Below are 57,671 nucleotides of genomic sequence, written 5' to 3' on the forward strand. Positions count from 1 at the left end.
AAGGGAAGATAGATACTATCAGCAGCAGCCCGGTGAACATCGTCTCTAAAGTGGAAGGCGGACAGGATAGCACCACGGTTTGGTGGTCACTAGAGGTTGGTGGCAAGAACCTGAACCAGGGAGACACCCCTAAGGAATGGGAACGCACCGCCGGCTTACTGCAGCAATTTGCCCGCAACCTTTACCTGGAGGATGTTCAGTCAGAGGTGGACTACGCAGAGGATGTAGTGGTTTACTCTAAAGCAGAAGCAGAGCGGATGGCCCGATCGGCGAGTAAAATCCAGGCTAAAATAGACAAAAAACAAGAGGAGAAGCGCACCATGGAAGCGGCCCTGGCTTCTAAAACGAAGGAATTGGAGCGTTTAAACCAAGATATGCAGGAAAACCTGAATCGGCAGGAAATTGCTTTGGCGGCCAAAGAGCGGGAACTGGATGAGATGAACAAGAAGCTGCAGAGATGGCTGATCAGGCAAGAAGTGGCCCAACAGGAAATGGAAATCATGCGCCAGACGGTGGAAGTGGTGAAAGCGAAGATCAGCAGAATGATCTAATCTGAGACCAGGTTTATTAAACAGATCGGCCCTGCGGTAAGTTACCGCAGGGCCGAACTGTTTTAGGGCTATTTTCGCCTAAACAAGGCAAAATCACTAGCACTTGAAAGAGGCAAACAGGTGTCTTTTTCTCTCAACATAGAGTAAAGAGCCTTCTTTGTAATAAGTAAATACAAGTAGTCCTGGAAGATTATCACCTTTATGTCATAGTAGGACTGCTTAAATGAGCTGCGAAAAGCATCAATGGTGTTGTTTCAGAGACTAAAGCATTGACAACTTCTTCACTACCTTTCCGCGTTCTGTTTGTACAATCACCAAGAAGAGCCCGGCGTTTTCTCCAGACAGGTTTATCTCCATCTGCTCAGGTTGTCCTTCTACATGATTCTGGCTGTACAGGAGTTTCCCGGCAATGTCAAACACTTGTACAGCCTGCACACTGAAATCGGCGGTGGTAAAGTCAACAGTGAATTTGCCTGAGCTGGGGTTAGGGTACACTTTGATGGCCTGGTCAGGGGTGAGTTCTTCCACTTTGAAGTCCTGCTCAGCTTTTCCACCCAGGCCTGCAATGGATAACTTGCCTGAAGTAGCTCCCCGCGGTACTTTAACTTTCATGTAGGTAGCTGATGCCTCCAGCACAAGGGCCTTTGCCTCGCCAAAGGTTATCGTGTCCTGTTCTCCCAAAACATTGAAGTGCTCGCCCTTCAACTCCACCACCGTTCCTACACTACCAGCGGCAGGAAGGACTTGAGCAAGCACCGGGGCAGGAATAACCTCAAAGGGTCTGGAAGTTGTGCCGCCTGGATTGGTCACGTGTACGCTGCCCGTTCTGGCTCCGGAAGGTACCCGAACTACCAAACTGGTTTCAGTTGCCTGCAACACCTGCGCTGCTTTGTCCTCAAATAAAACCTGGTTGCGCTGCGCCGATGGGGCAAAGTTTTCTCCCTGCAAGGTAAGATCCCCGCCCACCCGCTGCCTTTCCTTGTCAAAGCCTGATAGCACCGGGGCAAACCAAACTTTGTAGAGGGTGGCACTGGTTACATCTCCGCCTTTGCTTAAGATGGTGAATCTATTAGAGGTGGATCCGGCAGGCACCTTTACCGTGATGGAGTTTTGCCCAAATCGGATGATCTCGCAATTGACCGAACCCAGTTGAACTGCTTCAATCAAATCAGGGCTTAAATAGTCGCCTTGCAGGGTTACTTCTGATCCTATGATCCCTTCTACAGGGGACACGGAGGTAAGGGTAGGCGGCTGAAAGATGGTGAAATCACCAGAGCTATTGGTGGAACCGTCTGGGGTAATTAGTTTCACCTTTCCTGAATAGGCATTAGACGGTACCCGTACCTTCAACTCAGTCGCGGTGGCGCTTTCCACCTGGGTAGCCACTCCGTTGAAGGTAACTTTATTGTCAGTGATAACTTCTGAGAAATCTTTCCCTGAAATGGTGACCACAGTACCGGCACGGCCTGCAGTAGGGGAAAGAGTGGTGATGGTGGGAGAGACCACTACGTCCTCTAAAGAGAGCTGCCTATCTGGGTTCACCACCGGCGGCATGTCATAAATGCGGTTCTGGGTGGTGTTGGTCCGCACGGGCTCGTTGTAGTCGAAGAAAATATCGGCCAGGTTCTCTATGAGGTGTTTCTCCGCCAAACCAGCCTTGGGTTTGACACTGAACTGAATGGCCCCGTTACTACCTGCCTGATTTCTGGCGCTGTCTGGCAGCATGATGTTGTCAAATGTAAAGGTAACCACTGGCCGTTCTTGCCCGCTAATATTTATGCGGTATGGATGCGTCACCGCGCCAACTTTGAAGGTGCTCATGTCCAAATCCGCGGAAAGGGTATCCACCACTACCACACGGTACGCGTAGTCGGTACCCGTGTTCTGGAACCTAACGGTGTAGCGTAGTGGCGTATTCGTAGGGGTGTAGTGCTCAGCCGTAAGCCCAACAGGCACCACCTGTTTGTCATTAGGGTCAAAAGAGTCGATGATAGGCAGACACTCCTCTGTGATTTCCGGCTCAGCGTCATCGGGTGGGAGCGCCATCATAGGCAAGGCAGGGATGCCGTTGTTTCTGGCCCGAATTTCCAGGTTTGCACTGGCTAGCGTTTTGATGGGGTGCCCCTGGGGCTGGTCGGCCTCTACCCGTATTACCCTGCCATCTGTGGGGAAGCGCAGGACCAGGCTGTCACCAGCAGAAAGTTTGTATTTGCTGGAAAGGGAAAGCTCCAAGTCTTGGAAAACCCGGAGAGAGAGGCTGTCTGTCATGTTACCCTGTCCTTGATTCAGAACCACGAATCGGGTTCTGCCTTCTCCCAAGTCACTTCCACTGATGGCAATGTCCGCTTGGCTGTAATTAGCCTCAAAAGTGTAAGAGTTGGAAGGGGTGATCCAGGCTTTGGTACAAACAGTGAGGCCCCGAATAGAAGGATCAGCGCAGGAAACGGAGTCTGTGATGGTGATGGTGCCGCGTTGATTAGGTTGCAGGTCTCCCACCTGGAACACAAGGTTTCCCTCGTCATCCTTGGTATACGGAACGCTGGCGGAAATAAAAGAGACGAACTCCGGTAACTGAACGGTCACTTGGCCATTTGGTGCAGCCGTAAAGCCGGAATTCGAGTAAGAGACTGTAGTAGTGTTGCGGAAGCATCGGCGACGGCGGTCTGAGGAGACACTGACGTTGAGATACGGGTTAAGGGTGACTTTCGCCCCGAAGTTATTACCTGAAGAATAATGGCCGTGTTTTTCAAAATGGATTCCATTCGCCGCCTCTCCTGATACACAGGTGGTGGTTAACATTTTACCGTTCGTGTTTTCGAATTCCGGCTTCACGGTATAAGTGCCCTCCCCAACCAGCAGGCGGTAATTTCCAGACGCATCGGTTACCCCATAGTACGGCCCTGGTTCTGCTTTCACAATGATATCGGCCAGGGCAGATTCATGGGCGTCTACAACACAGTTAAAGTTATTATCTTGGAATATGTTTCCTTCAATCATGTTGTATTCCCGAGCAGAAGTTGCAGCATAGAATGTTACTAAATCATACTGCGGATCTGCCATTGCTAAGAGGCTGCCACTTCTATTCATGGCCACACTAGGGGTGTAAATAGGCAATGCAAAATTTAACTTACCCGTAAGGTCATAATATTTTACAAATGGACCCCTGGTACCTTGGTGGGTGTCACCTAAGGTAGCTACTAAAATATTGCCGAATGCATCTGAAGAGATGCTGGCACGAATCTGATAGTAGTCTGGTTCTTCTATGTCAAAAGAGCCGTATTGTTGGATAATCTTACCAGAAGGAGAAAATTTTTGAATCCGTTTACCGTGTAGATCCAATACAAAAACATTCCCGGCGGCGTCAACAGTAACATCTAATGGCATGTATAATTCTCCTAGACCCTTTCCCTTAGGTCCTATCCTTGCTATGGTCTTCCCCTGAGGATCCAGTTTTAACAAGGAGTGATTATCTCCATTATCATAACTGGTTACATACATATTGCCTTCGTGGTCAACGGCTAAACCTGCTGTAGCATATTTCCTTTGGCTTCCATAATATAGTCCCGGCTTAGGAGCTGTAAACGTTGCTAATTGTTGCCCATTTGAATTAAATTTTTTGATAATTGAGGTTGAGCTTCCATAATATTCTAGAATATAGATAAAGCCCTTGTCATCTATCGTGAAAGTTAGAGGGTTGGTGAGGTAGGCAATGTTAAGCTTGAAGCTTTTATCCTCTTCTCCTTTCAAATTGAATTTAACTAACTGGCCTTTGATATGATCCAGAATAAAGAAATTGCCTGATTTATCAAAGTCTACTTCGTGAGGACGTCGCTCGTTTCCTATCTGTTCAACAACCTTCTGCTCCTGGTCATATTTTAATATATAATCTCCATCTGTCCTGGCCATGGAAACATACATATAGTTCTGATCATCAAAAAGAAGATGATTTCCGCTGCTGGAACTTATTGAAAGTCTTTTCTTGAATGCACCAGTTGGTGAAAAAACATTGATAGGTGATTGATAATTGTAGATGTAAAGGTCACCGTTTTTATCTACATCTATATTTAAAGTATAGGGTTTGTTTAATCCTTTTTCCTTTAGTAAATCCTCGGAAAACTGCTGTATAATTTTTCCTTTCCGATCAAAGTAGGAAATATACGGGGTAGGGTCCCACGTTGACTTTTTAACTTCAGCTAGGTAAATATTATTCTGCCTGTCAAAAGCAAGTTTGGTGTTATTGGAGTCAAAATTTCCGTAAGGGTCTGTTAGAGTAATTGTCTCAATAAGGTTGCCTTCTGAAGTATATACAAATAATTTTCTGGTAGGTACATCAAAAAGGTTGATGTTATTATTATGATCTATATGTATAGACAAGTACTCCCCTAAAGTTATGCCTTCTACCTCAGGAAATACCTTAATAAGTTTTCCATTCTTATCGTGCTTTTCAATGCGCTTCTTCTTTGGGTTAAGAATGTAGATGAACTGTGCCTGATCAACTACCAGATCTAAATACACACCTTCGGTATTGCCGTATGCATATTCATATTCCTTTAAATCTACCCTGAAGTCAAGTAACGTTTTTCCATTCTTCACTTTCACCACCCTAGACATTTCTGTGAGGTACAGATTTCCTTCTTGGTCTATAGCCGAGGTATAGATAGTCATGGCTGGGACACTTCCCACAGTAAACTTTTTCTGATAAGGATTGACTTGGGCAAAGGAAGAAGAAAGGGAGAGGAGGGTAAATAAGCAGAGTAAAAGTATTCTCATGTATTTGGTCGTATCTAATTTGGAATCAATATGTCTTTTTAAAATTTTGAATGTAAATATATAGAAATGCTAAATCTTAATTTATAAATATTTGTTGATCAATCAGCTGAATATTTCCACTTGTTCTATCAAGGATAATGCCTTCTTTTGGCTCTCTATTGCTTGAGGTGTTCATTGCTTTTGTGCGTAGGCTTTCTTGAAAAGTGCCCAACTTAAATCAAAAGGGCAAAGCGACGGGCGCATACTATGACCATTGTATTACCCAATAAACTTGGCCAATTGTAAAAAGGCCATGCTGGCTATCTCTATGTGCCTCAAGTAGAAAGGCACTCTTATCGGGTTTTTTTACCCTCTTTTCTTCAAAACGGGTCATAATCTAATTCCTACTATCTACCTTATCTAGAGGTCAGAGCCTAAAAAAAAAAAGAGTCAAGGATAAAGCCTTGACTCTTTTTGATGTTAAAATAATTTCAATTGGTCTTATAGAAGGTGAATCCGCTTAATCACTTTCCCCTTTGAGGTTTGCACGACCAAAACATAGATACCCGCTGGCGAGGAAGGAAGATTGATCTCTGCTTTGGCCAATTGTCCGCTGGGCAGGGGGGCAGTATAAAGCAACTTGCCGGCTACATCGAAGACCTGCACGGAAAGGACGTCAAAGTCTGCTTTGATGAAATCTACAGTGAACCGGTCTGGCGTGGGATTGGGGTAAACCTGAATGGCTTGGTCTGGGCTCAGCTCCTCTACTTGGAAGTCCGCCTCCGCGGTTCCTCCCGCACCTGCGACGGCAACCTTGCCGGTGACGGCTCCTCTGGGTACCTGCACTTTTAAAAGGGAGGGAGAGGTACTGATGATAAGGGCTTCTACACCGGCAAAATACACAGTGTCCCTTTTGTTCAATGTCATAAAGTCCTGGCCATACAGCTCAACTACTGTTCCCACGCTGGCGGAGGTTGGATTGACCTTGGTGATTACGGGAGCCGGAATGATGTCTATTCTGTGTGTTGCAGTTCCGCCGGGAGTATTGACAGTTACCTGCCCAGAAACGGCACCTATGGGAATACGGACCGTGAGTTGATATTCAGCGGACTGTAGTACCTGCGCAGACTTGTCTCCGAAAAGGACTTTATTGCGTTGCGCCTCTTCGGCAAAGTTCCTTCCGGTAAGCGTAAGGTTGCCGCCAACCCGTTCTCTTGCCTTATCCACCTCTGAGATTACCGGTGGGTACCAAACGTGGTAAGCGGAAGTACTCTGGGTTTGGCCTCCTTTCGATTGTATACTGAACCGCCCCGATACTGCATCGGCAGGCACCAATACTTTAATGGATTTAAGACCGTAGCCAATGATGGAGCAAGGGATGGTACCCAAGAAAACCTTTTCAACCAAATCCTCGGAAAGATGGCTGCCTTCCAGGGTTACCTCGGCCCCAACGCGACCTTCCGCAGGGCTAAACCCGGAGATAACCGGCGGTTGGTACACCTGGAAAGAAGAACTGCTGGTGCTGTACCCATGTTCGGTTTCCACTTTGATAAGCCCGGTGGTAGCACCGTTAGGGACCTTCACCGTAAGGGAGGTGGGCTGGGCAGACACCACTTCGGCTAATTGGTTGTTGAACAGTACTTTGTTGAGATGGGCGCTACCTGAAAACTTTGTACCCGTAATCACCACCTGGGTGCCCTGTTTTCCCCCGGCGGGAGAGAAACTGGCGATAACCGGATGATGCCAAATCTTGAAACTTTCGGTAGTTTCTACTTGCCCGCCCAGCGTTTTAAGCATGATTTTACCAGAATAGACAGTTTCTGGGACTCCTACTTTTAACTGGGTTTCTGTGGCTTCCAGAACCTGCGCTTGTACCCCGTTAATGGTGAGGGTGTCTTGTGAGGCAACGGAAGAGAAGTGCTTCCCGGTAATGGTGATCACTTCGCCGGGAACTGCCTCCATGGGCGTAACCGCCGTGAAAACCGGGGGTTGGAAGATTACATAGTCATTGCTGCTGGTGACTGCCCCGTCGGGGGTAACTACTTTTATTTTGCCTGTAAGGGTGTTGGTTGGTACGACCACTTTTAACCTTGTTTCACTGGCTTCTATCACCTGGGCCTGCACTGCATTAAACAGAACCTGGTTCTTTGACCCGATTAGCCCAAAGTTCTTACCCGTAATGATGACTAGTTGGCCAGCGCGGCTTTGGCTAGGCGTAAAACCTGTGATGGAAGGGGAGGCCACCACGTCATCTGCAGAAAGCTGTTGGTCTGACTTTACAACCTGAGGCAAGTCATGCAGGCGGTTGATGGTGGTATTGGTTCTTACCGGCTCGTTGTAGTCAAAGAAGATATCCGCGAAGTTCTCTATCAGGTGCTTGTCAGGAAGGTTGGCCTTAGGTTTTATGCTGAACTGAATGGAACCGTTACTTTTGGCCTGGTCTACTGAGCTGTCTGGCAGCATGATGTTGTTAAACGTAAACGTAAGCACTGGTCGCTCTTTGCCTGTAACACTAAGTTTATAGGGGTGAGAGACGGTCCCCATCTGCAACGTAGCCAGGTCTACATCTGCTGACAGCGTATCTACTACCACCACTCTATAAGCTACATCCGTACCAGTGTTCTGAAACCGCACCGTGTACCTTAGCGGGGTGTTGAAAGGGGTGTAGTGCTCGGCCGTGAGGCCTACTGGTTCCACTTGCTTATCATTGGGGTCAAAGGAGTCTACAATGGGCAGGCACTGCTCTGTAATCTCCGGCTCAGGATCATCAATGGGAAAGGCCATCATGGGTATGGCGGGAAGCCCATTGTTGCGTTTCTTTATTTCCACGTTTGCACTGGCAGTAGCTTTGATAGGATTCCCTACCGGCTGGTCTGCCTCTACCCGTATGACCCTCCCCGAGGTAGGAAACCGCAAAACCAAACTGTCGCCGGAGGCTAATTTATATCGGCTGTTCAACGATAATTCTGTGTCTTGCAGAACCCGGTAGGAGAGGCTATCGGTCATGTTGCCGCTGCCTTGGTTTTGGATCACGAAACGAACTTGGGTATTCTCCGCAGATGCTCCACTGACCGCTATCTCAGCTTTGTTCCAGGAAGCCGGTTCAGGTTTGGCATTGGCCGGCGTGATCCAAGCCTTGGTACAGACCGTCAAACCACGGATACTTGGATCATCGCAAGAAACCGAATCAATAATGGATATGGTGCCCTGCTGGCCAGGTTTAAGGTCGCCCACCTCAAACACGTAGTTTCCTTTATGGTCCTGATAATGGGGTAAGGAAGCAGAGATGAAAATGACTTCTGGTGGTAATTGTAGCTTTACCTGTGCGTTCTGGGCAGGGGCAAATCCAGAGTTAGAATAGGCAACTGTGGTCACATTCTGAAAGCACCGACGGCGAAGACTTGAGCTTACGTTGACGTTGAGGAAAGGCGTTAGTTTGATATTCAACCCTATATTTGGACCAGCAACTTGGGTAAGAAAACTTTTAACTGGCACTTTGTTTGAAGGAAGACAAGCTAATGTAATGTCTCTTCCTGCTTCCTCACTTGGTAAAATAGGGGTAACTATGTAGGTGCCGGTATCAACGGGAATAGTATAAAGCCCCATTTCATTTGAAATTCCAAAGTAAGGTCCTGGCTCAGCTTTAACCACTATCCCAGAAACTGGAACGTCATTGACATCCGGCAAACAATTGGAGCTGGTTTCTTTAAAGATTTTGCCAGTTATAACTGAAACTTTTTCTGGAGCACCGGAAATATGTTCGTTCACATAAGACAGGTTCAAGACCAAAAGTTTGTTGCTATTTCTGTTAAAGGATAAAAATCCAGATGATCCGTTAATTTGGTTTATTTGGGTTCCGGACGGGTTATAAACACGAATAATATTTCCTACTCCGTTCCAGAGGTAAAGATTTCCTTGGGCATCGGTTTGCATAGATGACGCTTGCGGTTTCCATCCTGCAAACATAAACCCAGCCGGTTTCGGTGTTTGAAAAACGTGTAATAACTCTCCTTTATGGTTGAACTTGGAAATTCTATACCCATCTATATCTAGTACAAACATGTTACCATCTAGGTCCATAGCTAGATTGGTAGGCATATACAGTAAATGGTTGTTGGTGCTAAGCCAAAGCGTGGAAACTACAAACCCCAATTGATTGTATTTTTTTAAAGTCCCTCTATAGCAATCTAAAAGAAAGAAGTTGCCATAGGAATCAATATGGAAGTCCCCCTTTCTATAAGCATCGTAGTTGGCGGGATCAAGTGCTACTTCAACGGCAGTTTTGATGAATTTTCCCTCATTTGAAAACTTCTGAATTCTTGCTAGTCCTGTATTAACAGAATTGATTTCCAAACAGTAGATATTCCCTGCTCTGTCTGATTTTATTGTGACAGGAGTCCACTGAGGACCGCCTTCTCTGCCGGTATAATCAAATTCCTTTACAAAAACGCCAAAGGAATTATATAGCTGAATAGAATAGGTGGGATTTTCTTGTAATAGGAAGTATTGACCTTGGTCATCTTGGGTAATACCTATGTAGCCTGCTTGATTGCCTATTTTCCTCTTGAACTCGCCGTCTTTACCAAAAATTTGTATGTCCCCAGTACCATTCGAACTTCTGTTTGTCACGTAAACCTCTCCATCTTCAGCTACCGTAGTTTCAATAAGTCCATCAGTAAAAATCTTGGTACCATTTACTGATGATGCAAAACTTTTAAGAAACTTACCCGAGGATGAGTATTTATCTATCCTGCCTGGACTGGTATAGAATACATAGATGTTCTCTTCCTGATCTAACCCTAATGAGTTTGATATATGATAAGTTGGAGTGTCTTCAAACTGCAATTGCATGCTATCAATCAACTGCAGGTCTTGAGTTAATTTATACAGCTTGCCGTAAATTCCTAATACATACAGCGTACCACTGGGCGCCGCTTCAATAGCCACGGCTTTCTTGTGGGTTGTATCTCCCGGAAATACAAAACTTTTCAGAAACTCGCCTTTACTGTTTAGCTTTTGAATTCGGTTGTTTTGAGTGTCAGCTACATAAATATTACCCTCTTTGTCCAGGGCTAAGTCATTCGGATTTCTAAAATGCCTAGGTCCACTCCCTTCAGAACCCACCTTCATGACTACTTCACCTGCGGCAGTGACCTTTTGCAAAGAAGAGTGGTACACATCTACTAAATAGAAGTTGCCTTCTTTATCAAGTTCAAATGATTGGAAAGTGCCTGGATCATTGTCTCTTACCAGATTCAATTTTTTAAGGAGATTCCCATTTTGGTCAAAGGTCTTTAGAATGTTATGTTCCAATACCACCATATTTCCCTCCTGATCAAATTCTAATTTGAAAGGAGTAGAAAGCGAGAGTCCAAATGTTCTGGAGAGGTTTAATTCAGGGGTTTGTGCCCGCAATGAGAAATGTAGCAGTAATAAAATAATGCCCAAGAATACCTTAGGTACACCTATTTTCATAAGCAACAGGATTTAGAAAAATATAATATTGGATATATTGGAAATAAAGGTAAACCAAAGAATTTACTTATTCTTTAAAATCAACTCCTAGCGAAGGGATAAGGAGGGATGTGAAATCATAAGTATTTAACAAGAACTTAAGCGCTTTGATGTGGATAGTTGGCAAATATAAAAGTGGTGAAAAGGGTCATCTAATTGGTAAGTTGCTTAAAACTTGGAACCAGGACGGTCCTGTTTACCTAAGCATGAGGTGGACACCGTTTGCAAGCAATAAGGTTGATGTTAAACTGCCTTGGCTTAATAATCTAACTGTTGCGATTTAATAAGGAACAAATAAAATAGAGAGTAAGCCAATGATAACTAACATTCTCATTTCCCTTTTAAGGCAATTTAACCTATCAATTACTTAAAGAGGCATTATAGGTCAGGTAACTTTTTTCTAGCTGAACCTATGAAGCACTATTAGCTATATAAATCTTCTCGAATGCCACTTAAGGCACGTCATGAGTTAAACACATCATCAACTCACCAAAATTTGGCTTAGATGCTTTTTGATTTTTAAGGGCCGATTCCCAAAAAATGCAGGCTTTAACCTACAAGTAAGCCCATGTAGTTCATTGGAATAAGTATTGCTACTGGAAAGCACTCTAACATAACGCTGCCTAATTAAAAAAGTAGTTGTTTTATATAAGATAGTAATACTATTAAATTAAAAAGTATTTATATATTTATGAAAAGTATAGCATTGATTAGCCATGAGCGCCACCATACGAATAGAATTGAATGAGAAACTTTTCCTGCGAGATCCGGAACAGACCGAATTAGGCAGGACCATTGTGAAGGAAAGTATCCGGCTTATTGATGAGCTGGGTTTTGAGCATTTCACCTTCAAAAAGCTGGCGCAGCACATGGCGTCAACTGAGGCCTCGGTGTACCGGTATTTTGAAAACAAGCACAAGCTGTTGCTGTACCTGATTTCCTGGTATTGGAATTGGCTGGATTACCGAATAAGCTACCATACCCACCATGTGGCAAATCCTTCTGAAAAACTGAGGACGTTCATTCGCATCCTAGCCGGAAGCCATGGAAGTGAGCCGCTGGTGGCCAATGTGGATGTGAATGCCCTGGCCCGGATTGTGGTACAGGAAGCTTCTAAGGCTTATCTGACAAAAGAAGTAGACACAGACAACAAAGCCGGACTGTTCAAGGATTACAAAAGCCTATGCCACAAGGTTGCTTTGATCGTGTTGGAGATAAACCCGGCATATCCTTTCCCGCATGCGCTGGTGAGTACGCTGTTTGAAACTGCCCGCAAGCACCTGTTTTTTGCCCAGCACCTGCCCTCCCTGACAGAGGTGAAACTGGAAAGCACCGGCAAAACGAACCTCGCCGATTTCCTGAGCCATCTGGCGTTTAGCTCGCTCTCAAATCCGGTTTCTTCTGCAGATTCAAGCCTTTAATACACATGGCACAACAAGTAACTGGAAAGCCCAGCCCCTTTAAGCGGTTTGTGGAACTTCTGTCTTCTGAACGGAAGGTGATTGGCTACATTTACCTCTACGCTGTTTTTTCAGGCATTGTGAACCTGTCGTTGCCTTTGGGGATTCAGAGCCTCATTGGGTTTGTTTCGGGTGGGCAGTTAGTGACCTCTGTCTCCGTGCTCATTTTCTTTATAGTGGTAGGGGTAGTGGTAGTGGGAGGGTTGCAGGTGATGCAGCTTTCGCTGGTAGAGCACATTCAGCAGCGCATTTTCGCGACCAAGGCTTTTCAGTTTACCACGCACCTTACCAAGATCAAAAGTAACGAGTTGGCGGCCCAGAACCTGCCCGAGTTGATGAACCGGTTCTTTGACGTGGTCTCCCTGCAGAAAGGGTTGGCCAAAATGCTCACCGATTTCTCGGCAGCGGCTATCCAGATCTTGTTCGGCCTCATCTTGCTTTCTTTTTACCATTCCTACTTTATTTTCTTTGGCCTGGTGCTCATTACCCTTTTGGTACTGGTGCTTCGGCTAACCAGCCCCAAAGGCATGCGCACCAGCCTAGAGGAATCTAAATACAAGTACCGGCTGGTGCATTGGCTGGAGGAGATGGCCCGCAACATTATGGTGTTCAAATCGGCCTCACATGAGAAGCTATCGTTGGAAAAAACAGACTACTATACCAGTGGGTACCTGAAAGCTCGCCAGGCGCACTTTAAAGTATTGATTACCCAGTACATTGGATTTGTGGGCTTTAAAACTGTGATCACGGCCGGACTGTTACTCATGGGTAGTTTGCTGCTCGTGAACCAGGAAATTAACCTGGGGCAGTTTGTCGCCTCGGAGATCATCATCATCTTAATTATCAGTGCCGTGGAAAAGCTGCTGGTGAAGCTGGATGTGGTGTATGATGTGTTGACCAGCCTGGAAAAACTGGGTGGCGTCACCGATCTGCCCATGGAAGAGAGCAAAGGATTATCCAGAGAACTTCCGGCTCCACATCAGGGAATCTCTGTTCAGATCAAAGACGTGGCCTTCCGCTATGCCGGGGCAAAGAAATGGGCCTTGCAGGGGGTGAACCTGACGGTAGCGCCCGGAGATAAGATCTGCCTGGCAGGCTCTGAAGAAGCCGGTAGGTCTACCTTGCTCCAGATCCTAGCCGGTATCCACACCGAGTATGAGGGCACGGTGGTATTCAACGGCTTGTCATTGCGCGAGTATGACCCCGAAGTGCTGCACGAGCAAATTGGATTTTACCTTTTGCCCGGCCGCTTGTTTGAAGGTACTATTCTGGAAAACATAACCATGGGGCAGCCTAACGTGAACCTGGACGATGTCCTGTGGGCGCTGCAGACGGTGGAACTCACTGATTATATTCAATCTCAGCCCGAAGGGCTCTATACCCTTATCCATAGCTACTCGCCGGGAGTGCCGGAGGGCATTCTCCAGCGGTTGGCCCTGGCCCGCAGCATTGCCCGCAAACCCAAATTGCTGCTGTTGGATAACTTTCTACCGACGGTAAAAAAGTCGCTTCGGGAGCGCATTGCCCAGCGGCTGGTTACTTCTGAAATATCCTGGACGGTGATCCTCCTCTCCAATGACCCGTCCATTATGCGCCTCTGCCACCGCGTTGCTCTGCTGCAAGGCGGCCGGGTGATGAAAGATTTGGTAAGTGAAAAAGCTACAGTTGAGGAGCTAAACAGCATTGTTTAATGGCAAAGCAGACTTCTAACCATCCCCTCCCGCAATCTTGGGAGCAGTTCAACTCCTTTCAGTTGGTGACCAAACCCCGCCTGGCCAAAGTCATGGCGTACTGGTGCGTGGCTTTGTTTGGCTTGTTGTTTATCGCTTCGCTGTTCCCTTGGACACAAAATATCCGTTCCGCTGGGTCCGTCACCACGCTGCAGCCGCAAGACCGACCCCAGATGGTACACAGCACCATTGCCGGCCGCATAGAGAAATGGCAGGTGCAGGAAGGCCAGAAAGTAAAGAAAGGCGATACTCTCATTGTGCTTTCTGAAGTGAAGGAGAAATACTTTGACCCCCAGTTGCTCAGCCGGATGAAGGAACAACTGCAGGCAAAAGGAGGGAGCTTGTCCGCCACTCAGGCCAAGGCAGATGCCCTTAAGAACCAGATCATCGCCTTGCAGGAAGGCTTGCAGTTCAGCTTACAGAAAGCCCGCAACAAAACTCGCCAAGCTTATCTAAAGGTGCAGAGCGACAGTGCAGACCTGGTAGCCATCATTGCGGAATACGAAGTGACGAAGGCGCAGTACGCCCGGCAGGAAAAATTGTATGAGCAAGGATTGAAATCTTTGACTGAGCTGGAAAGCCGCCGATTGAAGTTCCAGGAAGTGCAGGCCAAGCAGCAGAGCACGCTGAATAAGCTTAACATCAGCCGCAACGAACAGCAAAACGCCCGCATTGAGCTTTCGTCGCTGGAAGCGGAGTACCAAGACAAAATCTCCAAAGCCCGTTCAGACCTGAATGCTACTCTGGCTTATATCAATGATACCAAGGGGGAGATCTCCAAGATGCAGAATGAATACTCCAACACCCAAATTAGAAATTCCTTTTACCAGGTGACCGCACCACAGGACGGGTACGTGGTGAGGGCACTGAAAGCGGGTATTGGTGAAACTATCAAAGAGGGAGAGGCGGTCTGCAGCATCATGCCGGCCAACCCGGAGTTGGCGGTGCAATTGTATGTAGCGCTCATGGATGTGCCGCTGCTGGAGGTGGGGCGCCAGGTGCGCCTGCAGTTTGAAGGATGGCCGGCCTTGGTGTTCTCGGGGTGGCCTAACGTGGGGTTCGGTACGTTTGGCGGAAAAGTGGCCGTGATTGACAACATAGATAGTCAGGGCAAATACCGCATCCTGGTGGTTCCAGATCCAAACAGTGCTCCCTGGCCCGAAGCTATTCGAGTTGGCTCCGGGGCTTATGGTTGGGCCATGCTCAATGATGTACCCATTTATTATGAGTTCTGGCGGCAGTTGAATGCCTTTCCGCCCAACTATGTGGGAACGATGCAAGAAGAGCAGAAAGAAGGTAAGAAAGAAAAGGCAGAGACAGAAGGAGGCGACAAATGAAAGCAAGGCACACTCTCTTCGGGTGGATGGCAAGCGTTTGGCTGTTGCTTACCAGTGGGGCTTCCTTAGCGGGCGACACTACCGCTGTGTTCACCATCCAGGATCTGATGGGACAGATGGTGGTGCACCACCCGGTGGCCCGTCAGGCGCAGCAGCTCTCAGAGCAGGCGCTGCAAGAGATACGCATGGCCCGCGGGGCGTTTGATCCGGTGTTGGCTTCTAAATACTACAACAAAGAACTTGGTGGCAAGAATTACTTCACGCTTTGGGACAATGTGCTGAAGGTGCCGCTCTGGGTAGGCGAACTCAAAGCCGGGTACGAGCGAAACAGTGGGGTAAACGTGAACGGAGAAAACATTACTCCGCCTCAAGGTTTGAACTACGTGGGCATCTCGGTTCCGCTCGGGCAAGGCCTCCTGATAGATGAGCGTCGGGCTACGCTGTTGCAGGCTAAACAGGCGCAGGAACTAGCCGAGGCCGATCGGGTCAAGAACATCAATAAATTGTTGTTTGAGGCAGCCAAGGCTTATTGGGACTGGGCATACGCCTACCAGCGCTGGCAGTTGCTGGCTCAAGGCTACCAATTGGCCCAGGTGCGGCTGCAGGCGGTGAAAGAGCGCGTAAAGCAAGGCGATTTAGCGGCCATCGATTCAGTAGAAGCAAAAATAGAAGTGCAGAACCGATTGGCCTTACTTGGGCAAGCCCGGGTGGAAAGCCAGAATGCGGCCCTCATGGTTACTAATTTTCTATGGGGCGAAAACAACACTCCTCTGGAAATTCCTTCTGGCGTAGTTCCTTCGCTGAAAGGCACCGCTATTGAACCTATTTCTCCCGGCGAGTTAACGGACATGCTGACGAATGCCCAGGAACGCCATCCGGAGGTAACCAAATTACTGGTGAAACTGCGGCAGTTGGAGGTAGAACGGCGTTTCTCTCAGAATAAGTTACTGCCAAAGCTAAATTTGGAGTACAACCTCATAGGGTCGGGAGGAAGCTTAGGCTCCCAATGGCTGGAAGGAAGTTATGCCTCCAACAACTTCAAGCTGGGTGCTAGTTTTAGCGTTCCTATTTTATTGCGCCAGGAGCGCGGAAAGCTACAGGTCACCCGGCTTAAGATCAACGCCGCTCACCTGCAACTGAAGCAAACCTCACGCGAAAACCAGAATCAGGTGCAGGCCGCCTACAATGAACGGCAATTGCTGGAAGAGCAGATTGTATTGCAGGAGCAGATTATTGCCAACAATACCCTCCTGCGCAATGGAGAGCAGCAGCGGTTTGAGAACGGCGAAAGCTCCCTGTTCCTGATCAACACCCGCGAAATGAACCTGCTTACCCAACAGATTAAATTGCTGGAGCTTAAAAGCAAGTACGGCAAAGCCAAATACTACCTGCAATGGGCTGCCGGGAATCTGGCCGATGGCACCTCAGGTACTGCTCCCTTATCTTCACGTCTCTGAGGTTGGAGCATAACTAGAGTTTTATTGAAAAGAATTTAATCGATTTGGAGGTGAAGAGAAGGAGGTTGATACTAAGGCAATGACAAGCAATGTGGCTTGCATCTGCGCACATAGTTTTCTACTTTAAGGTACTGGTTTGTCAATGACTTATTTGCCAAATGAGCATGTTAAAGCTCCTTGAAAGGAATTTTAGATGGTGCTGGGATAGGGGATGTCGCTTTTGTACAAGTCAGTAGATAACAGCACGTGTACTTTTACTTGTCATTTAGATAGAATTGCCGGTAATCCTATGAAAGCAGAACTCTACAAACCAAGCCCCGCCCTAAGCAAGTACATTGACAATTACATGCTGGTGGATATTGACTGGAGGAACACTGAGTCCGTTTCTACCGTGTGGCGGTTGATTCCGTATGGCAAGGTGTCTATGCTGTTTTTATACGGCGAACCCCATGAATACAGCCTGAACGGTTCTGCAGACGCCATGCAGCGCACCCGGCAGGCTTTCCTGGTGGGGCAACTCACACAACCCATCTGGCTGAAGTTCACCGGCCACACCCGCCTGATCAAAATCCAGTTTAAGTCTTCCGGTGCCCAGAAGTTTTTGCCCATCAACATGGAGGAATTCAAGAACGTCCCCAGCTTGGATCTGGAGGCGGTGTGGGGCGGTTCCATCCACTTCTTATTAGAACAGATGGAGGAGGCCAGCTCGGACGCTGAGCGCATCAGCCGGTTGAACAGCTTCCTGGAAAAACGGTTGCTGCCCCAGCAAGACCTGGTGGATTACGTGGACTACACCATCCAGCAGATGAAATTGACCAACGGCAACGTGCCCATCAAAGGACTGGAGCAGAAACTGGGAATCAGCACCCGCCAATTGGAAAGAGTGTTCCGATACAAGATCGGGCTGTCACCCAAGGAAATGGCGAAACTGATTCGGTTGAACAATGCTTTCTCCTGCCTGGAAGCCGAACCCGCTATTTCCATGACTTCCTTGTCTGTGGATGCAGGCTACTATGACCAATCCCATTTCTCCCGCGACTTCAAGAGCATAGCGGGGGTAAGTCCCACCAAGCTGTTAGCCGAAAGCTCCAAAGAACTTTTCGTGACGCACGGGCAGTGCTTTATGAAACAGGTGGGCAGTGAGACCACTGTTTAACTCTGCTTATTCACTTGCAGAATATTCCTTTAGTAACCACAGAGGTGAAAAGGGGTATTCTGTTTTTATTTATAAAGGGGCATTTGTAATTAAGTAGTGATGAGGGGCGGAGGTCGTTTTTGTACAAGTTTAAGGTTGAGCGGTGTCCCATCTTTGTAATGTTAATCATAACCAATAAAGACATGGAAACATTACAAAATTTAAAAGCAGTAACCACCACCCAGGCCTACAGAAGTTACCAAGGCGGATTCTTCAAAGTGCTTCTTTCGCCGGAGCAAACCGGAGAAAGCATGGCCCTGGTAGACATGACTCTGCCCAGAGGTGCTGAACCACCCGTACACGTGCATAGCCGGGAAGACGAAACGTTTTACCTGCTTTCTGGCGAAATGACCTTTAAAATAGGAGACCAAACCATCAAGGCAGTAGCCGGCGATGCTGTCTTCGCCCCACGTCAGATTCCGCATCTGTTCAGCATTGAGTCTGAAAGCGCGCGCTTCCTGTCCTTGATCACGCCGGGACAGTTCCTGAACTACTTTCTGGAATTCAGTTTTCCGGCCGCCGAAGAGTTGACGGTTGTACCGCCGCAAGGGCCGCCACCCGCCGAAGTGATCATGCACATGACCTCGCAGTTGATAGGAAAGTATGGGGTGCTGTTTGTGTAAGCGCACCTTTCTCACCAGAAAATAGAAGTATTCGCATGAAGCAAGCCGTCCTTTTCAAATCCCCTCAGGTAACCGTGCACGAAATTGCTGGGCTGGGGGACGGGACTGCTTCACCGGCAAAGGCAGTACTCACTACTTCCAAGGTGACCATTCCGTTGGATGCCGCTGCTACCGAGGTGCTGGTGGGCTACCTAAAAATCATGAGGTCCTACTACACCGCTGCGCATCGGTCAAAGCACCTATTGAGTAGCCAATTGGACCAAGTTTCTCTCCATCTGGAAACAAGCCTGCAAAACAGAGGAAATAGCCTGGCAGAATACCAGGATGTCACGTACCTCATCCAGCAAATGGGCTGTCTCCATGACTGGGCCACCCTGCCTGCCGAGTACCAGAATGCTTAACCAAGTGCCTCCACAAGGAGAACGTCTTCGGGGGTAATCCCTCTTAACAAAAACTATCCCTTTTGTTACAAACCAGCTGCAACTTCTCCTCAGGAAGTGACCGGCTATTTCTTGCCTGAAAATCTAAAATCAACCCAAAAACAATACATCTATAAACGCCATGAAAAAAGCACTCTTATCCCTCCTTGTATTTTCTTTCGCCTTGAACCTGACCAGCTGCGAAGAAACGGAAGAGATCACCAAAACGGCTTACGCTGTAGAAGAAGAAAATTCTACCGTTAAATGGAAAGGCTACAGCCCCAGCCTGTACCACGACGGCTCCTTTAAGGTGACCAGCCCGGGCGTGGAGGTGGTAGACGGCAAAGTGAAATCCGGTACGTTCACCATTCCTATTGCCTCCATCCAAAACTTTGATTTAGAAGACCACGTGAAGCCCGCCTTGCTGGAGCATCTCAAAAGCCCTGATTTCTTCAACATGGTGCTGCACCCAAATGCTTCCTTTAAGATCACCAATGTTCAATCGTTGGCTTCTTCCAACGGTGGGGGAATAGCAAACGCCAACTATACCGTCACCGGAGATTTTACCCTATTAGGCCAGACACATGCCATTACCTTTCCGGCTAGGATCATGATGGAAGGTAGCAAAATCGAGATGAAAGCAGATTTCCAACTAGACAGAACCAAATGGGGGATGATGTATGCCGCAGACCCTGCACTTGGCGAACATCACATCCTCCCCAAAGTGGATATTTCCTTAGACATCAAAGGGCATAAGCAGTAATTTGAAAGTAAATTCTTCAACCATCTTCCAGTATGAGGGAGGCGTTGAAGAAGTAGTGTCAAATCAGAAGCACATCCAGAAGGAAGCCGCTCTTTATACAAGGAGTGGTTTTCTTCTGGATGTGCTTTTAGGTTTATTTTAGGAAATGCGTTTTAAGGAGTCCGTCTGATTTAAGCAAGGTTTTACCAAAACATCCCCAAACCAGGAGGGCTCTTTTTAACAATATTAATTAATTGTAGATTGCTCATCTGATTTTCCACCCCAATCTAAGAATGAGTAGAAGAAACATGTTCCGCGGGAAAGTAAAGTTTATTGTTGCCTTTTTGTGCCTGTTTCAGGCCGAGGCCTTCAGCCAGGTAAGACTGCCTAAACTGGTAAGCGACGGAATGGTGCTGCAGCGCGATGCCAAAACCAACATCTGGGGCTGGGCCGCGCCCGGCGAAAAAGTGACCGTTACCTTCCGGGGAAAATACTACAAAGCCACCACCAACCCCAGCGGGAAATGGGAAGTAGCCCTATCACCCATGAAGGCGGGTGGTCCTTACACCATGGACATCAAAGGCAGCAACCAGATTACCGTGAAAGACATTTTACTAGGCGATGTGTATTTCTGCTCCGGTCAGTCGAACATGGTACACCAAATGTCGCTGCATAATATCACTTATGCCAACGATATCATAACGGCTAATTACCCCCAAATCCGGCATTTTTGGATTCCCACCATGGCCAATATGGAAGGTCCTGCCCAGGATCTGCCAGCGGCTGCGGCTTGGAAATGGGCGAACCCTCAGGACGTGAATAACTTCTCCGCCGTGGCCTATTTCTTCGCTAGAAAACTGTACGACCGGTACAAAATTCCCATCGGGCTGATCAACGCCAGCGTAGGCGGCACGCCCATTGAAGCCTGGACCAGCGAAGATGGCCTGAAAGAATTCCCGACTGTCCTGTCCACCATAGAGAAAAACAAGGACACTAGCTACGTGAACCCTATTCAGCGCAGGGCGGCCGCCGTGGCAGCAGCTAACCGCCAAAAGCCTGAGCTGGACAAGGGCCTAACGGGAGCAGTGAAATGGTTTGACCCAGCGTATGTGCCCAAAGGGTGGCGCAACATCAACATCCCCGGCTATTGGGAAGACCAGGGTATCAGGGACCTGAACGGAGCCGTGTGGTACCGCCGCGAGATTGAGGTTCCGGCTTCCATGGTGGGCGTACCCGCTAAGGTGTTCCTGGGTCGCATCGTGGACGCTGATTTCCTGTACATTAACGGAAAACAAGTCGGAAACACAGGGTACCAGTATCCGCAGAGAAGGTACAGCGTTCCGGCTGGTACCTTGAAAGCGGGAAAAAACCTCTTTGTGGTACGCGTGCTGAACCAAGGCGGTAAGGGCGGCTTTGTGCCAGATAAACCCTACTACCTGGAGGCCAACGGCCAAACCGTTGACCTGAAAGGCACCTGGCAATACAAAGTGGGCGATGTGTACCGTCCAGCTATTGGTCCAATTGAAGGCGGCATCAGCGCTCCGAACCAACCCACGGCTTTGTACAACGCCATGGTGGCCCCGGCCATTGACTACACGCTTAAAGGTATCTTGTGGTATCAAGGCGAAAGCAATTCCGGTAATCCTACGGAGTACAAAAAGCTGTTACCGGCGTTGATTGCAGACTGGCGCGCCAAGTGGGGACAAGGCAACCTGCCATTTCTATTCGTGCAGCTTCCCAACTTCATGGAGGCAAATTACCTGCCTTCTGAAAGCAACTGGGCCCTTATGCGGGAAGCTGCCCTGCAAACCCTTTCGGTACCTAACACGGCCATGGCCGTTACCATTGAATTAGGCGAGTGGAACGACATCCACCCGGACAACAAGAAAGACGTGGGCGAACGGTTGGCCTTGGCCGCCATGAAGCTGATCTACGGCGATAAAAAGATCGTGTCTTCCGGTCCGCTGTACCAGTCTTCCAAGGTCGAGGGGAATAAGATCTTCCTGAATTTCACCAATGTGGGAAGCGGCTTGATTTCCATTGACGAAGAGGAACTCAGCCAGTTTGCCATTGCCGGAGCCGATAAAAAGTTTATATGGGCCAACGCAAAAATTGAGGGCGACAAAGTGGTGGTGTGGAGCGATGAAGTGCCAGAACCGAAATTCGTTCGCTACGCCTGGGCCGATAACCCCGACAGCGCCAACCTCTATAACAAAGAGAAGTTACCCGCTTCCCCTTTCCGCACCGATAAGTAAGAAGTAGGTCTTGTAGGGGAACATCAGAGTCCCTTCGGTAGACACCGAAGGGCTTTTTTTGTAGATGGGCAATCAGATGCATTTGATTCCTTGTTCACCTGTTACTAGGCAATAGCGCATTTTGTGGTTTCCCTTCAAAAGAGGGGGGTGAACCTGATAGGGGTTTTGCGCTTTTAAGTGGTCATTTGAATGCCCTAGCAAAGACTAGAATCATATACGTGGGGTGTCTAATTCCTTACTTATGGTTCTGAACGGCAGCTTCAAATCAATCTGCCTCATTCAGGCAACCTGTTTTCACAAGCCCGCATCTAAAAAGTGAAAGGCCAGCGACAACCGCTACCGCTTACGAACCTAAACCCCTAACCCCTTTATGCAACCACAGAGATTTACCTCTAACGTTTTGTGGCTTTTTTTTTGCTTTTTAGTTCTAACCATGGGGCTGCACAGCCAGCCTGCGTGGGCGCAAACCGATAGCGTGGATGTATTCCTGAAGAAGATCATGCAGGAGCGCGCTATCCCTGGCATGCAAGTAGCGGTTGTGCGCCATGGTCAGATTATCAAACTGGGGGCTTATGGGGTGGCCAGTCTGGAATATGAAGTGCCGGTGACCAACCAGACGGTTTTTTCGCTTAACTCCATCACCAAATCCTTTACAGGTGTAGCGTTGATGCAACTGGTAGAGAAAGGAAAGCTGGATGTAAATGCACCTATCTCCACGTACTTGCCCGACCTGCCCGAAACCTGGAGGCAACTCACCGTAAAACAACTGGCTTCCCATACCTCGGGCCTGCCCAATGTTATTGACCCTGAAACTGGCGAATGGACTTTCCATAACTTGGATGACGCCGGTTGGGCGAAAACCCTGACCATGCCCCATGAGTTTGCCGCCGGCCAAAAGTTTAGTTACAACCAAACGGGCTACGTGCTGCTGGGGCTCCTCATAAACGAGTTGACTGGTAAACCCTTCTCTGAGTATATAGCAGAGCGTCAATTGAAAGTTGTTGGCATGGGCAAAACCGGCTTCGGAGATTTCAAAGATGTTGTTCCCAATCTGGCTAAACCCTATGCCGTCCGGAACCGGAAGCACCAGAACGTGGCAGAAAGGTTTCCGGTAGGCGGCAGAACCGCCGCCGGCATGTATAGCACCGCCCAAGAGGTAGCCCAATGGACCATCGCTTTGCAAACTGGAAAACTCTTGAAAAACGCCAGCAGTCTTAACACGCTTTGGACTCCGATTTCTTTAAACAACCATAAAATAGGAGGGTTCTCCAAGTTGCTGAATGGGTACGCGTTGGGCTGGCCGGTCATGAGCAGACCCGAGCATCCTGCGGTAGGCGGCATAGGCGGGGGTAGGTCTGCGGTTTTCATTTACCCCAAGGATAGCCTCACCATTGTTGTGCTGACCAACCGCCTTGGGTGCGCGCCTGAGAGTTTTATAGATGAACTGGCCGGTTTCTATGTTCCGGCCATGAAACCCTCTACCGGATTTGGGCTGCCACCGGAGGTGTTGGTGTTGCACAAAGCATTGTACAAAAAAGGCTTTCAACATGCCCAGGAGATTGTGCGGGAATTAAAGCGGAAGGACAAGAACTACCAGGTGTCTGAGGATGATCTAAACGCGTGGGGCTACCTGCTCTGGAAACAGGGTCAACTGCAAAACGCCCTTGCCGTGTTCAAGCTCAACATTGCCCTGTACCCCAACAGCGGCAACACCTATGACAGCTACGCCGAAGCCCTCCTGGAAAGCGGCCAAAAAGACCTAGCCATTCAGAACTACAAGCGTGCCTTGGCTTTAAATCCGAAGAACGTTGGTGCGATGAGACAACTGCAAGTCTTGGAAGGCAAGTAGGATCTTCCTGCGAAACGAACTACCTGTGTTTGAAAGGAGTTTTTTTGTAAGTTGATGGCACCGGTAGCGTAAGCAAAGGTTTTAGATATCGAAGAGAAAACGCATTACTCGTTTACATATAGCAAAGCGGTTTAGGACCTGTTTTTGAAAAACAGGTCCTAAACCGCTTTATCTTTTAATACTACTAGATCCACTCAGTAAATTTTGGAAGGTGTTAAGGGTGGGATAGAGCAAACCAAAACCGTCACTTCTAAGCCAGCTTTCTGAGTTTTCCTGCTGCCCAGAATGGCTTTGGCGGGAGGGGTGACCATCAACTGATGAAGGCCATTGTCCAGCAGTTTTTTGTTTGTGGGCTTTCTGATGTCCAGTTTGCGGCAGGTGAACTTTAGACAAAATTAATTCTGTCTCCCTATGCCTTTTAAAGGTGTTGTGGAAGGAGCTTCTTATTAGCCGAAACTATCGGTCAGAATTGGATTAATGAAATGTAAGGGCTTTCCTATAAGGTGCCTTATTCCTTCTGAAAACCTAATATTAACCTGAATAGGTTTGTAATTGTTAGTATTTAGGGATTTAGTTTTGTATATTCCTTCTACTTGGTCCAAAACTTACATTTCATGAAAACCTTAACCGCTGTCACCGATCCCTGCGGGGTAGGAAAGCCTGTCTCTGCGATTGACTATTTTTTCGTGAAATATCTGAACGATGAACGGGACCTGCCCTTTGTTTACCTGACCATCAAAATAAGCCTGATCCTAATTCCATTTAGTGTTCTTTTATATATGCCTTTCATCACAGGCTGGGTGTGGTGGGTTTTGGCCCTTTTGTATTTGATCATCAATAATGCAATATTTAAAGGAACGTTTGGTTTGATGTTTCACTGTATCAACCACCGTCCTTTGTTCAAAAATGCCTATAAATATTGGAACAATTATTTGCCTTGGGTATTAGGACCTTTTTTCGGGCAAAGTCCTGAGACCTATTTCAGCCACCACATAGGCATGCACCATGTGGAGGGCAACATGCCGGAAGACGAAAGCAGCACCATGACCTATCAGCGCGATAGTGTCAGGTCTTTCCTGAAATACAACGGCTTGTTCATGATTGCGGGAGTGGCAGACCTTTTCAACTATTTGCTCAGGAAAAAAAGACGCAAGCTTGCTAGAAGGACCGTGGTAGGGGAAGTCTTCTATATTTCTTTATGCGTTGGCCTAAGCTTTATCAGCTTTCCGGCCACTTTGTTTGTATTCATTATTCCCCTCTTTATTTTCAGGTTCATTGCCATGTTAGGGAATTGGACCCAACACTCGTTCGTGGATGCCAGCGATCCGGCAAACCCTTACAAAAACAGCATCACCTGTATAAACGTGAAGTACAACCATAAATGCTGGAATGACGGCTATCATATCAGCCATCATGAGCGCCCCGCCATGCACTGGTCTGAGTATCCCAACTTCTTTCTTAAAAACCAAGCAAAGTACCGGCAGAACCAAGCCATTGTTTTCGATGGATTGGATTACGCCAGAGTTTTCTTTTACCTGATGTCTAAACGGTATGATGTGCTGGCCCGTCACTTGTTAAACATAGATAATGCTTTTGCCAGTGAACAGGAAGCCGTCACTCTCTTAAAAGAACGCACAAAACCCATTCTGATCTAATGGAATAGTATGGTCACAGTAGATCATGAATGGCGAGAGAATCTTTGGTAAGCGTTATTGTTTGATTGAAGCCGAAATGCTTGGGCGGTTCAGAAACTAATCGGGCAAGAACAATAATTTTTGGAGAGCATCCCTAAAAACCTCCTGCACAAAATCATGAAACTGCCGCTAGCGTGGTAAAACTGAAGCTTTATTATATGGACATGCGATGCTGTTCAAGCTGGAAGCTCAAACCGAGTTGGTAGCAACATAAAGTTGATTATGGAGACCATAAACAAACCTTCCCCTCCAGCGTTGAGAACGTCTACCTACAAAGCTTGGGTTACAAAGGTTTGTTTTCATGTTTCAGGTTTAGCCAAATTTAACAAGGGCTTTCCTGTACTAAACGAGCCCATTTAAGACATCCCATCCCTCAAGTACAAGCCTTCTTCTGAACACAACCTCCGCTTAATAATGGTTGGCCTGAATGCGATGAAAGGTTTTCATAATCAAGTCTAAAGCCTGCAACAAACTGCTCTCAGTTCAAAGGCCGATTACAGCTTGCCCGACTCTTGTAACCTGCAGAGCCATGGTTTTCTTCCAAAAGGGAGGTGCAAGTTCAGCAGGTTCCTACATGACATGACAATTGCCTCTATACACTCAAACAGAGCAACTGCGGGAACTTCACGCATCCTAGGAGGGGTGCTCACCGTTAAACTGCTCAGGTAGGGGCTTCCCGGCGGCCAAGTTGGGAACATCCGAATACGTTACCCTTCACTTCATTCAAATTAGATAATCATGAAATGGCAAGGCAGAAGAAAAAGCAGCAATATAGAAGACCGTAGGGGAGAAGGTGGAAGCGGGTTCGGAGGCGGAGGCGGCAGGGGCATAAGCCCCATGCTGCTCTTGCCTTTGTTCCGGCTCCTTTTCTCTAAGGCGGGGCTGGTTGTGGTCGCCATAATCGCTGTGGTGCTATTTTTGACAGGAACCAACCCGTTAACACTCCTGCAGCAGTTCGTGGGTGGGGAGCCGCAGTATGCCCAGTCAAGCCCCTCCCAGCGGAGCCCGGAGGAGCAGGCCCTTGCCGACCAGACGGCCACTGTACTGGCAGATTCCGAGGACGTTTGGAACAAGCTGATACAAGGGTACCGGGAACCCACCCTGGTGCTGTTCACCGAGCAGGTGACCTCGGCCTGCGGACTCGCCTCGGCCGCCTCTGGGCCTTTTTACTGCCCCGGGGACGAGAAGCTGTACATAGACCTGGGCTTTTTCGGCGAGATGGAGAACAGGCTAGGCGCCGAGGGGGACTTCGCACAGGCCTACGTGGTGGGTCATGAGGTGGGGCACCACGTGCAGAAACTCCTTGGCACCATGGAGCAGGTGAACGCGATGCGGGGTCGATTGTCGGAGACGGAGTTCAACCGGTTAATGGTACGGGTAGAACTGCAGGCTGATTTCTATGCCGGCCTGTGGGCACACCATACCCAGAGGGCGACCGGGTTCCTGGAGCCGGGAGACCTGGAGGAGGCCTTGAACGCGGCAAGCGCCATCGGTGATGACCACTTACAGAGGCAGTCCACCGGCAGGGTAGTGCCGGACTCCTTTACCCACGGCACCTCCGCCCAGAGGGTAAGATGGTTCAGGAAAGGATTCGAAACTGGTGATATGTCTCAAGGCGACACCTTCAACGCTGCCGAGTTGTAGGGCTACACCAGTAAGGAGAATATTAGGCTTGGTCCTTGGGCAAAAAACGAATGATTAGGGAGGCAGCTAGAAGAATTTGTACGTAAATGCGTACGCACCGAAAACAAAAAATATAGTAAGTTCTTGTCTTAGTGGCTTTTGCTTTTACGCTGTAGACCGTAGGATAGAATTATCGAACCTTTTCCACCATGATTTAATGCATTTAAAGCGGTATCTGGATACGTAGATCAAAATTTCTAAATGGTAATCAGAATAAGTTAAGAAGAGATCAACTTATTTTGCATTTGCCTTCAGAGTACTATTAAAAATATCGCTATACATTCTTCCGATAGGGATGTAATTATCCTGTATAACAACATAACTACTGTTGAAGGCTTCTACTTTATCTAAAGAGATGATGAATGATCTGTGTACCCGGGAAAACAAAGTATCAGGTAATTTCTCTTCCATTTCTGAAATGGCCTGGTATGTGCGATAAACCTCACATTTAGTATGTATCAATAAGCAGTTTCGTTGGGCTTCAAGGTAAAGGATATCATCCAAATAGATCTTTACCATTTTACGGTCACACTTAACAAAAATAAATGGCCTTTCAGCCGGTTTATTTTGCGTTGGAAAAATTATGGGATTATTGGATTGGTAAAGAGTAAGAAAGCGGTTTACAGCTCTGGAAAACCTTTCAAATGAGATAGGTTTCAGAAGGTAATCTACTGCATTTAACTCAAATCCTTGAACAGCATATTCGGTATATGCTGTTGTAAAGATTATGCCTGTGGAGTTCTTTATTGTTTCGGCGACCTTATTACCCGGCATGCCAGGTAAATTAATGTCTAAAAAGACTAAGTCAACTTTCCCCGAATTCAAAACTTCAAGTGCTTTTGTACTGCTGCTGAAAGTCCCTATCAATTTAAGAAAATGAAACCGGGCAATATGCATTTGCAGTACGGTAGCTGCCGGTAATTCATCCTCAATGATAATGCAGTTGATGTCGTCATGCGGCTGCATATAGTTTTATTTTTAGGGATATAAAATAACTGTCTTCCTGTTCAGAGACATTCAAGGAATGATTTTCAGGGTAAAGTAGAGTGAGTCGCTTTTTAACGTTCACGATCCCAAATCCGCTTTGCCCTTCCAGAGCTTCATCAACAGATTTCTTTCTTGGGATACTGTTTTCTACTTTCAATGTAAGGCAATTTTCTTTTATGGAAATATAGATGGTGATCCAGCCATTCTCCCTTTCATCGTTCATGCAATGCTTAAAACTGTTTTCTATGAAGGGCAGCATCAGGAAAGGTTCTATCATCTTGTTTGTAACTTCACCCGTAACTGAAAAGCTCAGGTCAATCCGGTTATTGAAGCGCATTTGCTGCAGCGCAATGTAATTGCTGAGATACCGAATTTCTTTTTCAAGCGAAATGGTTTTGTCGTTTGCCTCATACACAGAAAAGCGCAGCAGCGAAGAAATCTGAAGCAACATATCTGCTGCATCATCTGATTTGGCCAGTATTCTGGAATAGAGGCTGTTCAGTACATTGAACATGAAATGAGGGTGAAACTGGTTTCGCAAAGAATTTAACTCAGCTTGCATTTTTTCTGCCTGAATGGCCTGAGCTCTGTTCTTCTCTTTTGCCCAATAGTAAAAAAGCTTAATGGAAAAAGGTACGGTAACCACAAACTGCAGTTTAATAACACTGTACAAGTACGGGGCTGTGCTCAATAAGGGCTCTTTTACCCAATTAGTCAGGAAGTAACTTAGGATGATGTGGTTATCTATCAATCTTTGTAGGAAAGCGAAGATTACCAGGAGACATGTATAAATGATGAGAAAGCTTATTATCCTGTTCTGGAAGAACATGGTATCCATCAGCCCCTCCACTACAAGCAGAACAAAAATTATTTTTGGAAGAAGACTGAATAATTCATTATAGAAAGCAGTCGAAATATCCCTGGAAGCAAAACCCTGCAAAAGACTGAACAGCACCACGTAGCCTGCCCAATATATTACATACATAGTGCGTTTGCCTGCCCTGGTGGGTGTAAAAACCTCTGTCTTTAGCTGGGTCATAAGTAGGGTGGGTGAGTCCAGTGAAGTGCATGCAAAGTAAGGACTTTACTCTTTATCTATTTATCCAAGCAAAGAATACCTTCCTATAAGGTCCAATAAACCCTCTCCCCAGTTGTTTGTATCGGTAAACCTGATTTATGTATTGGATGATTTTTACTTTTTAAGATCAAAATTATATTGATCCCAATTTAAAAAGTTAAAGACAACGCAATATGACACAAGGTAAACTAGTGGTGCTTTTTCTGATTGTTTTTGGGATTACCTCCGTAAGCGCAAAGGCCGCTACGGACGTTTACCCTACCAATTGGTGGACAGGTATGAAGATGAACCAGATACAGTTGCTGATCCGCAGTACAGATGAGAACCTGGCCAGTAAAAAAGTAAGCATTTCTTACCCAGGGATTACCATCCTTAAAACCCACCACTTTGAAAATGCCAGGTACGTGGCTGTAGATATTTCCATTGCATCCACTTCCAAACCAGGCGTTGTAACGATAGCGTTAACAGGAAAGTGGAATACCCAAAAGATAAAGTGGCGATTGGACCAAAAGCGGGAGGGCAATGGCACTGTTTATGCGCAGGGTGTTACTTCTTCCGATTTTATCGACCTACTGATAGCGGACAGGTTCAGCAACGGTGATACTTCCAACGACCGCGTTGCAGGTATGCGCGATCAGAGTTTAAACAGAAAGGAATTATACCACCGGCACGGCGGCGATTTCCAGGGTATAATCAATCATATTGATTATTTCAAAGGCCTTGGTGTTTCTGCTCTGTGGTTGCTTCCAGTCCTTGAAAACGACCGCCCAGACAGAACTGAACATGGGTATGCTATCACCAACCATTATAAGATAGACCCGCGCCTGGGTGGGGCAGCTAAGTATAAGGAGCTGAGTGATGCCCTGCACAAAAATGGCATGAAGCTGATCATGGACGCGGTATATAACCATACTGGTTTAGAGCATTTTTTAGAAATGGACCCACCCGCCAAAGACTGGATGCACCGCTGGCCTTCTTTTACGCAGACTACTTACAGAGAACAGACGTTGTTTGACCCGTATGCCGCTCCATCTGATAAAAAGAGAATGAGTGATGGCTGGTTTGATAATGGCATGCCTGACATCAATCAGAACAATCCGTTCATGGCCAATTTTATGATACAGAACATGATTTGGTACATACAGGAGTTCGGCATTGACGGCATTCGCATTGATACCTATACTTACAGTGATCTTGAGTTTGCTAACCGATGCAACAAAGCTATTCTGGATGAATACCCTAACATCACCATGTTTGGCGAAACCCGGGTGTTCGGCACTGCCAACCAGGCTTACTTTAATGCGAATAACCTGAATTTACCGTATAAAAGTAACCTGCAGGCTTCCGTAGATTTCCAGTGCCTTTACCATGGTATTATACCTGCGCTAACAGAACCTATCAACTGGACAAACGGAGTAAACAAGCTTTATAATACTGCCAGCAATGATTTCCTTAATAAGAACCCCATGCAAAATGTATTGCTGCTGGATAACCATGATGAACCACGGTTTTTCTCTGTAGTAGGAGAAGATGTGGAGAAGCAAAAGATGGGGTACCAATGGCTGCTGACCTATCGAGGTATTCCGCAGTTATACTATGGGTCAGAAGTTTTACTAAAAGGCTTTACCAGCCCGTATGATGGGTTAGTGAGATCAGATTTTCCGGGGGGATGGAATGGCGACACTAAAAATGCCTTTACTGGCAAAGGGCTCACGCAGGATGAACGCACAGTTCAGGATTTGGTCAGGAAGTTGGGCAATTTCAGGAAAAACTCCTCTGCTATTAAATCGGGCAAGATGATGCATTATGTTCCGGTTGACGGAGTGTATGTCTACTTTAGGTATGATGATGATCAGACTATCATGTGCGTGATGAATACAGATAGCAAAGGCCATGAGCTGGATTTCAGCAAGTATGTTGAAAGAACAGGCAGTTTCACTGAGGCAGTTAACATTATCAATAATGATAAAATAAAAACCTCAGAGAGAACTTCCATCCCAGCAATGCAGATGTGGGTGCTAGAATTAAAAAAATAGGCACAAAGCGTCCGCACTCTATCCATTAGCAGGTCAGATGAATTAGCAACAAAACTACATCGCTTCACTAACTTCTTTGCGTGGTATAGCCGCCCTATGGGTCATGCTGTTTCATCTGGATGTGATTTTCTTTTCCAAGGGTTTTAGTCCTTTGGTGCCGCACGAGCTTACCGGCCTTATTACGAAAGGGTATTTGTGGGTTGAATTACCGGTAACCTAATAAAGGTGAATTGCAAAAAGGAAAAATTTGACTACAAAAAAAGCCGCTCCATTTGCATGAAGCGGCTTTTTGTAGTCCGTAGGGGAATCGAACCCCTGTTACCAGAATGAAAATCTGGTGTCCTAACCCCTAGACGAACGGACCATCTTTCGGTTTTGATGGTGCAAATATAGAAGGCCGATTTTTATCTGACAAGCATCTTTGTTAAAATAAATGCGTTTAAACGGTAATTGACTCAAAATGAGGCGGTAAATTTTTAGTTTGTTTTGCCTGTCTTAACATGTAACTTGCCGCCGTTAAACCAGAATAAAACCTTAAGTAAAATGTCTAAGAAAATAAGAGTAGCCATCAATGGCTTTGGCCGTATCGGCCGTCTTACCTTTAGGACTCTGATAGAGCACGAAAATGTAGAAGTGGTAGGTATTAACGACCTGACGGACAATGCCACCCTTGCTCATTTATTAAAATATGACTCTGTACACGGCCGTTTCAACGGAACCGTTTCTGCAGATGAAAGCAGCATTACCGTTAACGGAAACCGCATTGAGGTTTTCGCCGAGCGTGAGCCAAAGAACCTGCCTTGGGGCAAATTGGAGGTTGACGTTGTATTAGAGTCTACCGGACGTTTTGTGGACGAGAAAGGTGCTGGCGGGCACTTAGAGGCAGGCGCCAAGAAAGTGGTGATCTCTGCTCCGGCCAAAGGCAACATCCCAACGGTAGTGTTAGGGGTGAACGAAGAAATTCTAACCGGCGAAGAAACCATCGTTTCTAACGCTTCTTGTACTACCAACTGCTTGGCTCCAATGGCCAAGGTGTTGGATGAGGCTTTCGGGATTGAGAAAGGCTATATCACCACCATTCACGCGTACACCGCAGACCAAAACCTGCAGGATGCGCCGCACGCAGATTTGCGTAGAGCCCGTGCTGCTGCCTATTCTATCATCCCAACTTCTACCGGCGCTGCCAAAGCAGTAGGATTGGTATTGCCGCACCTGAACGGTAAACTAGACGGCGTGGCCATGCGCGTTCCTATTCCGGATGGTTCTTTGACTGACTTAACCGTGATCCTGAAAAGAGAAGTTACCAAGGCAGAGATCAATGCAGCCATGCAGAAAGCCGCTCAAAACGAGATGAAAGGTATCCTGGAATACACCGAGGATCCAATCGTTTCTATTGACATTGTGGGCAACCCGCATTCTTGCATCTTTGATGCCCAGCAGACGGCTGCCAATGGCACTTTGGTGAAAGTAGTAGGCTGGTATGACAACGAGTTCGGTTACTCTAACCGTGCTGCTGACCTGATTTCCCGCATCGGTTAATTTCTTAGCCGTTCAACTTATATAGAAGTGGTGCTGCCTTCCGGCGGCACCACTTTTTTTGTGTATTTTTACCAAATCGGCTTTAAAACAGAAAAGAGATTCAGACCTGGTTGCCCGCTTTCCTATTATAATGATAGAAGTCCGTCGCCAGTCTTGCGTTCTATAGAAATCCCTGCTTGCCATGGAAAAACCAACCGCCCCGGAGAAGGCTTTTTTTATCCTGAACCCTAAATCTGGGGTGCGGAACAACATATCGGTGCCCGATCTTATTGCGCAGCACCTGGATACTTCCCGCTGGACCCCGGAGCTAGTGTTCACCCAGTACGCCGGCCATGCCCCGGACCTGGCTCGGCAAGCCGCCGAAGATGGCGCGCGTCTGGTAGTGGCGGTGGGCGGAGACGGTACCGTGAATGAGGTAGCCCGGGGCTTGAAAGGCACTTCCGCAGCATTGGGCATTCTGCCCAAAGGGTCAGGGAATGGACTGGCCAGGCATTTGGGCATTCCTTTGGCATTGCCTCAGGCTTTGGCTTTGCTCAACCGGCCCACCTTTCACCGGATTGATTCCTGCGCTATCAACGGGCACCCGTTTTTCTGCACGGCCGGCATCGGGTTTGACGGACTGGTGAGTTCGGTGTTTGCCAAGAGCACCAAGCGGGGATTGAGCAGCTACGTGCAGTTGGTGGTTCGTGAGTTTCGGTCGTTCAAAGCTCAGGAAGCCACGGTGAGCATCAATGGGCGGTCGCTTTCGTCAGAGTTCTTCGTGGTGGCATTTGCCAATGCCTCGCAATACGGGAACAACGCCTACATCGCGCCCATGGCCAATATCCAGGATGGGCTCATGGATGTCTGTCTCATCCGGCATGTAGGGGTGGCCGAGGCCATTCAACTGGGGTATGGTCTTATGACCAAGCAAATTGCGCATTCCAGCCTGGCGGAGTTCCACACGTGCGCCACCGTTCGCGTACAAAGCGAAGAGCCGCAGTATTTCCACGCCGATGGCGAGTTCATTGGACAGGCGACGGAATTTGAAGTGCAGTTGTTTCCGGAGTCGTTAGAAGTGATTGCCTCCTTGGGGGCCAAAGCATAAGAATATGAGCAAAAACAAAAAGAACCGCGAGGGCGTGGTCTTCTCCACCAACCCCGATTTTGAATACGAATACCAGCAGGACCAGGAAATCCAGACGCTGCCTCCGCAGCAGCAGAACCTGCGGGTGCAATTGGACAAGAAAAGCCGCGGCGGCAAGCAGGTCACCCTCATCACCGGCTTCGTGGGTCAGGACAGTGATTTACAGACGCTGGGGAAAACCCTGAAGACCAAGTGCGGAGTGGGCGGGGCCGCCAAAGACGGAGAAATCACCATCCAGGGCGATTTTCGTGACAAAGTGCTGCAACTCTTGTTGGATCTGGGCTACAAAGCCAAGAAATCCGGCGGTTAAGGGGGGCACGGGCGTAACTTAAATGCTGCCTGTTTTAGGCCTGATTTCTCAGAATCTGGCTTAAAACCGCTTTAGATACTGCAGCGCCTTTTCTACATCCTCGGGCGTATCAATTCCAATGGTTTCCAGCTCAGTCACGGCCGTGATAATCCTGAAGCCGTGCTCCAGCCAACGCAGTTGTTCTAGCGACTCGGCTTTCTCTAGGATGGAGGGCTGCAACTGGGTTAGTTGGGCCAGCACCTCGCTGCGGTACCCGTAAATCCCGATGTGTTTGTAATAGGCATGCTTCGTAAGCCAATCTTGTTGCTCGGCACCGCGCAAATAGGGGATAGGGTGCCGGCTGAAATACAGGGCCTGTTGCTGCGCCCCGATGACTACTTTGGGGCTGTTGGGATTGAACAACTCCTCTTCTGACTGCACCGGCTTTATAAGCGTGGCAATCTGGTCCTGTGGTTGCGCAAAGCAACCTAGCACTTTGTCAATCTGCTCGGGTTGAATAAAGGGCTCATCACCTTGGATGTTGACTACTACCTCAAACTCTTCGCCCAGTTGGGTATAAGCTTCGTAGCAACGGTCGGTGCCGCTTTGGTGGTGCGCCGCGGTCATGACCACCTTCCCCCCGAAATCCACCACGTGCTGCCTGATGCGCTCGTCATCAGTGGCCACTACCACTTCCTGTAGGTTAGCGCTTTTAGCCTGTTCGTACACCCGCTGGATCATGGATTTACCGTCTAGCATCACCAAAGGCTTTCCGGGATAACGGGTCGAGGCAAATCGGGCGGGAATGATTCCAACAGCTTTCATAGGGGCAGGTCTTTTTTGGGTGGCAGGTTCTTAAACTAACGAAACAAGCTTTTGTTTGCCCAAAGATATCAATATTTCAGTAGGGCCAACTAGAAGGCGGCTTTAGGTTAGTGGCTCCATTAGATATCTCTACTTTATATAGGTAAGCAGGACTTGGTTGCCGTTTTTGGGTCGATTTTACGAAAACAGTTTTAAAACAAAGAGGAGTTCTGCTCCTCCTTAAGTTCAAATTCGGATCCCCTAATTTGTGCATTCCCAAGTAAATTGAAGTATAAAAGGATTATTGACTAATATGATTATTTGTTGATAAAATTTTATAAATTAGATAAGTATCAACATAAATCTAGCAAAATGCAACCAATGGACATGCAGCCACTCGGCAAGTTAATGATGGTCCTGGGGGTAATCATTGTGGTCATAGGAGCCATCATTTGGCTGGCAGGACCGCGCATGGGATGGTTTGGGCGCCTACCCGGCGATGTGCACATAGATCGGCGCAACTTCAAAATCTTCGCGCCTTTCACTACCATGCTGCTGTTGAGCATTCTGTTCAGTTTGGTGTTTTGGGCTATCCGCCGTTTCTTTGGGTAGTTTATCCAAAATGCATTTTTCTGCCAAGGCTAATTTTGGTAGGCCGTAGAGCGCCTGCCAGGTCTTGTGGAGATTACCTACGTTTATGTTCTTTCTGCTCTCTAAGCTCCTGCAATTTCTTGTTTCCCCTTTGCTATGGATGGTTGCCCTCTTCGTTTTAGGGTTACTTTTCAGAAATCAGGCTAAAAAACGATTGGCTTTCCGGACGGGGCTGGTATTGCTGCTGTTCTTCACCAATCCGTTTCTGAGCAACGAGGCCTGGCTGGCCTGGGAACCGGAGTCGGTGCTCATGAAAGACGTGCCGGTGTATGACGCGGGCATTGTGCTTACGGGCGTGACCGAGGTGAACAAATCACCCCATGACCGGGTGCATTACCAGGAGGGCGCCGAGCGGATTTTGGACGCCATCCAGCTCTATAAGATGGGTAAACTGAAGAAGATCCTCATTTCGGGCGGCTCTGGGGCCATCAAAGACGTGGAACGGACCGAAGCCAGTAATCTGCAACAGACTGCCCTATATGCCGGCGTGCCTGCCGGCGATATCCTGGTGGAAGAACGCAGCCGCAACACCCATGAGAACGCCCGGTTCACCAAAGAGCTGTTACAAAACCAACCCCAGCTGAAGAAGTTTTTGCTTATCACCTCGGCGTTTCACATGCGGCGGGCGAAAGGCTGTTTTGAAAAAGTGGGCCTGAAAACCGACACGTTCCCCGTCGATTTCCAGACCCACGACCGTAGTTTTCATCTAGATGACCTGCTTGTTCCTGATCCCGAGGCGCTGCAGCAATGGTCTAAGCTGATCCATGAGTGGGTGGGCTATGTCACCTACAAACTGCTGGACTATTCCTGAGGGTCGCTGACCCAGATGGTTTTCTGGTTCACAAACTCCCGGATGCCCAAATAAGATAATTCCCGGCCGTAGCCGGATTTCTTCACCCCGCCAAACGGCAGTGCCGGGTCTGAGGCCACAATGGCGTTCACGAACACCGCACCGGCCTCTACTTTGCGGGCCAGTTCCTGCCCGCGCTTGATGTCGCTCGTCCAGACGGAGCCGCCCAGCCCAAAGGGAGAATCGTTGGCGATCCGGATGGCGTCTTCCGCGTCCTCGGCCACAAACACCAAGGCCACCGGTCCAAAAAACTCCTCCTCGTACGCCGGGTTGCCCGGTTTAATATCCGTGAGGATGGCAGGGTGGAAGAGGGCTTTGTCCGGATCTGGCTGACCACCTTCCAGGTACAGTTTTGCTCCTGCGGCTACTGAGCGTTCTACCTGATCGGTGAGTTCCTGGGCTAGGTCCACACGGGCCAAGGGTCCGTAGTCAATGTCTTCGTCATTCAAAGGGTCTCCGGTGCGCTTTTTCTGCATGTTTTTGGCAAAAGCGGCCAAAAACTCTTCGGCAATGGGTTTCTCCAGAATGAAGCGTTTGGCGGCAATGCAGCTCTGACCGGTGTTGATGAGGCGGGCATTGGCCGCTTTCTTGGCCACTGCCTCCACATCGGCATCGGCTAAGACCACAAAGGCATCGGATCCGCCCAGTTCCAATACCGTCTTCTTGATCTCGTTTCCCGCCAGGGAAGCCACCTTGGCGCCCGCGCCTTCGCTTCCGGTGAGGGTCACGGCCTTCACGCGCTCGTCTTTGATGAGATGCTCCACTTCCTTGGAGCCAATGAGCAAGGATTGGAAACATCCCTCGGGGAAGCCCACTTTGTCAAACACCTCCTGAATGGCCAGCGCGCACTGCGGTACGTTGGAGGCGTGTTTCAGCAACCCCACGTTGCCCGCCATGAGCGCGGGCGCCGCAAACCGGAACACCTGCCAGAAAGGGAAATTCCAGGGCATCACGGCCAGGATAGCGCCTAGCGGCTCAAAGGAAATGAAGCTGCGCACTGCGCTGGTCCTAATCTCCTCGTCCTGCAGGAAAGCTTCGGCGTGCTGGGCGTAATAGTGGCAGACCATTGCGCATTTGTTTACCTCACCGCGGGCCTGGGCCAGAGGCTTGCCCATTTCCAGGGAAATGATTTTGGCGTAATAGTCTGTGTTGCCGGCCAACTCATCTCCGGCACGCTGCATGAGGGTAGACCGCTGCAGGAAGGACGTGGTGCGCCAGGCCTGGAAGGCATTCTGGGCTCGCTGCAGCGTTTCTTCTATCTCCTGCGCCGTGGCAGGCTCAAAAGTTTTCTCTACCTGGTTCGTATATGGGTTAATGGATTGGATAGGCATGGGGTTTTACTATATTTGGATGGGACTTTAACCGGGGGGCTGAATAACTAACTGGGGCAATGTCCGTAATAATACGGGCCATGTTCTTGCTTTTGTTTGGATGCTCCAAAACATATTCTACATAACTGGGTTAAAAGAGTTACGTAAAGCAGTGAACTTTCACTCCCCCTGCATAGTCTCCACCGCCTTTTGGCTTAATGATTTTTATTGTTGGACACAACTTTACATATTACCTCTGAAGAGGACCTGGTTGCGCAATTGCGGGCGCAAGACCAACGGGCCGTTACTCTTCTCTACCGTAACTACTCGGCGGCACTGTACGGGGTTATTCTCCGGATAGTAAAGCAGGAAGAGGTAGCGGAGGACGTCTTGCAGGAAAGCTTTGTGAAGATCTGGACCGCATTCCCAACCTATGACGAGCAGAAAGGACGGCTCTTTACCTGGATGCTCAACATTTCCCGTAATTTAGCCATTGACAAAATCCGCTCAAAGCAATATCGCGTAGGTTCAAAAACGCAGCCCATGGAAAACACCGTGACGTCGCACATGGTGAGCAGCGAGGGCATTAAGCCAGACCACATTGGGATACAGGAGATGACCCAGCAGCTGAACCCAGACCAGAAGGTGATCATAGATCTGATGTACTTCAATGGGTTCACGCAAAGTGAGGTGGCCGAAGAGCTTAATATTCCGCTGGGGACGGTAAAAACCAGGGCCCGGATGGCCATCAAGTTTTTGAGCAAATTAATCAAATAGAGTTGAATACACAGGAGTATATAGATTCAGGAGTACTGGAGCTGTACGCAGCCGGTGGTCTTACGCCCTCAGAAAGCGGAGAGGTGGAGGAAATTGCCGCCCGGTATCCAGAGGTCCACGCGGCGCTGGAAGAGTGCCTGCGCACCATGGAAGCCTATGCGCTCACCCATGCCAAAGCGCCTCGCCCTGAACTAGAAGACCAGATTCTGCGGCAGTTGCAGGCCCAAACCGCTCCCATTCACCCCAACGGGGCGCCGGTGGGCAAAGTGGTGCCGATGCATAAAGAATCCAGCACCCATTACCCAGAAAAAGAAACCAGCCGTTGGTGGCAGATAGCCGCCGTGATTTTATTATTGATTAGTGCCGGGGCCAACGTGTACCTATACAGCAACCTGAGGGAAACCCGCAGTGAATTGATCAGTGCCCGGCAAACCTCCCGCCAATACGCCCTGCAGGTAAGCCAACTTGAAACCCGCAGCCTACAGTCTGAAAGCCTTTTGGGCATGCTGCGCAATCCGCAGACCTTAGCGGTTCAATTGAACGGCGTAACCCAGCACCCAGAGGCCAAGGCCACCGTTTTCTGGAACCGCGAAACCAAGGAAGTCTACTTTGACCCTGCCAAACTTCCCGCTGCGCCCACCGGAAAGCAATACCAACTTTGGGCCCTGGCCCAAGGCAAACCCATTGATGCCGGCGTAGTCAAAGCCACCGACAGCACCCTGCTCAAGATGAAGTCCATTGAAGAAGCCCAAGCCTTTGCGGTAACTTTGGAACCTGAGGGCGGCAGCGTCAACCCAACCCTGGAGGAAATGTATGTTATGGGCAACAGCGCCGGTCGGTAGCTATTTATAGGAGTAGTTGGCTTTGCTGCTTTTAAGCCGATTTCTCCAAAACGAGCGAAAATCTACAAACATCAGAATCTATTTTGAAGGCCTCTCCTGAGGCCTTCTTTTTTTATAAGTGATTTATAAGATCATCAGGGATAAATTTCAGGCTTGGGGTTTCAGATTACACTTACCACTAGCAATTCACTTATATAATTAAGATTCAAAATAATCACTTCATGCTATAGCTAACGCCGATGAGTTAAGGGATGGAACACAGGCTGGATACTTTGCCTGAGTTGTTTGAATTTAGCTTCTGTTTCTAAAAAGGGGTCATAAAACAGCTATCCGCAAATATTCTGATCTTGGTGGTTTGCGGCAGAAGGCTGCAGAACTTACTTTGCGGAGGACTTGTTCTCACCCACGGCAAAATGCCTAACTCACGAGACCTCATGAAAAAGCACTTAGAACCTTCTACTTTAGATTTCATCCGCGATCTGCGCCTGAATAACCAACGCGAATGGTTTGAGCAAAACCGTAGCCGCTACGAGGCCGCCCGCCAGGACTTCATTACTTTCCTGAAAACCTTGCTGCAGGGAGCCGCCCAGTTTGAGCCCGCCCTGGAAGGGCAGGAGCCAAAAGACCTTATGTTCCGGATTTACCGCGACGTGCGCTTTTCCAACGATAAGCGTCCCTACAAAGACCATATCTGCGCCTACATGGCCGAAGGCGGCCGCAAAACCATCAACCCAGGCTTTTACCTGCACATCAGCCCCAATGACGGCTCTTTCCTGGCAGGTGGCGTCTGGATGCCCCCGACTCCGGAACTGAAGGCCATTCGGCAGGAAATAGACTATAACTACGAGGAGCTGAAAGCCCTGCTCAACGACCCGGCATTCAAAAAGTACTATGCGGGTTTAGCCGGCGAGAAACTGAAAACCACCCCCAAAGGCTATGACAGCGACAATCCTGCCATTGACCTGCTGCGGCACAAAAGCTGGAACACCACCTACATGCTCACCGATGAAGTAGTCACCAGCGAGCGCCTGTATGATGAGGTGCTGGCAGCCATGAAAGCAGTAAAACCGCTCAACGATTTCTTCCACCGGCCGATGAAGGAGCTGAAAGAATACAAAGCTGAGGAAGTTTAAACCAGTTTAGGAGCCGTTTTTGCCAAATGGTTTCTAAACCGTTAGAAGGCTATATTCTTTTCCTAGCTTTAAATGATTGAATAAGAAGAAGCCCCATAGATACAGAGGAGGTGAATTGTGGAAGGATTTGTCTTTGGCTTGTTGAATATGTTAATTAAAGAGCGCATTTTATCCACTTACCTGATGACCTTTAAACAAAGCCTCCTTACCATTTGCCTTGCTATGTTCGCCTTAGGTGCCGGTGCGCAGGGTATCCCAGATACCGATATCTATCTGGTCTCCCTTAAGAAGAGCAAAGAGACGGTGCAGGTAGGTACACCAGCCAACATTACCCAAAGGTCTGGCTATGACAACCAGCCAAGCTTTACCCCAGACGGCAAGTACGTTCTGTTCACCTCGCAACGCGATGGTCAGCAAACCAATATTTACCAATACTCTTTGGCGGGGAAGAAGACCGTTCAGCTCACCAATACCCCGGAGGCGGAGTATTCCCCCTTGGTTACGCCAGACGGCAAAAGCTTTTCGGTGGTGCGCGGAAAGGAGCAGCACCTATGGCGTTTTCCGCTTACCCCCGGAACCGGTGAACCGACTTTGCTGATGGCCATGCCGCAGCTCATTGGCTACCATGTCTGGTACAACCAGGATTCGCTTTTTGTGGCCGCTTTCCCCGATAATCCGCCCATGGGCATGTACCTGGCCGTACCCAGCTCGAAACAAACCATGAAACTAGAGGAATCCATCGGACGGAGCCTGCACAAGGTGCCTGGCAAACAGGCGGTAAGTTACCTGGTTCCTGTCTCAGATTCCGTGGCCGAGATCAAGCAGTTGCAGGTGAAAACCGGCGAACGCGAGAGTCTCATCCAGGCGCTGCCCGGCTCCCAAGATTATGCCTGGCTCCCGGATGGTGGTTTGCTCATGGCCCAGGGTGCTAAACTCTACCTGTACCGACCCGGCGCAGAGCGTCGCTGGAAAGAGGTGGCCGATTTCACCCGACAGGGCGTGAAGAACATCACCCGACTGGCGGTGAGTCCTAAGGGAAACTTTCTGTCCTTTGTAGCCAACCCCTAAATACCGCATTAAATGAAGAATCCGTTTCAAGCCTCTTTTATAAGAATGGGCCTGAAACGGATTTTCGTTTAAAAGAAAACCTAAGTTAAGGCTGACGGAAGATCTGGCCGCCTTTCATGACCAGGTGGACTTTCCGGAGGGCAGACACGTCCTGCGTGGGATCACCACTTACAGAAATAAGGTCGGCAAGCAGGCCGGCTTTTACCATGCCCAGTTTTTGGTCCAGGTGAAAGCGTTTGGCGTTGCCCGAGGTAGCGGCGCGGAGCACGTCCAAGGTGGGCATGCCGTAATCCACCATCAGTTCCAACTCGCGGGCATTGTCACCGTGGGTGAAAACCCCCACATCGCCTCCTACCACCATGGGCACTTTGGCGGCTAAAGCGGCTTTGAAGTTGGCGCGTTTCTGCGCAATGCGGGCCGGCTCAGGGTCTTGGCCTTTGCGCCAGCCGCCGTATTGCAGAATGGCGTCGCCAGCGGCCAGGGTAGGGCAGAGGGCTACATCTTTTTTGGCCATCAGCTTGAAGACCTCGGCGGTGGCGTTGTCGCCGTGTTCAATGGTCTCTACCCCTGCTTCAATGGCCCGGCGCATCCCTTCCGGGGTGCTGGCGTGGGCCACTACCGGCCGGCCGGCGCTGGCGGCTACCTCCACAATCAGTTTCAGCTCGGCTAAGGTGAAGGTGGGCAGGGCCTCGCCATTGGCGCCCCAACGGTAATCGGCGTACACTTTCACAAGGTCAGCGCCTTTGCCCATCTGGTCGCGCACCACGCGGGTGATGTTGTCAATACCATCGGCAGCCTCGGCGCCCTGCGGCACCTCAAACGCCGGATCGAATCCTTTAGGCCCGTAGCTGCCGGTGGCAATCATGGCTTTGCCAGCCACCAGCATTCTTGGCCCGGGGATGATGCCTTGGTCAATGGCCTGTTTTAGACCTACATCGGCGTACTCTGCCCCTTCAGAACCTAAGTCCCTAACGGTGGTGAAACCCGCCAAAAGCGTATTGCGGGCGTGTACGGTAGCCCGTGCCACCCGCAGGGCATCGGCTTCCTTCAGGACCTGATCGTTCCAAGAGGTCTCGTTATAGGGGTGTAGCAGCAGATGAGAATGGCCTTCAATCAAGCCTGGCAGCAGGGTTTGCCCCGGAAGGTCAATGGTGCGGGCGTTCAGCGGGGTGTTAACCGAAGAGGCTGGTCCGGCGGCTAGGATGCGCTCGCCCTGCACCACCACTACCCAGTTCTTCTGAATATCGCGTCCATCGAAAACCTGGCTAGGCTTCAGCACAAACACCGAGTCTGTTTTAGGGTTGTTTTGGGCAAAAACGTTTGAAAACGCCAGGACCAGTACCACAAGGGCCAGAATCTGACAAATTCGATTTATGGGTGATGTTAGAGCTTGCTTATTGCACATACCATTCTCCTTTCGCGATGAGTTGTACCTGACCGCCAACGTTTAGTTCGTATTGGTTTTCACCCTGTACCTGGCCTTGCAGTTTGATGGTGGCGTTGCGGCCAATTTCGTACCCTTGCTCTACCAGAAGGTCCAGGCTTTCTTTCCCGAAATAGGGGTGTTTGAGCAGGTAGGCCAGCAGGCACCCGTTGGCGCTGCCGGTAGCGGCATCTTCAATAACCTGTCCATTCTCCAGCGCCAGCATGCGGGCGTTCAGTTGGCGGTCCGGAGAATAGGTCTCGGGGCAAAAGAAGTACAAGGCTACGGAAAGACCATCTGCACGCTGCGTTTTGTAGAGTCCGTGCTCCTGAAGGAAGGATTGAAGCTTATCGGGTTGCAACTGAAGCCGCTGCATATCGGATAGTCTCTGGAGCGGGATGATGAGGAACGGCAAGCCGGTGGAGACCTCCTGCACCGGAAAATGAGGATGTACTACCTCTATTGGAAGTTCCAGCAGGTCCGCGATGCTTTCCTTCGGTATCGGATTACTGAAGGTGGGGTTGATTTGCCGCATCATCAGGAAGTCTGGCTTATTTTCCTGATAGGAGAGGGACACGGGAATCTGGCCTACTTTCACGTTCAAACGAAGGTCCGGAACCGCTTTTTGCAAAATGAACTGTTGAATGACATAGGCCGTGCCCAAGGTTGGGTGCCCTGCGAAAGGCACTTCATATTCCACCGTGAAGATCCTGGTGTCAAACTCATCGGCTATAGGCTCATCAGATAAAATGAAGGAAGATTCCGCGAAACCAATCTCCTGGGCTATCGCCTGCATTTGGGCCGTGGTTAAGTTGCCAGCCTGAAGAAACACCGCCAACTGGTTTCCCTTGTAAGGTGCACTGGCGAAAACATCTACTATGTAGAAAGGTAACGTTTGCATGGCCGGAAGTTAACTAGTATCTGGCGAAAGATTGACTTGACCAGTATCTGAACTACCAGGCAAGAGCGTTTTTTAGAAGTCTTTTTTAAAAGGAGGGGTAAAACAAAACCGGCGGCTGCTGTCCTTTCTAGAACAAGAGCCGCCGGTTGTCTAGGTTGCTGTAAGTTAGTCTACGGAGATATCACTGTATTTAGCCAGCACAAACATGAACACGCCGTAGCCAATTAACCCCAAGGCCACAATGCCTAATAATACATTTCCGAAGGGGGAATCTTGTAAAAAAGAGAAGGCGCTTTGGGTACCACCTGCCTCCTGTGGATTCTGCAACCAGGCCGCTCTTATAAATAGAAAACCAATAATACCAAACACAATTCCCCGTGCGGTAAACCCGGCTTGACCTGCTTTTTTCAATACATCAAACCTGTCTCTAGGCAAACCTTTAACATCCTTCATAAAGGACGCCGTAGTTCCTTTTATTAGTTGACGTATTCCATTGCCAATGGTAATTAGGCCAATCAATAACACCAACCATTTTCCGAAAGGCTGGTCCAAGAGACTTGACACTAAGTCCTTTTCTTTTGATCCTCCACTACCAGATCCACCGCCACTGCCTGATACCAATTTAAAGGCAGCAAATGCTAATGAGCCATAAATAAGCCCGCTAAAAGCGTAGGCCAATCTCTTGCCAATTCCTTTCGCGTCTGAACCTTTGTGCTCAGTGTCTTTGATAGCTTGTAAAAATCTCCAGAGACTATAGCCCACTAACCCAACTGCCAATACAGACAGTAAAAAACCTCCGGCCGGAAAGTCTTTTACCTGAGACAAAGCATCTGAACTAGAAGCCTTTTTACCTCCAATTCCGAAAGCAGCCATGGCTGTTAATGCTCCTACCAAAATGTAAATGAACCCTTTTGCAATATAGCCTGCCTTCGCAAAAGACTCAATCCAATGTTTTCTCTGCTGATTCATGTGTAAAGCTATTGGTTTCATATATTCTTATTCTACTTAAGCTTTGAACTACAAATTTATTCTCTAAAGATGAAAATTTAATAATGAACTAGTTTCCTGAAATCGTTTGATGTGCTATCGTTGCTAGCGATGTTTATCACTTTGAAGCTGTTGATGTGCTTACGAAAAGGCCTTTGGTTTGTTGAGCTGAATAAGTTTAGTTGGGTTTAGCAAAAGGGTAATTGTTTATATTACAAAAAATTTCCTAATCCAAAATTTTTAAGAATTTTGCCAAACGGGGAAATTGTCAAAAAAATTAGCAAAGCAGCTTGAAAGTGAGGTTGTGAGCCTAAACTAAATTAAAAAGTCGGAAGCTAAAGGTTAAAACGATGCTTAAAGCAGGGTGTGAAATGCCGTGATATAAACAACTGAGGATAAGACCAAGAACATTGTTGTGTTGTAGAATCTGTTAAAGTAGGCTAGAATCTGATAAGAGGCTCCCTTGAAAATGCTGAGGAATAGGTTCTATGCCCTAGGTTATGCTTCTACAACTCCCCAGGTTTCTGGTTGTAAGGCCATCACTGAATAATATATTGTTTATACGTGAAATAACTTTGTAAGTTTATTTGTGGCCATTTTCAGTATAAGATCTTAATGTATTTACCTTTTATGTTTAATGTATATCACCCTATAGCAATAACTTCTTGTAGAGGATAATTCAGACCAATTGAGTAGGAGTATTAATTAATATGGTTTAGGGTTTTAAATTTTGTGGAATAATTTTTGAGTTTAATAAATGTGTTCGTGGTGATTATATTGCCTATTGTGTTATAATTATTAAGAATTTGATAAGTATAAATAATGCATGTTTTTGAAATATTAAGCTTTAAAATTTTATATAATAATTATCGCATATACCGTATTTTATTACTTAGGCATTTGTACTTTGAAGAAGCTTGACATATTTTGTATTTAGAATGTTTTGGCTATGTTAATATGGAGTTACCAGTTTTTTATTTTAAAAAGTTATACAGAATAGAATTAGTAAATCCAAGTAATTTAAATAAAAAAGTGTTTGACATTATATTTAAAATTAAATATTTTTTATGTATTGATTTTTTTATTGTAACTATAGTTGTTTATTTGATATAAACTCATGCATGTTTTAATTAGTTAATAAGGTTGTATTATCAAATAATAAATTCAAGTAAGTTTGTCTTATGAAGTCTGTGTTAAATTGCAAGTGTCTGTGATGTTTAACTAAAGACTTTGTTTCTTCATCATATGCTTTAAGATTATTCTGTTTTTTTTATTTTTAAGACATTCTTTGGGTTGATATTATAAATGTTCAAGCTTTATTATTACAAAGAGGTTAAGGTATGGCTTTTTTTAATTTGTTTACCTTGTTAAAGTAAAGAGAGGCTTAATGGTGTATTATTCTATATATGGGGATTAACAAAAGTTTTTGTTTAATTTACTGTGAAATTAACCATGATATGTAAAATATAATTCAGGAGCCGACTTAGTAAGAATTCTTTCATATAGCTTGGACAAATGAGTCCTCCTGCAATGTACTTGGAACAGGAAAGTTTTCATCTACCATATTGCTAAATTACGCTACAGAGTACGAGAGCCTTGGGCAAGAGCTTTCAAAAGATTTTTAAAACCACTTGCAGGTAAAAAAATGATGCAATACATTTGTACCACCAAATAAGGAAAAGACCTTGTTTGTGCTTTGCGCACGTGGTGAAACTGGTAGACACGCCATCTTGAGGGGGTGGTGCCCTACGGGTGTGGGAGTTCGAATCTCCCCGCGCGCACTGTAAAACAGAAAAGCCCAATGGTTCTCCATTGGGCTTTTCTGTTTTTAGCTTGGTTTTTATAAATCGGCCTTCAAGCGGAGGCAACGGTTTATGCGTGGTTTTGCCGGAAAGGGTTCCCAGGCTTTATTAAAAGCACTTTCTCGCGTTCTACCACCACCGAGCCCGGCGTGGCGCCTTTGGGCTTCCTAACGTACTTCTTTGGGGTGTATAGGACAGGGCAGAGGCTGTCGTTCTTCCGTTTGGAGTAGAAGGCTGCCAATTGGGCTGCGGCTTCCAGTACAGGGGCTGGAAACGGTTTTCCGGGTTGGTTTTTGATGACTACGTGGGAACCAGGTACATCCTTAGCATGGAGCCAGAGATCATCTTTGTGCGTGTGCTTCAGGGTGAGCTTGTCGTTGGCTTTGGCATTTCTACCTACGAGAATCTTGAAACCCATGGTCTCAAAAACATAGTAAGGCAGATCTACCTGATTTGCGACCTGAGCAGGAGTGTGCTGTTTCAGAAAATGACGCAGTTGCTGGGCTGTCTCCAAGCTTTCCAGTTCCTGTAGTTGGCTGGTGAGGCGTTCCACTTCCTCTTCTTTACGGGAGGCTCGTTCATCCAGTAGCTGCAGTTCAATTTTCTGGTTTTTGGCTTTCCGGTATAGGCGCTCAGCGGTTTTCTGGGGCGTTTCGGTGGCGTGTAGCTTTATGAGGCGGGTAGCATCCTGGTAGAAGTCATAAAGCTCTATCTCCTTGCTGCCGGCCGGAATGTTGGTGAGGTTGGCCATGATAACATCAGCCGTTTGGGCATAAGGAGTACCATGGTGCCACTGTTCCAGTTGTTCCTGTATCTGATACCATATTTTCTGCGCGCCTTCCAGGCGGCGGCTAATTAGCTTGTGCGTAGCCGCGTAATTCTTCTGAAAGTACTCCTGAGACCGGTATTGGGGAACAAACGCATTCAGCGCCGAGATAGGGTCAGCGAAGGTCTCCAAGATCTCACCCAAAGGAAGCAGTGAGAGGCGTAACTGTTTTTGGTGGGAAATTAGGTGATAGGAGGGATTCTCCAGCATCGCCATCATTTCCTGCACCATTTCCCATTGTGCTTCGGCATCTAGCCCAGAATAGCCTTTTTCCTGCAGATAAAGCCAAGGAACATCACCTAGGGTGGGCAGCATCTTTCTTAGGTTCTGGGGCGCCTGTAAAAATGCTTCTTTCTCCAGGTGCCAGTTCTGGTCCATTTGCCGGTAGTCCAGTTCCAAGTCTTTGGTGAGTTTCCGGTGGAAGAGCTCCACGGCCACGTCATTTTCAAACAGCACTACATTGGACCGGTTCCCGAATAATTTGAACAGCAGTACCAATTGGTTCGTGAACCGGATGTAAAAGCTCCTCTCTTGCTGGTGGACACGGACTTCCAGAACCTCTTGCCCGAGTAAAATCGGGAAAAGGTCCACTGAGTTCTGCCGGGCCCGGTGAAAGGTGCTAGGGAACTGGAGGCTGGAGAAGGTGGAAGTCTGGATGGCTTTGATGTAAAATTCCCGCTCTCCTTGGAAGAAAGCCAGCATCAGCTCGTCTTTCTCTTGGCTGAAAGTTGCCTGTAAGGTATAGCCACGCAGTTCTGAGTCCAGTTTCTGGGCTAGTTTTCGTAAAAAGAAGTAATTCTGGTGCACGTTTATAAGGTAAGGGCCAGCCCATCATAGGCCAGCTTCACAAAAGAAGGCAATTCTTTTTCCACCACCCGGTGAAGGCCCAGCAAATGGCTGATGTGGGTGAGGTAAGCCTGTTCAGGCGCCAACTCCTCCAAGACCGAGATCGCTTCGGAAAGGGAGTAATGGGAGATGTGCGGCTCTTTGCGAAGGGCGTTCAGCACCACTATCTTGGAACCCCTGATCTTCTCCTTCTCTGCCGCCGAGATGTGATTGGCATCTGTGATGTAGGTGAAATCCCCAATCCTGAACCCGAAGACCGGCAGCTTGTGGTGCAGTACGTTAATGGGCGTGATGGTGATGCCGTGCACTTTAAAAGGTTCGTTCTGGATAGGGTGCAACTCCACGCGGGGTACTCCGGGGTAGGTGTGATTCGTGAAGATGTAGCTGAATTCCTGCTGCAGTTGGTTTAACACCCGCTGGTCGGCGTACAGGGGCATGTCAATGTGCTGCATGAAGTTGAAGGCCCGTATGTCATCCAGACCGGCAGTATGGTCTTTGTGCTCATGCGTGAAAAGCACGGCATCTACCCGCTTTATGCGTTCCCTGAGCATCTGCTGCCGGAAATCGGGTCCGGTATCCACAATCAGGGCTTTTCCGTCTACCTCCACCAGGATAGAGACCCGCAGGCGCTTGTCCCTATAGTCTAAGGAACGGCAAACCTCACATTCGCAGCCAATGACGGGTACGCCCTGTGAGGTGCCAGATCCTAAGAAAGTTACTTTCACGCAGAGGTTATGGTTTGGTGTTTGATGGCCAGGTACAGTTCCTGGCTTTCAGGACGCAGGCTCTCCGGGCTTAGGTCCACCGCCCGGAGAATCTCTACAAGACAATTGATTTTCCCCTCTAAAGGGAAATATTTATTCACTACCGCTACTTTGGTGTCTTTCAAAATACAGAAACCAGATTTGAAAGTACCCTTTTCATAACGCAGCATGTACTCAGACTCGGCAAAAATATCTTCTAACCGGTTTAAAAAGGACCGGGTATACTTCAGCTGCATATGGTTTAATAAAATGTAAAGACGTCTTAGTGCACGTACTCCTTTACGGTCTGCACCAGCATGTCAAAGTCCAAAGGCTTTGGCAAGTATGCATTGATACCTGCTTCTTTGAATTGTTCTAATGTGTAGTTGTTCGCGTTTCCGGTCACGGCAATGATCGGAATTTTAGCGATCTGCGGATCCTGGTTCGCCCGGATCTCTCTGGTGCATTCCATCCCGTTTTTCACCGGAATGTTCAAATCCATGAGAATGGCGTCAATTTTCTGGTCCTGTACCTTCTTGAGAACTTCCCCGCCGTTTTTAGCCGACACTACCGTGTAGTTCTGCAACTCCAGTATTTTCTTCGTAAGATTCAGAATAACAGAGCTATCCTCTGCAATCAATATGGTTTTAGAATCGGCCATGGTTAGTTCGATAAGAGTTTATTTCGATAGTTTGCTCTAAAATTAGTAAAACTTGATTCTAAATCAGAAAAGGTAGTCCTAACAAATGTGAATTTACCCTTTTTAATGTCATGTTCCAGTTCTTGTGCCAAACTTGAAACAGAATCCAGACCTAAAGTGGAGGCAGTTCCCTTGATTTGATGCAGTGTACTTAAAATACCTTCATAATGTTGTGCAGCCACTTCTTTTTTGGCTTCCTCTAACAATTCAGAAGTTTCCTCCTCAAATTCAACATACAGCTGCAGTGCAAAATCGTCGCCTCCAATGCTTCTGAGTTGCTCCACCACATTCATGTCCAGTGCCAGCTCGGCTCCCGTTTCAGGCTGCGGTGCCTCTGCCGCTTTTCCAGCAGGTTCGGTGCTCTTCGGACCACTGTTGCCGAACCACTTTACAATGCGGTCATGCAGGTCAGAGATCTTCACCGGTTTAGAGATATAATCATCAAGCCCCTCGTTGATGAACTTCTCCGCGTCGTCTTTCATAGAATACGCGGTCATGGCGATAATAGGCGGACAGTTGGTGCCCATTAGCTTCTTGAGTTCATGCGTAGCGGTGACCCCATCCATTTCCGGCATCTGGATGTCCATGAAAATTAGATCGTACCGTTTCTGGGTGGCTTTTTCAATAGCCTCATACCCATTAGAGGCCACATCGGCGTGGCAACCCATGCGCTCCAAGAGCTTAAGGGCTACTTTCTGGTTTATCTGGTTATCGTCTACCAACAGGATAACCGGCTCTGGTTCAAACTTCCCGATTTCCTCCAGCTCTTTGGAGGACTGCAGCTGCTCATGGATTTGTTTCACGTTCTCCGCTTCCTGGCACAGGATGGTGAACCAGAAGGTACTTCCCTTGCCGGCTTCTGACTCCACGCCGATCTCTCCGCCCAATAACTCGCTCAACTGCTTGGAGATGGCCAAGCCTAAGCCGGTACCGCCAAACGTTTTGGAAGAGGAGTTGTCTAATTGGGTGAAATTGGTGAACAGCAGTCGGATATCTTCCTCGCAGATGCCTATCCCTGAGTCTTTCACCTGGAACATAAGCAAGTGGTCCTCGCCTTCACCGCCCACTCTGCTTACCTCCACCCGCACACTGCCTTCATTGGTGAACTTGATGGCATTGGATGTCAGGTTAGAGAGAATCTGCAGCAACCGGGTTTCGTCTGTGACGATGTACCGCGGCGTGTCTTCTGAGATATCATACGTGAACGAAAGATCCTTCTGGATGGCCCGGTTGGCAAACAGAGAATGGATCTTATCCAGCGAGTAAGACAAGTCAATGCCCGTCTTGTTCAACTGCAGTTTTCCGGCCTGTATTTTGGAAAGGTCCAGAATATCATTCAAGATGTCTAGCAGCGCGTTTGAGGAGGTCCGGAGCGTTTCTATGTAGTCCATCTGCTCCTCATTGGAAGCTGTGTGGTGCAGCACGTCAATCATCCCGATGATGCCGTTCATTGGGGTCCGCAGCTCATGGCTCATGTTAGCCAGGAACTGGTTTTTCACCTGAAGCGAGTTCTCCGCCAGTTCTTTCGCCCTGATGAGCTCCCGCTGGGTGTCTTTCAGTTCGGTAATGTCACGGGCGACTCCTTCAATGGCCACAGGCTCCTGGTGTTCATTGAGAACCAGGCGGGAGTTGATCAAAACCTCAATCTGCTGGTTCTGCTGGGTAAGGAAAGAGGTCTCAAAGTTCCGGACGCTTTTCTGGTCAAAAAGCATGCGCAGCAGTTCATCGCGGTCACTTGGGTGAGCGTAAAGTTCTTCGGCATTCAAGGTCATCGCCTCGGATGGGGCAAAGCCCAACACTTCCTGCACCGATGGACTGATCAACTGGAAGGAGCCTTCCATATCTGTTTTGTAGTACAGGTCCTGGAAAGACTCAAAGATTTGCCGGAATTTCTCCTCGTTTACCGCTACCGCAAGCTGAGAAATCTTCTTCTCCGTGATATCTAAGGCAATCGCCGATACGTCTTCAAAGCTGCCGTCTTCCAAGTAAATAGGGTTCAGCAGTACTTCTCGCCAAGCACTGGTTCCGTTAGGATGGTGCAACTCAAGCTCAAATTGCTGGGGCTGACCGGCAAAAGCTGATTCGTACTTCTCCTTGATTAATTGGAAATTCTCCTGGGTCACATAGGCGCCTACCATCTGGTTCAGCTTCAAGCCCAAAGAAGGCATAATGCTGGTCCACGACTGGATTTCACTCTGGAAGTTCTGGTTAAAGGAAGTAAGCTGGAACTGCCGGTTAATGGACCACATCAAGTGGTTGCCGCTTTCAAAAATGGCTTTTAACCGGGCGTTTTGAATGGTAATCTGCTCTTCGTTCCGTTTCCGTTCAATCGCCAGCGCCACCTGGTTAGAGATAAAGTGTAGGATCTCAATATCCGTTTGTACGTAAGCCTCCGGGTTTTTGTAGTCGCGGACGGCAATCACCCCAATGATGCGCTCGCCAATGGAAAGCGGGGAGGAGAGCATCACTTCGGGCACCACGCCGTTCACTTCAATCTGGCCTTTCTCCACCAATTCCATAAAATCGGCTTTGGAGGCGTACAGCGGTTTGCCGGTCTTGATGATGTACTCGGTCATTCCCAGCGAGAAGGGTCTTGGAGCCGCCGGCACGTTGGAAATCTGGTCTACATAGTACACGAAGTTGATAAGGTCTTTCTCCTCGTCAAACAGGGCGATGTAGAAGTTATGCGTCTCAATAATCTTGCTCAGCTCACGGTGGATGGCGCTGTACAAAGAGGGTAAGTCCTTGGAACTGATGGCCAAGTTCGCGATGCTGTAGTATACCTTCTGCAGACGTTCGGCCTTGATCCGGTCCGTGATATCGTGGAGGATAGCGCGGGTGGCAATGGGCTTGCCGTCCTGCCAGCTGCAGTTGATACTGCCAATCAAGTGAATCGGCTTGCCGCTCTTGGTCAAGAATACGGTTTCTATTTTGTTGACATCATCGCCTTTGTACAGGTTGCGGAGTTGGTAAATGAGCTTGGCCTTGTAGTACGGGTGGACAATGTCATTGAGCGTAAGGTTCTCAATATCAAAATCGTTGTAGCCGAGCTTTTCTTTCCAGGCCCGATTCACGAAGATGAATTTGTTGTCGGTAGAGATGTTTTGGATCAAGTCATGCGCATTGTCGAACAAGTCCTGGAGGCGGATTTTGTTGTCCTTGAGGGCTTCCATGGCAATCCGTTTGTCGGTCATGTCCTTGCCCACGGCCGTGATGCCCACCACGTTGCCTTCCACGTCCATCTCAAACATGATGTTCCAGCGCAAGATCTTCACCGACTGCGATTTTGTGATGAGGTCCCACTCATAGTAACTGCGCAACGACTGGTTTTGCAGTGCCTTCCTGATTTCCTGGATGCGGGTGGCCCTTTCTTTTTCCGGCACGAAGATGTCATAGTAGTTCTGGCCTACCACTTCCTCGCGTTTGTAGCCGGTATACTGCAGGAAATAGTCATTCACATACACCACGCGTAGGTCCAGGTCCATGCTCACATAAGCCAGGTTCACCTGGCTCAGGAATGACCGGAACTGGTGCATGGACTCGCGCAGCACCTCCTGCCGTCGGATGAGCGCCTGGGCCTCTTTGCGGGAGGTGATGTCGCGGAGAATGCACTGCACAAAGTTGACGCCTTCTAGAATAATGGCGCTAAAACTGATTTCCCCGTCCACAATGCTCCCGTCTGACTTTTCAATGCGCCATTCCAGGTTGCGGGGCTGACCATCCTCCAGGGTGTTTTCAATCAACTGCAGGGACTTCTCCACGGATGAGGAATTGTCGGCCTGGAGGGCGGGCGAGAAATCAGCGATCCGTTTGCCAATGATGTCCTGTTTGTCGCAGTCCAGCAACACCGTGGCCTGGAAGTTACAATCGGCAATAAGGGTATGGTTGAGCAGGAAGATGGAATCGTTGCTGGACTCAAACAGGGTTTTGTACTTGCCTTCTGAGTAATGCAGCTCCTGACGAAGCTCAAACCGGGAGAGGTACGAACTCACCTCAAAGCCAATGTGGTTAATAAACTCGGTGAGGCTGCTGGTCATGTTCATGGCGTCATCTACCAGCAGGATAATGGTGGCCAGGTATTGCTTATCGGTGCTGATGGGCATGGCCAAAATTTCCCGCTTATTGAACAGGTGCTGGAAATTCCGGGAGATGCTGAGCAGAGACCGGTTTTTATGCTTGTTTTCTAACTGGGCTAGGAACTCGGGGTTCAAGGCCAGCACGCTTTTCTCTTTCAGCAGGTAGGACTGATCTCCTTTGTTGCAAACCAACTGCACAATACGCGTGGCCGGTTGGTAGACAAAAACGCCGCCGCCGCAGATGCTGGGCACCTGGAGAAGCTCACCCAACACCACAGATAGAATGTCCTCGGCGGTTTTCAGGTTGCTGAGCTGCGGCAGGAGCTTGGCCATGAATTCCTGCTGCTCCTGGCGCTGCCGCCCACCCTCGGTTTGTTGGCGGTTGTCTTCCATGGGTTTGGCGGTGCCCAGGATTACCTCCTGCCCAAAGTATTTTCCGCATCTGAAGGAAAGCCAAAGCGGGTAATGGGTACCGTCACTGTTTTTAAACCACCAGTCAAAGCGCTGGGTTTTCCCCTCGCAGGCCTGCAAAATCCGGGTTTTAAAAGCGATCCTTTCCGATGGATTTAAGTCAAACGCCTCAAAAACGCTTTTGCCAATCAGGTCCTGCTTCTCCACCTGGGTAATGGCAACCGTCTGCTTGTTGATGTCAATGAACATGCCCTTTTTGTCCAGGATGAACATGGGCTCGTTGCTTTCCTCAAAAATGGTGCGGTAGCTAGACTCCGTCGCGAACATGTCGCCGGCGGGCATTACCTCGGCAGAGGCCGCCCGTACCGCGATGTACAGCAACTCAAAACCTTCCTGCATCACCAGGCTGGACTTGAAATACAGCAGGTTGGTGTCCAGGAACTTGTCTTTGGGCGGGAAAAAGCCGCTGATGTTCTTGCGGGTCCGGAGGAGGCGCACGTTTCGGTCAAACTCAAACTGCTGCTTCTCATCCAGCAGCTCCTTTACATTCATGTCGGCGGGAATGTCCTTACCTTCAAAAAAGATATCTTTGGCCTGTTGGTTCGTGCTCAGGAGCGTGCCATCTGGCGTACACACAAACATGTATTTCCGGCTGCCACTCACATGCTCCGCAAAATCAATCAAACGCGCGGCAGCTGCTTCCTGTGCTGTCCTATCTACCATGGTGTTGCTGTTTGTCATCTCCGTGAATCTGCTTTGGCTTTTGGAGGCCTTTTCCTACAAGTGGCACTAAACTGGAAAAAACCTATTTTAGCAAAAATAACCTAAAAATTGGTTTTTTACACCTTAGCGCCGCGCAACCTTGCTTATACCTGCCAATGGCTAAATCTATAGTTTTTACGGTCACCACCGATATTAGCCATGACCAACGCATGCTCCGGACTGCCAACTCTTTAGCATCGGCGGGATACGCGGTAACTTTGGTGGGTAGATTGCTGCCCGGTTCCATAGAATTGCCTTCGCTTCCTTTCCGAAGCCACCGCATCAAGTGCCGGTTCCGCAAGGGACCCTTGTTTTACCTGGAGTACAATCTTCGGCTGGTGACCTGGTTTTTTTCGCACCGATATGATATTTACGGAGCCGTAGATGCCGATACCGCGTTGGCTGGGCTTGTAACTGTTGCCTGGCGCCGGAAACCCCTGGTCTATGATGCCCATGAATTGTTCCCTGAGATGCCCGAAGTGGTGAACCGACCTTTGGTGAAGAGTTTATGGGCGCTTTTGGAGAAAATAGTCTTTAAACGGGCTACACTGGCTTATACCGTCAGTGGCTCCCTGGTGACCTACTTCCAGCAGAAATACCGCGGCCCAGTGCACTTGGTCCGGAACATGCCGGTGCGGCAGCTTTCCGCCTCCTTGCCGGCCTCACCGCCTTACTTTATCTACCAGGGTGCCCTGAATGTGGGCCGGGGATTGGAGAATACCATTAGAGCCATGCAGGGGGTGCCCGCCCAACTGGTTATCTGCGGCACGGGACCGCTCATGCCCCAACTGGTAGAACTGACACGTGAACTGGAGCTTCAAAACAAAGTGATCTTCAAAGGCAACGTTCCACCCACCGACCTGTCCAGAATTACCGCAGCCGCTTGGGCCGGAATCATGCTGTTGGATAACCAGGGGCTCAGTTATTACTATTCGCTGGCTAATAAATTCTTTGACTACGTGCAGGCTGGCATTCCGCAGGTGTGCGTGCCCTTCCCGGAGTATGTGGAACTGAACGCCCACCATGAAGTGGCGCTTTTGGTGAATAACCATGTGGAGGAAGTCCGGGTGGCCCTGTTAACTTTGTTGCAAGAGGAGGAGGTTTACCAAAAGTTACAGCGAAACTGCCTGCAAGCGCGGGAGGAGTGGACCTGGGAAACTGAGGAAAAGCACCTGCTCAGCCTTTACGCCGGATTGTGATGGAACAACATAGATTCTTACTAGTAGTGGTCGGGCCTACGGCCGTCGGTAAAACTGATTTCTGTGTGCAGTTGGCCCGCCACTTCCAAACCCAAATCCTGTCTATGGATTCTCGGCAGTTCTTCAAAGAATTAAGCATAGGCACGGCGAAACCCAGCCCAGAGGAGCAGGGTGGGGTAGTCCATCATTTCATCGACTCCCATTCTATTGTGGAGGAGTACAACGCGGGTGCCTTTGAAGAAGATGCGCTATATTTACTACAGAACCTATTCAAGGAACACCAGGTAGTCATCGCCACCGGCGGATCTGGGCTCTATGTGCGGGCGCTTTGCGAAGGGTTGGATGAAATGCCTGAGATTAAACTTGGCATAAGAGAGGAACTGACAAAAAGACTAGAGGAGGAGGGACTTCCCTCGCTGGTAGAACAACTGCGCGAATTAGACCCGACGTATGCGGCACAGGTAGACGTGCAGAACCCGCAGCGGGTGGTAAGAGCCCTGGAGGTTTGCCTGAGCAGCGGCCAGCCGTATTCCTCATTCCGGACCAAAAGCAAAGAACGCAGGCGCAATTTCCAGATCATCAAAATCGGGTTGAACCGCGACCGCCAGGAGCTCTATGACCGCATTGACCAACGCATGGACCTGATGCTGGAGCAGGGACTTTTAGACGAGGTGAAAAGCATGGTTCCGTATCGCCAGCACCAAGCCTTGCAGACCGTGGGCTATACCGAGTTGTTCTGTTTTCTAGACGGCGATTATCCCTATGAGGAAGCGGTAAGGCTGCTTAAGCGCAACAGCCGCCGCTACGCCAAACGCCAATTAACCTGGTTTACCCGCGACCCTGAAATCCAGTGGTTCCATCCAGATCAGTTCACCGAGGTGTTGGCGTACGTCCAAGATGAAATGGCCAAAGCACAAAAAGGCTAAGGTTGCTATCCATTCATCGATTCACTAAAAACTAACCCATTGTGCTTTGGGGCTGTTTTCCGGAAAACGGCCCCAAAGCACAATGGGTTAGTTTCTTCAGCTACAAGCCGCTATTACTTTCTTTTAGGATAAAAAGGAGGCAAGGGGTTGAGCTTGGTGTTTTGTCTTTGGTGCCAATAAGGATAGATTGGAGGGACCTCACTAGCGGCATCCAGTTTCTTCACCTGTTCCACCGTCAGGTTCCAACCCACAGCCCCGAGGTTCTGCTTGAGCTGTTCCTCGTTGCGGGCGCCAATGATGATGCTGGAGACGGTAGGGCGC

Annotated in this window: 40 protein-coding genes and 2 tRNA genes (2 of these 42 running past the window's edge); 26 read left to right on the plus strand and 16 right to left on the minus strand. The window is 48.4% G+C overall.

The window, feature by feature from the left end; genetic code table 11:
• A protein-coding gene (locus FOA19_RS10570) for a hypothetical protein (protein ID WP_149090801.1) crosses the window boundary here: on the plus strand, nucleotides 1-551 show its 3' portion. The gene continues 241 nt to the left of window position 1, outside the view; only the last 551 of its 792 coding nucleotides appear in the window; its start codon lies beyond the left edge, outside the window; it ends in the stop codon at nucleotides 549-551.
• Nucleotides 552-812: 261 nt separating this feature from the next.
• On the opposite strand, the gene FOA19_RS23365 is transcribed toward FOA19_RS10570, so the two are convergent.
• Both FOA19_RS23365 and FOA19_RS10580 read right to left on the minus strand, forming a co-directional pair.
• Nucleotides 813-3,611, minus strand: a complete 2,799-nt coding sequence (locus FOA19_RS23365) for a DUF7619 domain-containing protein (RefSeq protein WP_223808836.1) — start codon at nucleotides 3,609-3,611, stop codon at nucleotides 813-815.
• A 2,190-nt stretch (nucleotides 3,612-5,801) separates the two neighbouring features.
• Entirely contained in the window at nucleotides 5,802-10,775 is a 4,974-nt protein-coding gene (locus FOA19_RS10580) for an IPT/TIG domain-containing protein (protein ID WP_149090803.1), read from the minus strand.
• 755 nt (nucleotides 10,776-11,530) lie between these two features.
• On the opposite strand from FOA19_RS10580, the gene FOA19_RS10585 reads away from it, so the two are divergent.
• From FOA19_RS10585 to ypfJ, 12 genes are all read left to right on the plus strand, one after another.
• Nucleotides 11,531-12,235: a TetR/AcrR family transcriptional regulator gene (locus tag FOA19_RS10585; RefSeq protein ID WP_149090804.1), complete on the plus strand. Its 705-nt coding sequence runs from the start codon at nucleotides 11,531-11,533 to the stop codon at nucleotides 12,233-12,235.
• A 5-nt stretch (nucleotides 12,236-12,240) separates the two neighbouring features.
• Nucleotides 12,241-13,965 carry a peptidase domain-containing ABC transporter gene (locus FOA19_RS10590; protein ID WP_149090805.1) on the plus strand — a complete coding sequence of 575 codons (1,725 nt, stop codon included), beginning with the start codon at nucleotides 12,241-12,243 and terminating at the stop codon, nucleotides 13,963-13,965.
• On the plus strand, nucleotides 13,965-15,341 hold the full coding sequence (locus FOA19_RS10595; protein ID WP_149090806.1) for an HlyD family secretion protein: 1,377 nt from the start codon (nucleotides 13,965-13,967) through the stop codon (nucleotides 15,339-15,341). Before FOA19_RS10590 ends, FOA19_RS10595 begins: the two co-directional genes overlap by 1 nt.
• Entirely contained in the window at nucleotides 15,338-16,798 is a 1,461-nt protein-coding gene (locus tag FOA19_RS10600) for a TolC family protein (protein WP_149090807.1), read from the plus strand. Before FOA19_RS10595 ends, FOA19_RS10600 begins: the two co-directional genes overlap by 4 nt.
• A gap of 289 nt (nucleotides 16,799-17,087) precedes the next feature.
• The gene (locus tag FOA19_RS10605) at nucleotides 17,088-17,954 is read left to right on the plus strand and encodes an AraC family transcriptional regulator (protein ID WP_190300366.1); all 867 of its coding nucleotides are present in this window, start codon (nucleotides 17,088-17,090) and stop codon (nucleotides 17,952-17,954) included.
• 182 nt (nucleotides 17,955-18,136) lie between these two features.
• Complete coding sequence (locus FOA19_RS10610) at nucleotides 18,137-18,616, plus strand: cupin domain-containing protein (RefSeq protein WP_190300367.1); 480 nt, start codon at nucleotides 18,137-18,139, stop codon at nucleotides 18,614-18,616.
• A gap of 35 nt (nucleotides 18,617-18,651) precedes the next feature.
• Entirely contained in the window at nucleotides 18,652-19,017 is a 366-nt protein-coding gene (locus FOA19_RS10615; RefSeq protein ID WP_149090810.1) for a hypothetical protein, read from the plus strand.
• Nucleotides 19,018-19,177: 160 nt separating this feature from the next.
• A complete protein-coding gene (locus FOA19_RS10620; protein ID WP_149090811.1) occupies nucleotides 19,178-19,798 on the plus strand; it encodes a YceI family protein in 621 nt (206 codons plus the stop codon).
• A 272-nt stretch (nucleotides 19,799-20,070) separates the two neighbouring features.
• Nucleotides 20,071-22,032: a sialate O-acetylesterase gene (locus FOA19_RS10625; RefSeq protein ID WP_223808837.1), complete on the plus strand. Its 1,962-nt coding sequence runs from the start codon at nucleotides 20,071-20,073 to the stop codon at nucleotides 22,030-22,032.
• 433 nt (nucleotides 22,033-22,465) lie between these two features.
• On the plus strand, nucleotides 22,466-23,881 hold the full coding sequence (locus FOA19_RS10630) for a serine hydrolase (RefSeq protein ID WP_149090812.1): 1,416 nt from the start codon (nucleotides 22,466-22,468) through the stop codon (nucleotides 23,879-23,881).
• A 614-nt stretch (nucleotides 23,882-24,495) separates the two neighbouring features.
• Complete coding sequence (locus FOA19_RS10635) at nucleotides 24,496-25,536, plus strand: fatty acid desaturase family protein (protein WP_149090813.1); 1,041 nt, start codon at nucleotides 24,496-24,498, stop codon at nucleotides 25,534-25,536.
• 777 nt (nucleotides 25,537-26,313) lie between these two features.
• Nucleotides 26,314-27,219 carry a KPN_02809 family neutral zinc metallopeptidase gene (gene ypfJ, locus FOA19_RS10640; RefSeq protein ID WP_149090814.1) on the plus strand — a complete coding sequence of 302 codons (906 nt, stop codon included), beginning with the start codon at nucleotides 26,314-26,316 and terminating at the stop codon, nucleotides 27,217-27,219.
• Nucleotides 27,220-27,492: 273 nt separating this feature from the next.
• Here the strand turns inward: ypfJ and FOA19_RS10645 are convergent, their stop codons facing one another.
• Both FOA19_RS10645 and FOA19_RS10650 read right to left on the minus strand, forming a co-directional pair.
• Complete coding sequence (locus FOA19_RS10645) at nucleotides 27,493-28,224, minus strand: LytR/AlgR family response regulator transcription factor (protein WP_149090815.1); 732 nt, start codon at nucleotides 28,222-28,224, stop codon at nucleotides 27,493-27,495.
• Nucleotides 28,211-29,284, minus strand: a complete 1,074-nt coding sequence (locus FOA19_RS10650) for a sensor histidine kinase (RefSeq protein ID WP_149090816.1) — start codon at nucleotides 29,282-29,284, stop codon at nucleotides 28,211-28,213. The genes FOA19_RS10645 and FOA19_RS10650 overlap by 14 nt, the downstream gene beginning before the upstream one ends.
• Nucleotides 29,285-29,496: 212 nt before the next feature.
• Between FOA19_RS10650 and FOA19_RS10655 the strand changes: the two genes are divergently transcribed.
• Nucleotides 29,497-31,359, plus strand: coding sequence for an alpha-amylase family glycosyl hydrolase (locus FOA19_RS10655; protein WP_149090817.1), 1,863 nt, complete (start codon nucleotides 29,497-29,499; stop codon nucleotides 31,357-31,359).
• Nucleotides 31,360-31,651: 292 nt separating this feature from the next.
• On the opposite strand, the gene FOA19_RS10660 is transcribed toward FOA19_RS10655, so the two are convergent.
• Nucleotides 31,652-31,723: transfer RNA gene (locus FOA19_RS10660), tRNA-Glu, on the minus strand.
• 179 nt (nucleotides 31,724-31,902) lie between these two features.
• Here FOA19_RS10660 and gap point away from each other — a divergent pair.
• From gap to FOA19_RS10675, 3 genes are all read left to right on the plus strand, one after another.
• Nucleotides 31,903-32,898 (plus strand): type I glyceraldehyde-3-phosphate dehydrogenase, encoded by a 996-nt coding sequence (gap, locus tag FOA19_RS10665; protein WP_149090818.1) that lies wholly within the window; start codon nucleotides 31,903-31,905, stop codon nucleotides 32,896-32,898.
• A gap of 181 nt (nucleotides 32,899-33,079) precedes the next feature.
• Complete coding sequence (locus FOA19_RS10670; protein WP_149090819.1) at nucleotides 33,080-33,985, plus strand: diacylglycerol/lipid kinase family protein; 906 nt, start codon at nucleotides 33,080-33,082, stop codon at nucleotides 33,983-33,985.
• A 4-nt stretch (nucleotides 33,986-33,989) separates the two neighbouring features.
• Nucleotides 33,990-34,334 (plus strand): translation initiation factor, encoded by a 345-nt coding sequence (locus FOA19_RS10675; protein ID WP_149090820.1) that lies wholly within the window; start codon nucleotides 33,990-33,992, stop codon nucleotides 34,332-34,334.
• 60 nt (nucleotides 34,335-34,394) lie between these two features.
• Here FOA19_RS10675 and kdsB read toward each other — a convergent pair whose 3' ends face one another.
• Nucleotides 34,395-35,138, minus strand: a complete 744-nt coding sequence (kdsB, locus tag FOA19_RS10680; RefSeq protein ID WP_149090821.1) for a 3-deoxy-manno-octulosonate cytidylyltransferase — start codon at nucleotides 35,136-35,138, stop codon at nucleotides 34,395-34,397.
• 351 nt (nucleotides 35,139-35,489) lie between these two features.
• Between kdsB and FOA19_RS10685 the strand changes: the two genes are divergently transcribed.
• Together FOA19_RS10685 and FOA19_RS10690 are read left to right on the plus strand one after the other, a co-directional pair.
• Nucleotides 35,490-35,729 (plus strand): DUF2905 domain-containing protein, encoded by a 240-nt coding sequence (locus FOA19_RS10685; protein WP_223808838.1) that lies wholly within the window; start codon nucleotides 35,490-35,492, stop codon nucleotides 35,727-35,729.
• A 193-nt stretch (nucleotides 35,730-35,922) separates the two neighbouring features.
• A complete protein-coding gene (locus FOA19_RS10690) occupies nucleotides 35,923-36,579 on the plus strand; it encodes a YdcF family protein (RefSeq protein WP_223808839.1) in 657 nt (218 codons plus the stop codon).
• On the opposite strand, the gene FOA19_RS10695 is transcribed toward FOA19_RS10690, so the two are convergent.
• On the minus strand, nucleotides 36,570-37,949 hold the full coding sequence (locus FOA19_RS10695; protein ID WP_190300368.1) for an NAD-dependent succinate-semialdehyde dehydrogenase: 1,380 nt from the start codon (nucleotides 37,947-37,949) through the stop codon (nucleotides 36,570-36,572). The two genes, FOA19_RS10690 and FOA19_RS10695, sit on opposite strands and share 10 nt — an antisense overlap.
• 210 nt (nucleotides 37,950-38,159) lie before the next feature.
• On the opposite strand from FOA19_RS10695, the gene FOA19_RS10700 reads away from it, so the two are divergent.
• The 4 genes from FOA19_RS10700 (at nucleotide 38,160) to FOA19_RS10715 (ending at nucleotide 41,748) form a co-directional block, all read left to right on the plus strand.
• Nucleotides 38,160-38,705 carry an RNA polymerase sigma factor gene (locus FOA19_RS10700; protein WP_223808840.1) on the plus strand — a complete coding sequence of 182 codons (546 nt, stop codon included), beginning with the start codon at nucleotides 38,160-38,162 and terminating at the stop codon, nucleotides 38,703-38,705.
• A 2-nt stretch (nucleotides 38,706-38,707) separates the two neighbouring features.
• Nucleotides 38,708-39,547, plus strand: coding sequence for an anti-sigma factor (locus tag FOA19_RS10705; protein WP_149090823.1), 840 nt, complete (start codon nucleotides 38,708-38,710; stop codon nucleotides 39,545-39,547).
• A 434-nt stretch (nucleotides 39,548-39,981) separates the two neighbouring features.
• Nucleotides 39,982-40,680, plus strand: coding sequence for a DUF2461 domain-containing protein (locus FOA19_RS10710; RefSeq protein WP_149090824.1), 699 nt, complete (start codon nucleotides 39,982-39,984; stop codon nucleotides 40,678-40,680).
• Nucleotides 40,681-40,863: 183 nt separating this feature from the next.
• Complete coding sequence (locus FOA19_RS10715) at nucleotides 40,864-41,748, plus strand: TolB family protein (RefSeq protein WP_190300369.1); 885 nt, start codon at nucleotides 40,864-40,866, stop codon at nucleotides 41,746-41,748.
• 85 nt (nucleotides 41,749-41,833) lie between these two features.
• On the opposite strand, the gene FOA19_RS10720 is transcribed toward FOA19_RS10715, so the two are convergent.
• The 3 genes from FOA19_RS10720 to FOA19_RS10730 all read right to left on the minus strand — a co-directional run bounded on the left by FOA19_RS10720 (nucleotide 41,834) and on the right by FOA19_RS10730 (nucleotide 45,041).
• A complete protein-coding gene (locus FOA19_RS10720) occupies nucleotides 41,834-43,093 on the minus strand; it encodes a metal-dependent hydrolase family protein (protein ID WP_223808841.1) in 1,260 nt (419 codons plus the stop codon).
• A 49-nt stretch (nucleotides 43,094-43,142) separates the two neighbouring features.
• Complete coding sequence (locus tag FOA19_RS10725) at nucleotides 43,143-44,072, minus strand: PhzF family phenazine biosynthesis protein (RefSeq protein WP_149090827.1); 930 nt, start codon at nucleotides 44,070-44,072, stop codon at nucleotides 43,143-43,145.
• A gap of 165 nt (nucleotides 44,073-44,237) precedes the next feature.
• Complete coding sequence (locus FOA19_RS10730) at nucleotides 44,238-45,041, minus strand: DUF1206 domain-containing protein (protein WP_223808842.1); 804 nt, start codon at nucleotides 45,039-45,041, stop codon at nucleotides 44,238-44,240.
• A 1,716-nt stretch (nucleotides 45,042-46,757) separates the two neighbouring features.
• Between FOA19_RS10730 and FOA19_RS10735 the strand changes: the two genes are divergently transcribed.
• A tRNA-Leu gene (locus FOA19_RS10735) sits at nucleotides 46,758-46,840 on the plus strand.
• A 91-nt stretch (nucleotides 46,841-46,931) separates the two neighbouring features.
• Here the strand turns inward: FOA19_RS10735 and FOA19_RS10740 are convergent.
• The 5 genes from FOA19_RS10740 to FOA19_RS10760 are packed head-to-tail and all read right to left on the minus strand — an operon-like array spanning nucleotide 46,932 to nucleotide 55,186.
• Nucleotides 46,932-48,494, minus strand: a complete 1,563-nt coding sequence (locus FOA19_RS10740) for an NFACT RNA binding domain-containing protein (RefSeq protein WP_149090828.1) — start codon at nucleotides 48,492-48,494, stop codon at nucleotides 46,932-46,934.
• Between the two features lie 2 nt (nucleotides 48,495-48,496).
• Nucleotides 48,497-49,258, minus strand: a complete 762-nt coding sequence (locus FOA19_RS10745; protein ID WP_149090829.1) for an MBL fold metallo-hydrolase — start codon at nucleotides 49,256-49,258, stop codon at nucleotides 48,497-48,499.
• Entirely contained in the window at nucleotides 49,255-49,533 is a 279-nt protein-coding gene (locus FOA19_RS10750; RefSeq protein ID WP_149090830.1) for a hypothetical protein, read from the minus strand. The genes FOA19_RS10745 and FOA19_RS10750 overlap by 4 nt, the downstream gene beginning before the upstream one ends.
• Nucleotides 49,534-49,559: 26 nt before the next feature.
• Nucleotides 49,560-49,937 carry a response regulator gene (locus FOA19_RS10755; protein ID WP_149090831.1) on the minus strand — a complete coding sequence of 126 codons (378 nt, stop codon included), beginning with the start codon at nucleotides 49,935-49,937 and terminating at the stop codon, nucleotides 49,560-49,562.
• Between the two features lie 2 nt (nucleotides 49,938-49,939).
• Nucleotides 49,940-55,186: a PAS domain S-box protein gene (locus FOA19_RS10760; RefSeq protein WP_223808843.1), complete on the minus strand. Its 5,247-nt coding sequence runs from the start codon at nucleotides 55,184-55,186 to the stop codon at nucleotides 49,940-49,942.
• Nucleotides 55,187-55,341: 155 nt separating this feature from the next.
• Here FOA19_RS10760 and FOA19_RS10765 point away from each other — a divergent pair, with 155 nt between their 5' ends.
• Together FOA19_RS10765 and miaA are read left to right on the plus strand one after the other, a co-directional pair.
• Nucleotides 55,342-56,424: a glycosyltransferase gene (locus FOA19_RS10765; RefSeq protein WP_149090833.1), complete on the plus strand. Its 1,083-nt coding sequence runs from the start codon at nucleotides 55,342-55,344 to the stop codon at nucleotides 56,422-56,424.
• A complete protein-coding gene (gene miaA / locus FOA19_RS10770) occupies nucleotides 56,424-57,350 on the plus strand; it encodes a tRNA (adenosine(37)-N6)-dimethylallyltransferase MiaA (RefSeq protein ID WP_149090834.1) in 927 nt (308 codons plus the stop codon). The genes FOA19_RS10765 and miaA overlap by 1 nt, the downstream gene beginning before the upstream one ends.
• 113 nt (nucleotides 57,351-57,463) lie before the next feature.
• Here the strand turns inward: miaA and FOA19_RS10775 are convergent, their stop codons facing one another.
• A protein-coding gene (locus FOA19_RS10775; RefSeq protein WP_149090835.1) for an aldo/keto reductase crosses the window boundary here: on the minus strand, nucleotides 57,464-57,671 show its end. It continues 845 nt past the right edge of the window; only the last 208 of its 1,053 coding nucleotides appear in the window; the start codon falls outside the window, past its right edge — the gene reads right to left on this strand; its stop codon occupies nucleotides 57,464-57,466.

Origin of the sequence: Rufibacter hautae, assembly GCF_008271695.1 — a bacterium.
Lineage (GTDB): Bacteria > Bacteroidota > Bacteroidia > Cytophagales > Hymenobacteraceae > Nibribacter > Nibribacter hautae.

What these genes read in the sequence shown, in the direction of transcription:
- FOA19_RS23365 (WP_223808836.1), bottom strand. Translation starts at nt 3,611, where the DNA reads ATGGCAGATCCGCAGTATGATTTAGTAACATTCTATGCTGCAACTTCT.
- FOA19_RS10580 (WP_149090803.1), bottom strand. Translation starts at nt 10,775, where the DNA reads ATGAAAATAGGTGTACCTAAGGTATTCTTGGGCATTATTTTATTACTG.
- FOA19_RS10585 (WP_149090804.1), top strand. Translation starts at nt 11,531, where the DNA reads ATGAGCGCCACCATACGAATAGAATTGAATGAGAAACTTTTCCTGCGA.
- FOA19_RS10590 (WP_149090805.1), top strand. Translation starts at nt 12,241, where the DNA reads ATGGCACAACAAGTAACTGGAAAGCCCAGCCCCTTTAAGCGGTTTGTG.
- FOA19_RS10595 (WP_149090806.1), top strand. Translation starts at nt 13,965, where the DNA reads ATGGCAAAGCAGACTTCTAACCATCCCCTCCCGCAATCTTGGGAGCAG.
- FOA19_RS10600 (WP_149090807.1), top strand. Translation starts at nt 15,338, where the DNA reads ATGAAAGCAAGGCACACTCTCTTCGGGTGGATGGCAAGCGTTTGGCTG.
- FOA19_RS10605 (WP_190300366.1), top strand. Translation starts at nt 17,088, where the DNA reads ATGAAAGCAGAACTCTACAAACCAAGCCCCGCCCTAAGCAAGTACATT.
- FOA19_RS10610 (WP_190300367.1), top strand. Translation starts at nt 18,137, where the DNA reads ATGGAAACATTACAAAATTTAAAAGCAGTAACCACCACCCAGGCCTAC.
- FOA19_RS10615 (WP_149090810.1), top strand. Translation starts at nt 18,652, where the DNA reads ATGAAGCAAGCCGTCCTTTTCAAATCCCCTCAGGTAACCGTGCACGAA.
- FOA19_RS10620 (WP_149090811.1), top strand. Translation starts at nt 19,178, where the DNA reads ATGAAAAAAGCACTCTTATCCCTCCTTGTATTTTCTTTCGCCTTGAAC.
- FOA19_RS10625 (WP_223808837.1), top strand. Translation starts at nt 20,071, where the DNA reads ATGAGTAGAAGAAACATGTTCCGCGGGAAAGTAAAGTTTATTGTTGCC.
- FOA19_RS10630 (WP_149090812.1), top strand. Translation starts at nt 22,466, where the DNA reads ATGGGGCTGCACAGCCAGCCTGCGTGGGCGCAAACCGATAGCGTGGAT.
- FOA19_RS10635 (WP_149090813.1), top strand. Translation starts at nt 24,496, where the DNA reads ATGAAAACCTTAACCGCTGTCACCGATCCCTGCGGGGTAGGAAAGCCT.
- ypfJ (WP_149090814.1), top strand. Translation starts at nt 26,314, where the DNA reads ATGAAATGGCAAGGCAGAAGAAAAAGCAGCAATATAGAAGACCGTAGG.
- FOA19_RS10645 (WP_149090815.1), bottom strand. Translation starts at nt 28,224, where the DNA reads ATGCAGCCGCATGACGACATCAACTGCATTATCATTGAGGATGAATTA.
- FOA19_RS10650 (WP_149090816.1), bottom strand. Translation starts at nt 29,284, where the DNA reads ATGACCCAGCTAAAGACAGAGGTTTTTACACCCACCAGGGCAGGCAAA.
- FOA19_RS10655 (WP_149090817.1), top strand. Translation starts at nt 29,497, where the DNA reads ATGACACAAGGTAAACTAGTGGTGCTTTTTCTGATTGTTTTTGGGATT.
- gap (WP_149090818.1), top strand. Translation starts at nt 31,903, where the DNA reads ATGTCTAAGAAAATAAGAGTAGCCATCAATGGCTTTGGCCGTATCGGC.
- FOA19_RS10670 (WP_149090819.1), top strand. Translation starts at nt 33,080, where the DNA reads ATGGAAAAACCAACCGCCCCGGAGAAGGCTTTTTTTATCCTGAACCCT.
- FOA19_RS10675 (WP_149090820.1), top strand. Translation starts at nt 33,990, where the DNA reads ATGAGCAAAAACAAAAAGAACCGCGAGGGCGTGGTCTTCTCCACCAAC.
- kdsB (WP_149090821.1), bottom strand. Translation starts at nt 35,138, where the DNA reads ATGAAAGCTGTTGGAATCATTCCCGCCCGATTTGCCTCGACCCGTTAT.
- FOA19_RS10685 (WP_223808838.1), top strand. Translation starts at nt 35,490, where the DNA reads ATGCAACCAATGGACATGCAGCCACTCGGCAAGTTAATGATGGTCCTG.
- FOA19_RS10695 (WP_190300368.1), bottom strand. Translation starts at nt 37,949, where the DNA reads ATGCCTATCCAATCCATTAACCCATATACGAACCAGGTAGAGAAAACT.
- FOA19_RS10710 (WP_149090824.1), top strand. Translation starts at nt 39,982, where the DNA reads ATGAAAAAGCACTTAGAACCTTCTACTTTAGATTTCATCCGCGATCTG.
- FOA19_RS10715 (WP_190300369.1), top strand. Translation starts at nt 40,864, where the DNA reads ATGACCTTTAAACAAAGCCTCCTTACCATTTGCCTTGCTATGTTCGCC.
- FOA19_RS10725 (WP_149090827.1), bottom strand. Translation starts at nt 44,072, where the DNA reads ATGCAAACGTTACCTTTCTACATAGTAGATGTTTTCGCCAGTGCACCT.
- FOA19_RS10730 (WP_223808842.1), bottom strand. Translation starts at nt 45,041, where the DNA reads ATGAATCAGCAGAGAAAACATTGGATTGAGTCTTTTGCGAAGGCAGGC.
- FOA19_RS10750 (WP_149090830.1), bottom strand. Translation starts at nt 49,533, where the DNA reads ATGCAGCTGAAGTATACCCGGTCCTTTTTAAACCGGTTAGAAGATATT.
- FOA19_RS10755 (WP_149090831.1), bottom strand. Translation starts at nt 49,937, where the DNA reads ATGGCCGATTCTAAAACCATATTGATTGCAGAGGATAGCTCTGTTATT.
- FOA19_RS10760 (WP_223808843.1), bottom strand. Translation starts at nt 55,186, where the DNA reads ATGGTAGATAGGACAGCACAGGAAGCAGCTGCCGCGCGTTTGATTGAT.
- FOA19_RS10765 (WP_149090833.1), top strand. Translation starts at nt 55,342, where the DNA reads ATGGCTAAATCTATAGTTTTTACGGTCACCACCGATATTAGCCATGAC.
- miaA (WP_149090834.1), top strand. Translation starts at nt 56,424, where the DNA reads ATGGAACAACATAGATTCTTACTAGTAGTGGTCGGGCCTACGGCCGTC.